Source organism: Rhodanobacter lycopersici, assembly GCF_040812335.1.
Lineage (GTDB): Bacteria > Pseudomonadota > Gammaproteobacteria > Xanthomonadales > Rhodanobacteraceae > Rhodanobacter_A > Rhodanobacter_A lycopersici.
This window is the reverse complement of sequence record NZ_JBFOHK010000001.1, coordinates 1281663-1336596: the sequence shown is the minus strand read 5'-3', so window position 1 is coordinate 1336596 and position 54934 is coordinate 1281663. Positions and strand designations below refer to the sequence as shown.

Here is a 54934-nt window from a genome sequence, read left to right as displayed (position 1 = left end):
TGCGGTCGCCCGAACCCACCTGCAGGCGCCGCTCCTGCGCCTGCGCCGCGGTCTGCTTGGACTGCGCCTCGTCCAGCAGCCGCGCCTGCAGCAGGCTCATCGCGCGGGCGCGGTTCTTGTGCTGGCTGCGTTCGTCCTGGCATTCCACCACGGTACCCGTCGGCAGGTGGGTGATGCGGATGGCCGAGTCGGTCTTGTTGACGTGCTGGCCGCCTGCTCCTGAAGCGCGAAACGTGTCGATCTTGAGGTCGGCCGGGTTGATTGCGATGGCTTCGATCTCGTCCAGCTCCGGCAGGATCGCCACGGTGGCCGCCGAGGTGTGGATGCGCCCTTGCGACTCGGTTTCCGGCACGCGCTGCACGCGGTGCGTGCCGGATTCGAACTTCAGCCGCGAGTACGCGCCCTTGCCCTCGACGCGCGCCACGATCTCCTTGTAGCCGCCGTGCTCGCCGTGGCTTTCGCTGAGGATCTCCACCTGCCAGCGCCTGCGCTCGGCGTAGCGCGCGTACATGCGGAACAGGTCGCCGGCGAAGATCGCCGCCTCGTCGCCGCCGGTGCCGGCGCGCACTTCGAGGTAGAGGTTGGCCTCGTCGCGCGGGTCTTTCGGCAGCAGCAGGATCTGCAGTTCGCCATCGAGTGCGGCGAGGCGCGTTTCCAGCCGGGCGATGTCGTCGGCAGCCATCTCGGCGAGTTCGGGATCGTCCAGCATCGCGCGCGCATCGGCCAGCTCGCGCGTGGCGGACTCGTGCTCGCGCAGCGCGGCGGCGACGGGCTCCAGCTGGGCGTACTCGCGCGACAGTTCGCGGAAGCGCGTGCCGTCGGCCAGCACGTCGGGCTGGGCCAGCAGCAGGCCGATTTCCTCGTGGCGTTCGGCGAGGGTTTCGAGTTTGCGGCGGATGGAGGGCGTCATGGCGTCGTCGGTTGCGTGCGTAGGAGCGCACCCTGTGCGCGATGGCCCTTGGCTTCGATCGAAGCGCAAGGCCATCGCGCACAGGGTGCGCTCCTACAGGTCAGGGTCTTGCGGATCGAGGTCGTACAGCCGGCCGGCAGCGTGCAGCAGGTCCAGGTCACCGGACAGTGCGGCCTCGCGCAGGCGCGCACTGGGGTGGTGCAGCAGCTTGTTGGTGAGCGTGTGGGCGAGGAAGCCCAGTGCCTCGTCGGGCGTCTTGCCTCGCGCGATCATGGCGCGGGCCTTTTCCAGCACCTCGTCGCGGTACGTCTCGGCGTGCTGGCGCAGGTCCAGCGCGGGATTGCGCAGGGTGAGCGCGCGGCGCCAGGCCATGTAGCGGTCCACCTGCAGGTCGATGATGGCGTCGGCCTCGCGCGCGGCGGCGGCGCGCGAGCGGCGGTTGTCGTCGATCACCTGCTGCAGATCGTCGATGCCGTAGAGGTAGACATCGGGGAGTTCGGCCACCGCGGGCTCGATGTCGCGCGGCACCGCGATGTCGACCATGAACATCGGCTTGCGCCGGCGTGCGGCCAGCGCCTGCTCGACCATCGCGCGGGTGACGATGGGCTGGCGCGAAGCGGTGGAGGCGATCACCACGTCGACTTCGGCGAGGTGTTGCGGCAGGTCGGCCAGCGCGATCGCGTAGCCGCCGTAGCGGCCGGCGAGATCCTGTGCGGTCTCCAGTGTGCGGTTCGCCACGATCAGCCGGCGCGCCTGCTTGTCGGCGAGGTGGCGCGCGGCCAGCTCGATGGTGTCGCCGGCGCCGATCAGCAGCACGCAGGCCTCGCGCAGGTCGGCGAATACCTGCTCGGCGAGGCGCACTGCGGTGAATGCCACCGACACGGTGTGCGCGCCGATGCGGGTTTCCGTACGCACCCGCTTGGCCACCGCGAAGGTGTGCTGCAGCAGGCGGTCCAGCGGCGCCTTCAACGTGTGCGCCTCGCGCGCGAACTGGTAGGCATCCTTCACCTGGCCGAGGATCTGCGGCTCGCCCAGCACCATCGAGTCCAGCCCGGTGGCGACGCGGAACAGGTGGCGCGCCGCGTCCTGTTCGTCGTGGCGGTACAGGAACTCGTCCAGCTTGCCGGGAGTCAGACGGTGATGGCGGTTCAGCCACGCCTGCGGCAACTGCTCGGCGCCGGCGGCCACGCCCACGTACAGTTCGGTGCGGTTGCAGGTGGACAGGATCATCGCCTCCTCCACGCCGGGTTCGCGTTGCAGCTCGTGCAGGGCGGCGGCGGTGGCTTCGGGGTCGAACGCTACCTGTTCGCGCAGGGTGACCGGCGCGGTGAGGTGGTTGAGCCCGAGGGCGATCAGCGGCATGAGGTTGCGAAAGTCCCGGCGTGGATCTGGCGGCGTAGGCTAAGCTTGTCGTCGAGGCGCCGTGGAGACGGGCACGGTCGTGGTGTGTTGGGCAGACGGACGGACAGATGGTGGTCAGTGTGCGAAGCAGGCGTTGCGGATTCAAGCAGATGCGGCATTTTACGGCAGCCGCGACGCTGATGCTCGGATTGGCCGCCTGTGCCCAGGCGCCACTCAGGCAGCCTGCCGGACCGGCGACAGGGCCTGCCCAGCCACTGGCGCGGATGACGGTGGTGACGCCGGACGAGGATCACGACCTGCTCGCGCAGTTGATGGCCGGCGAGATGGCGCTGGGCCACAGCGACCTGAAGGCCGCAGCGCTGCACTACGGCAAGGCGATGGCGTCGAGCGACGACCCTGCGGTGGCCGAGCGGGCCGCGATGCTGGCGATTGCGGTGCATGACGATGTGGGCGCCGGTCGCGCGCTGGATCGCTGGCAGGCGCTGGGTGCCAAGCCGGTGGCGATGGCACAGGCGCGCGCCGAGCTGGCGCTGAACCGTGGCGATACGCCCGAGGCCCAGCATCAACTGCAGATTCTCACCGACAGCCATGCAAAGAACGCCTGGCGCGAATTCGGCCAGGTGCTGCTGGGTGCGCGCGACCAGGCCCAGGCCGGACAGTTGCTGGAGGCGCTGGCCACGCCGCGGCGCCTGCCCGCCGATCCGCAGGCGTGGCTGGCGATGAGCGAGCTGGGCGACAAGCTGGGACGCCACGCCTATGCGCAACGCGTCGCGGACGCCGCGCTGGCGCGCTTCCGCAACGACGCCGAGGTCTATGCCTGGGCGGCGCAGATGAAGGCCCGCAACGGCGACACCAGCGGTGCGCGCGAATTGTTGCGGCAGGCGATCGCCAAGGCGCCCGAGAACGTGCACCTGCGCCTGGTCTACGCCAGCATACTCAGCGAGGCCGGCGACTACGCGGCGGCCGCGAAGCTGCTGGATCATGGCCCGCAGGACGCCGACACCTACCAGCTGCGCGCCGCGCTGGCCGCACGCAGCAACAACACCAAGGCGTTGGCGGGGCTGTACCGCCAGCTGCAGCAGGCCGCGCCCGACGTGCGCGAGCAGAACGCCTTCCTGCTCGGTCAGCTGGCCGAGATGCAGCACCGCGACGCCGAGGCGCTGGCCTGGTACGGCCAGGTGGGCGACGACGACCCGCATGCCTTCGACGCCGACTTGCGCAGTGCCGTGCTGCTGCAGGCGCAGGGCAAGAGCGCCGAAGCGCATGAACTGCTGGGGCAGATGCAGCTGGATTACCTCGACCAGCCGGCCCAGCTGCGCCAGGCCTACCAGCTCGATGCCGAGCTCTACATGCGCGAGCAGCGCTACGTGCAGGCGATCAACGCCTTCACCCGCGCGCTGCAGGTGGTGCCGAACGATCCGGGCCTGCTGTACGGTCGCGGCCTTGCCTATGCCGAGGTCGGCCAGACCGACCTGGCGGTGAAGGACTTCCGCAGCCTGCTCAGGCTCAAGCCCGGCGACATCGACGCCAGCAATGCGCTGGGTTACACCCTGGCCGACGCGAACCGCGACCTGCCCGAGGCGGAGCAACTGGTCGCCAAGGCGCGTGCGGCGCGGCCCGACGATCCGGCGATCGCCGACTCCTGGGGCTGGGTGCAGTACCGGCTGGGCCATCTGCAGCAGGCGGTGCAGGCGCTGCGCGGCGCGTGGCAGACGGGCAAGGATGCCGACGTCGGCGTGCATCTCGGCGAGGTGCTGTGGAAGCAGGGTGACCGCCAGGATGCGCAACACGTGTTCGACGAGGTGCGCAAGATCGACCCGCACAATGCCAGCCTGCAAAGCACCCTGAAGCGACTGCATCCATGAAACGTCATCGCCGACTCCTTGCGGCGGCGCTGCCGCTGCTGCTTGCCGCCTGCGCGCCACAGCTCGTGCGCATCAAGGGCGATGCCGGCCTGCTCAATGCGCAAGTCGCGCGCGAGCAGGCGCTGGCGCACACCGACCACTGGACGCTGGAAGGCCGGCTGGGCGTCTCCGACGGCCGCGACGGCGGCAGCGGCGGTTTCACCTGGACCCAGGACGGCGACCATTACCGTTTCGTGTTCCGCACGCCGATCACCGGCCGCAGTTTCGAGCTCAGCGGCGGCCCCGACGGCGCGCTGCTGCAGGGGTTGGACGGCGGCCCGCTGCAGGGCGCGGATGCCGAGGCGCTGATGCGTCGCGCGCTGGGTTGGGAGGTGCCGCTGCACGACCTGCGCGCCTGGGTGCTGGGCCTGCGCGCCGACAGCGGCCCCGCCGAGCTGGCGTTCGGCGACAACCGCCTGCCCTCGCTGCTCACGCAGGACGGCTGGACGGTGGACTACCGCGCCTGGGACACCGCGCGCCAGCCGCCGCTGCCCACCACCATCTTCGCCTCGCAGCCGCCGTACAAGGTGCGGCTGTCGGTGGAGAACTGGACGATCCGCTAGACTGCGCGGCCCGCCAGGGTTTCCCGCATGAGCTGCACCATCGTTCCCGCCCGCCCGGACCAGGCCGACACGTTGTGCGACATCGAGCGTGCGGCGCAGGAGTTGTTCCGCGGCCATCCCGCGTGGCCGTCCTATGCCGCCGCGCCGATGGATGCGCAGGCGCTGGCCACCGCCATCGCCGCGGGCCGCGTCTGGGTCGCGCTGGACGAGGGCGGCGGCCGCGCCGTGGGCTTCGTGGGCGTGGAGGTGGAAGACGGTGAAGTCGGCATTGCCGAGATCGACGTGCTGCCCGGCCACGGTCGGCGCGGCATCGGTGCGGCGCTGCTGGAGCATGCCTGCGCGTGGGCGGCCGAGTCGGGCTATCCGTCGGTGGTGCTGGGTACGCTTTCCGACGTGCCGTGGAACGCGCCGTTCTATTCCCGCCATGGTTTCTCGGTCATCGATCCGGAGCACTACACGCCGGCGCTGGCGGCGCACCAAGCGTCCGATCATCAGCGCGGCTTCCCGATGCACTTGCGCGTATATATGCGCCGCCGCCTGCAGCCGTCGCCCGGCGGCTGGACGCGCTGGCCGGCGCCGGCCAAGTTGAACCTGTTCCTGCGCATCACCGGCCGCCGCGCCGACGGCTACCACGAGTTGCAGACCGTGTTCCGCCTGCTCGACTGGGGCGACGAGCTGCGCCTGCGCGTGCGAGAGGATGGCGCGATCCGCCGCCTCACCGCAGTGTCCGGCGTGCCCGAACAGGAGGACCTGGTGGTGCGCGCCGCGCGGTTGCTGCAGGAGTGCTCGGGCAGCGCGCCCGGCGCCGAGATCGAGCTGGAAAAGCGCATCCCGATGGGCGGCGGTCTCGGTGGCGGCAGTTCCGACGCGGCCACCGTGCTGGTGGCGCTCAACCACCTGTGGCGCTGCGGGCTGGACGAGGATGCGCTGGCGGAACTGGGCCGGCGGCTGGGCGCCGACGTGCCGGTATTCGTGCGTGGCCGCTCGGCCTGGGCCGAGGGCGTGGGCGAGCAGCTCACACCGCTGGCGCTGCCGCGGCGGCATTACGTGGTGCTCGATCCGCACGAGCAGGTGCCCACCGCAGCGCTGTTTCAAGCGCCTGAATTGACACGAAATGCGCCCCCGGCGACAATTTCGTCCTTTGTTTCGGGCGAATCGGTGGAAAACGCCTTCACGCCGGTGGTGCGCGAACACCATCCACGGGTGGCGGCCGCGCTGGACTGGCTGGGCCGTCACGGGGCGGCGAGGCTCTCCGGCAGCGGCGGTTGCGTGTTCCTGGAGCTGCGCACGCTGGAGCAGGCACAGGCCATTGCTGGCCGCTGCCCGCCCGCGTTCACGGCCCACGTGGCCACTGGCGTCGAGATATCGCCCTTGCTGAAGACCCTGAGGCGCCAGGATGGCGGCTCGAACCGACCCTAGGCGGCCGGGAGAACCACAAGCGGACCATGGAGGTTCGTGCGTCGACGACCATGCGAGTGGGCGGCGACGGAGACGGGGCCGGCGCGAGCCGGATTCGTCGACCCGATGGGCGGCCATGAAGGCTGTTCGCCGGAACCGATTCAGTGATGGGGCGTCGCCAAGCTGGTTAAGGCACGGGATTTTGATTCCCGCATGCGCAGGTTCGAATCCTGCCGCCCCAGCCATCCAACAGCAGGTTGCAGGTTTCCGAGGAACGCAAGCGTGGACAGGTCCAGCCCGATGATGCTGTTTGCCGGCAAGGCGCACCCCGCCCTGGCGGAGGATGTCGCCCATCGCCTGGGCGTGCCGCTCGGCAAGGCACTGGTCAGCACCTTCAGCGACGGCGAGGTGCAGATCGAGATCGAGGAGAACGTGCGCAACCAGGACGTGTTCGTCATCCAGCCCACCGGTGCGCCGAGCGCGAAGAACCTGGTCGAGCTGCTGGCGCTGGCCGACGCGCTGAAGCGCGCCTCCGCCGCCAGCGTCACCGCGGTGATCCCGTACTTCGGCTACGCCCGGCAGGATCGCCGCCCGCGCTCGGCGCGCGTGCCGATCACCGCGAAGCTGGTGGCCAAGATGATCGGCACCGCCGGCGTCGACCGCGTGCTCACGGTGGACCTGCACGCCGAGCAGATCCAGGGCTTCTTCGACATCCCGGTGGACAACGTCTACGCCTCACCGGTGCTGCTGGCCGACATCTGGCGCCACTTCAGCATGGACGACATGATCGTGGTCAGCCCGGACGTGGGTGGCGTGGTGCGCGCCCGCGCGCTGGCCAAGCGGCTGGACGATGCGGACCTGGCGATCATCGACAAGCGCCGCCCGAAGGCGAACGTGGCCACGGTGATGAACATCATCGGCGACGTGAACGGCAAGACCTGCGTGATGGTGGACGACATCGTCGATACCGCCGGCACGCTTTGCGCCGCGGCCGCGGCGCTGAAGGAGCGCGGCGCGCGCAAGGTGGTGGCCTACTGCGTGCATCCGGTGCTTTCCGGCGCGGCGATGAGCAACCTGGAGAACTCCCAGCTCGACCAGCTGGTAGTCACCAATACGCTGCCGCTGAGCGCCGAGGCGCAGGCCTGCGCGAAGATCCGCCAGCTGTCGGTGGGCGAGCTGCTGGCCGAGACAATCCGCCGCATCGCCTTCGGCGAGTCGGTGAGCTCGTTGTACATCGATTGATATATTTGAAAGTCCGCTCAGGATGAGCGGTTTTTGACGTTTGGTTTTTCGCGGCATGGAGGCCGCGTGAAAGTAGCTTGAAAGTCCGCCCAGGACGGGTGGTTCTGAAGTTCAGCTTTTCGCGGCATGGATGCCGCGCGGAAGCAACGGACTTTTCTGGTCGCGGAAAAGTCGAGCAGCCGTCGCGAGGCGGTTTTCCAACCCAAGGTAGTACCGAAATGGCACAGACTCATGAAATCAAGGCCGAGAGCCGCAAGGACGAGGGGAAGGGTGCGAGCCGCCGCCTGCGTCGCGCGAGCTTCGTTCCGGCCGTCGTCTATGGTGCGGGCCAGCCCGCGCAGAGCATCCAGATCGAGCACAACACCATCCTGCTCGCCGCCAAGCACGAGTGGTTCTTCTCCTCGGTGCTCGACCTGAACGTCGACGGCAAGGTGCAGAAGGTGCTGGTGCGCGACTGGCAGAAGCACCCGTTCAAGCAGCAGATGATGCACATGGACTTCCTGCGCATCGACGAGAACCACGCCATCCGCGTGAACGTGCCGCTGCACTTCCTCAACCAGGAGAAGTCCGACGCCGCCAAGACCTCCGGCGTGGTGATCTCGCACAACCTGACGGAAGTGGAAGTCTCCTGCCTGCCGAAGGATCTGCCGGAGTTCATCGAACTCGACCTGGGCGACCTGAAGCCGGGCGACATCATCCACCTGTCGCAGCTGAAGCTGCCGAAGGGCGTGGAGATCGTGGCGCTGCACCTGGGTGCCGATCACGACACCACGGTGGTCACCGCGAACGCAGTGAAGGAAGAAGTCGAGGAAGCGCCTGCCGCCGAGGGCGCCGCTGCCGAGGCAGCGCCTGCCGCTGCCGCCGCGCCGGCCAAGGACGCCAAGAAGTAAGCCGCTGCGGCCCGCGCTCCCACGGGGCGCGGGCCCAGGCGCTTGCTGGCCGCCATGGCAGGTTTGCGACTCATTGTCGGGCTGGGCAATCCCGGCGCCGAATACCTCAGAACCCGGCACAACGCCGGGTTCTGGTTTGTGGACGCCCTGGCGGCGGGGCAGGGCGAGCGCTGGAGCTTCGACGGCAAGCTGCACGGCGAGAGCTGCAAGGTGCGTCTCGGCGGCGAGCCGGTATGGCTGCTCAAGCCTGCCACCTTCATGAACAAGAGCGGCATCGCGATCGCCTCCGCGCTGCGCTATTACAAGATTTCGCCGGAGGAGTGCCTGGTCGCCCATGACGACCTGGACCTTCCCGCCGGCACCGCGCGCATGAAGTTCGACGGTGGCCACGGCGGCCAGAACGGACTGCGCGACATCGTGGCCCACCTGGGACACGGCAAGTTCCATCGTCTGCGCCTCGGCATCGGCCATCCAGGCCATCGCGACCAGGTCACCTCATGGGTGCTGGGCCGTCCGTCGGCGCAGGACGAGGACGCGATCGTGGACGGCATCGCCCGCGCGCTGGAGGTGCTCCCGCTGGCCGTGGACGGCCAGTTCGACAAGGCGATGCAGCGCCTGCATACCGCCGATGGCAAATAGGCTTTCCTGACGCCGTTCTTATCCTGGCGAACGGCGCTCGCAACAACACCTACGTTCCGGAGTTTTCCATGGGCATCAAATGCGGCATCGTCGGCCTGCCCAACGTCGGCAAGTCCACCCTGTTCAACGCGCTGACCAAGGCGGGCATCGCCGCGGCGAACTTCCCGTTCTGCACGATCGAGCCGAACGTGGGCGTGGTGCCGGTGCCCGATCCGCGACTCGGCGCGTTGGCAGCCATCGTCAATCCGCAGAAGGTGATCCCGACCGCGGTGGAATTCGTGGACATCGCCGGCCTCGTCGCCGGCGCGTCGAAAGGTGAAGGTCTGGGCAACAAGTTCCTCGCCCACATCCGCGAGGTGGACGCGATCGCCCACGTGGTGCGCTGCTTCGAGCACGGCGACATCGTGCACGTGGCCGGCAAGGTCGACCCCATCGCCGACATCGAGACCATCGACACCGAGCTGGCGCTGGCCGACCTGGAATCGGTGGAGAAGGCGCTGAACCGCGCGGAGCGCGCGGCCAAGGCCAACGACAAGGAGGCGCTGGCGAAGAAGCCGGTGCTGCAGAAGCTCGCCGCCGCGCTCAACGAGGGCAGGTCGGCGCGCAGCGTGCAGCTGGACGACGAGGAAAAGGCGCTGGTGCGCGACCTGTTCCTGCTCACGCTGAAGCCGTTGATGTACATCGCCAACGTGCTGGAGGATGGCTTCGAGAACAACCTGCTTCTCGACGCCGTGCGCGCCCGCGCCGCCGAGGAGGGCGCCGAGGTGGTGCCGGTGTGTGCGGCCATCGAGGAAGAGCTGGCCCAGCTCGACGACGCCGACCGCGACGAGTTCCTGAGGGACCTGGGCCTGGACGAGCCGGGCCTCAATCGGGTGATCCGCGCCGGCTACAAGCTGCTCGACCTGCAGACCTATTTCACCGCAGGGGTGAAGGAAGTGCGCGCCTGGACCATCAAGCGCGGCTATACCGCGCCGCAGGCGGCTGGCGTCATCCACACCGACTTCGAGCGTGGCTTCATCCGCGCCGAAACCGTCTCCTACGACGACTTCATCCAGTACAAGGGCGAACAGGGCGCCGCCGCCGCGGGCCGCCTGCGCAAGGAAGGCAAGGACTACGTCGTGAAAGACGGCGACGTGCTGCACTTCCTGTTCAACGTCTGAGCATGTCGCCCGCATCGCGCGGGCGACATGCGCCGGCGGCGCGCGTTCCGTGCAAGGATGCGCCCCGTCCGGATGGTGCGGGGTGGGGCATGGCGAAGGCGGTGCTGCGGATCCGGCTCGGGCGTCCCGATGACGCTCGTGCCATAGCCGTGCTGGTGCGTCGCGTGACGCGGCGCTGGATCGTGCCCGACCAGCCGCCCGGGGCGGGGCTGGCGTTGCTGGCGCGGCAGGGCGTGGCGGCCCAGCGCCTGCGCATGCAGGAAGGTCATCGCTTCCATCTCGCCTGGTACGGCAACGCCCTGGTGGGCGTGGCGACGTTGCGCGGCGACAGCCACCTCACCCAGCTCTTCGTCAGCACCCGCTACCACGGCCGCGGCATCGCGCGGCGCCTGTGGCTGCGCGCCATGGCCGATGCGGTGCGTCGCGCCGGCACGTGTCGCTTCACGCTCAACGCCTCGCGCTGCGCGGTGCCGGCGTACTTGCGGCTCGGCTTCGTGGCCACCGGACCGGAGCGGCTTTCACCGAACGGCGTGCTCACCACGCCGATGGAGCTGGCGGCGCCGCCAGCGGCATAATGCGGGCTTCCCGCCGTAGCGACCGGAGTCCGCATGCCAGGCCAGCAGCACGAGGTGACTTTCCGCTTCCTCGCCCAGCCCACCGACGTCAACTTCGGCGGCAAGGTGCACGGCGGCATGGCGATGAAGTGGATCGACCAGGCCGGCTACGCCTGCGCGGTGGCATGGAGCGGGGCGTACTGCGTCACCGCCTCGGTCAGCGGCATCCAGTTCGTGGCGCCGATCCTGATCGGCGACCTGGTCACGGTGCAGGCGAAGCTGATCCACACCGGCACCACCAGCATGCACATGGCGGTGGACGTGCTGGCGAGCGACCTGCGCAAGAACGAGCGGCGCCTGGCCACCAGTTGCGTGATGGTGTTCGTGGCGCTGGACGCCCCGGACGGCAAGCCCACCCCGGTGCCGCGCTGGGAGCCGCGCGACGATGCCGAACGCCAGCTGCAGGCGCATGCGCGGCGGTTGCAGGAGCTGTCGCGCGAAATGGGTCGCCTGGTCGACATGCGCGCCGACGAAAACCAGCGGAATCCGGGCTGAAATCCGCGCGCGGAAGGTGCCTGCAGGACGCGCGCGGGCGTTCGCAGGTGTTGACAGTCGATGGGGCGATCCACACAATACGCGTTCTTTGTTGGAGGGATACCCAAGCGGCCAACGGGGGCAGACTGTAAATCTGCTGGCTTACGCCTTCGGTGGTTCGAATCCACCTCCCTCCACCAGTCGAATTCGCGAAAGATTGCGGTTGGACTGGTTCGTCGGATCGGGTCGACCGGTCCGGCAACGGGCTCCGCGCAGGGCGGGAGTAGTTCAATGGTAGAACCTCAGCCTTCCAAGCTGATGGTGCGGGTTCGATTCCCGTCTCCCGCTCCATTGATCTCGCTTAGCTTTACTTGAAGAATCCGGCAGGATGCCGGCCTTAGTTCTTCGCCATCAGGGATGGATGGCAGAAACACACGCTCATGTAGCTCAGTCGGTAGAGCACTTCCTTGGTAAGGAAGAGGTCGCTGGTTCGATTCCAGTCATGAGCACCATCATCGTTGCAGACCTCGCCCGCACCGGGCGGTTGTTTCCTCTCACTGACTCCACCGGGATTCTGGCGTATGGCAAAGGGCAAGTTCGAGCGCACCAAGCCCCACGTGAACGTGGGTACGATCGGTCACGTGGACCACGGCAAGACGACGCTGACGGCGGCGCTGACGAAGGTCGGTGCGGAACGGTTTGGCGGCGAATTCAAGGCCTACGACGCGATCGACGCGGCGCCGGAAGAGAAGGCGCGCGGCATCACGATCTCGACGGCGCACGTGGAATACGAGTCGCCGGTGCGCCACTACGCGCACGTGGACTGCCCGGGCCATGCGGACTACGTGAAGAACATGATCACGGGTGCGGCGCAGATGGACGGTGCGATCCTGGTGTGCTCGGCCGCGGACGGCCCGATGCCGCAGACGCGCGAGCACATCCTGCTGTCGCGCCAGGTGGGCGTGCCGTACATCGTGGTGTTCCTGAACAAGGCGGACATGGTGGACGACGCCGAGCTGCTGGAGCTCGTCGAGATGGAAGTGCGCGAGCTGCTGTCGAAGTACGACTTCCCGGGCGACGACACGCCGATCATCAAGGGTTCGGCGCTGAAGGCGCTGGAAGGTGACCAGAGCGAAATCGGCGTGCCGGCGATCATCCAGCTGGTGGATGCGCTGGACAGCTACATTCCGGAGCCGGTGCGCGAGATCGACCGTCCGTTCCTGATGCCGGTCGAGGACGTGTTCTCGATCTCGGGTCGCGGCACGGTGGTGACCGGTCGCGTGGAGCGCGGCATCGTCAAGGTCGGCGAGGAAATCGAGGTGGTGGGCATCCGCCCGACGCAGAAGACGACCGTGACGGGTGTGGAAATGTTCCGCAAGCTGCTGGACCAGGGCCAGGCGGGCGACAACGTGGGTCTGCTGCTGCGCGGCCTGAAGCGCGACGACGTGGAGCGTGGCCAGGTGCTGGCGAAGCCGGGCTCGATCACCCCGCACACGGACTTCGAGGCCGAGGTGTACGTGCTGTCGAAGGAAGAGGGCGGCCGTCACACCCCGTTCTTCAAGGGCTACCGTCCGCAGTTCTACTTCCGCACCACGGACGTGACCGGCGCGGTGCAGCTGCCGGAAGGCGTGGAGATGGTGATGCCGGGTGACAACGTGAAGATGGTGGTGAGCCTGATCCACCCGATCGCGATGGACGAAGGCCTGCGTTTCGCGATCCGCGAAGGCGGCCGCACCGTCGGCGCCGGCGTCGTCGCCAAGGTCATCAAGTAACCAGCTCTTGTGAATAGTCCGGCATGGATGCCGGGTTGATCTTTGCCATCAAGGATGGATGGCTGAAACAACCTTCGCGAGGCGAGCGGACTACCATCCGCTCGCCATCGTGTTTCAAGTTCAAGCCGTGTACGCCAGTAGCTCAATTGGCAGAGCAGCGGTCTCCAAAACCGCAGGTTGGGGGTTCGAGTCCCTCCTGGCGTGCCATCTTTCTGAGGATCGACGGCGGATGGCGGTTACCGGATGTTTCAGTATCCGGGGGCCGATGACATCCGCAGACTGCGCATGAATACCAAGGCAGAACAGCCCAAGGGCACGACCCCCGCCGATATCGGCAAGTTGGTGCTGGCCGCCGTTATTCTGGTGGCTGGCGTCGTGGCGTATTCGTGGTTCAGCAACGATGCCAACGTGCCGCCGGTGGTGCGCCTGCTGGGCGTGCTCGCGGCACTGGTGATCTCGCTGTCGATTGCCGCGTTCACCGCGCTGGGGCGTCGTGTGCGGCATTTCCTCGCCGAATCGCAGTTCGAAATGCGCAAGGTGGTCTGGCCGACTCGTGACGAGACGATCAAGACCACCGGCATCATCATTCTGGTGGTCATCATCCTGTCGCTGCTGCTGGGCCTGATCGACCTGATCCTGAAGTCGGTCATTCTCGACTGGCTGCTCAAGTTGTGAGGGCAAGGCCATGAGCAAGCGTTGGTATGTGGTGCACGCCTATTCGGGCTTCGAGAACCAGGTGAAGCGGGCGCTCTCCGAGCGCATCCAGCGCGCCGGCATGGAGGAGAAGTTCGGCGAGGTGCTGGTGCCGACCGAGGAAGTGATCGAGATGCGCGGCGGCCAGAAGCGCCGCAGCGATCGCAAGTTCTTCCCCGGCTACGTGCTGGTGCAGATCGAGACCAACACCGAGGGCAAGGCGCCACGCATCGACGACGAGTGCTGGCATCTGGTCAAGGAAACCCCCAAGGTGATGGGCTTCATCGGCGGCACCGCCGACCGCCCGCTGCCGATCCGCGACAGCGAGGCCGACACCATCCTGAGCCGCGTGCGCGAAGGCGTGGAAAAGCCCAAGCCCAAGGTGCTGTTCGAACCGGGCGAGATGGTGCGCGTCACCGACGGCCCGTTCAACGATTTCAACGGCGTGGTCGAGGAAGTCAACTACGAGAAGAGCCGCCTGCGCGTGGCGGTGCTGATCTTCGGCCGCTCGACTCCTGTAGAACTGGAGTTTGGGCAAGTCGAGAAAGCCTGATCTGGCCGGATCGTTCGGGCAGGGCGACATTGCATCGCACATTCGCCTCCTCTCCCCTCCGCGGAGAAGATTGAGGTGAGGGGTCGGGGCTTGCGCAGAGGTTGATTCAAAGCGCTGCTCCGGTCCGGGTCGAGGCCAGCCTTGGCCCCTCATCCGGCCCTCCGGGCCGCCTTCTCCCCGGAGGGGAGAAGGGAATCCGGCACGGGGCTTGCTAGGCGGCTGGTCAATCTTTATACTGCACGGTTCCCGCCGGGGTCTTTCGATCCGGTGTGTCCGTGTTTCAGGAATCCGCAGGACCGTGGGTTCCCCTCTCAACCAGGGATGTTGCATGGCGAGGAGCCGCAAGGCGCCTGAACTCGCGAGGAAAATCCAATGGCAAAGAAAGTCGTAGGCTACATCAAGCTGCAGGTCAAGGCCGGTCAGGCCAACCCCAGCCCGCCGGTCGGTCCGGCGCTGGGCCAGCGCGGTCTGAACATCATGGAATTCTGCAAGGCGTTCAACGCCGCCACGCAGAAGATGGAGCCGGGTCTGCCGATCCCGACCATCATCACTGCGTACTCTGACCGCAGCTTCACCTTCATCACCAAGACCCCGCCGGCCACCGTGCTGATCAAGAAGGTCACGGGTGTCGCCAAGGGTTCGTCCAAGCCGAACACCGACAAGGTGGGCAAGATCACCCGCAAGCAGCTGGAAGACGTTGCGAAGCAGAAGGAGCCGGATCTGACGGCTGCCGATCTGGACGCTGCGGTGCGCACCATTGCCGGTAGCGCGCGCAGCATGGGCCTGGTGGTGGAGGGTTAAGACATGGCAAAGATCACCAAGCGTATGAAGGCCGCCCAGGCCGCGGTGCAGCCGGGCAAGGTGTATGGCCTGGATGAGGCCCTGAACATCGTCAAGAACAACGCCAAGGCGAAGTTCGCCGAGTCCGTGGACGTCGCCGTCCGCCTCGGCATCGACGCGAAGAAGTCGGACCAGGGCGTGCGCGGTTCCTCGCTGCTGCCGCACGGCACCGGCAAGACCGTCAAGGTCGCCGTGTTCTGCCCGGCGGGCGAGAAGGCCGAGGCTGCCAAGGCTGCCGGCGCCGATGCCGTCGGCATGGACGATCTGGCCGAGCGCATGCAGGGCGGCGATCTCGACTTCGGTCGCGTGATCGCCACGCCGGACGCGATGCGCGTGGTCGGCAAGCTCGGCCAGCTGCTCGGCCCGCGCGGCCTGATGCCGAACCCGAAGGACGGCTCGGTCACCGCCGACGTCGTCACTGCGGTGAAGAACGCCAAGGCCGGCCAGGTGAAGTTCCGCAACGACAAGGCGGGCATCATCCACGCCACCATCGGCAAGGCCACGTTCGAGGCCGCGCAGCTCGCGGACAACCTCAACGCGCTGATCAACGACCTGCTGAAGGCCAAGCCGGCTACCGCCAAGGGCCAGTTCCTGCAGAAGGTGGCGCTGTCCAGCACGATGGGCATCGGCGTCGCCGTGGATACCTCGTCGCTGAACATCGCGACCAAGTAAGAGTGTTTTTTCCGCGCGGCCAGGTTGCCGCGCGGGCTGTTTTTGAGGGCAGCCCCGGTCTGGTGATCGGGGTAGCCGTCAAAGACCGCAGGCGCGGTCGGCACGCGACGACGACGGGCAGGGAGCTCGCTCATGGCAGGGAATCGCCGTCGCCGCCGGACCGGCCGCTTAATCGGATGCCCGCATCCGGCCTGCGCAGATGGTGTCGCCCCCACTGGAATGATGCGTCGTTCTGGAAAGGCCACCACCCGGGACATCCAGTGTCCCCGACGTCAGGGAAGACGTCGCCCAGGACCGCAAGCGGCAGGAGCCGTGAGCGGAGTTCATTTGGAGGAGTGCAATGGCTCTCAATCTGTCCCAGAAGCAAGAAGTAGTCGCCGAGCTGGCAGAAGTCGCCGCTAAGGCTCACTCCCTGGTCGCTGCCGAGTACGCGGGCACCACGGTCGAACAGATGACCGCGATGCGCAAGAAGGCCCGCGAGACTGGCGTGTTCCTGAAGGTTGTCAAGAACACGCTGGCGTCGCGCGCCGTGGCGGGCACCGAGTTCGAGGTCGTCAAGGACGTCCTGACCGGTCCGCTGCTGTACGCGTTCTCGACCGAGGAGCCCGGCGCTGCCGGTCGCCTGATCAAGGAATTCGCCAAGAGCAACGAAAAGCTGAAGGCGAAAGTCGTCTCGGTGGAAGGCAAGCTGCTGCCGGCCGCGCACGTCGACGTGCTGGCCTCGCTGCCGACCCGCGATGAGGCGCTGGCCATGCTGGCCCGCGTGCTGGCGGAACCGGCGGCGATGTTCGCCCGCGCCGTCAAGGCCGTGGCCGACAAGCAGGGTGGTGGCGAAGTCGCCGCCGAAGCCCCCGCGGCCGCCTGATCCCGACGCTTATCCGTATCGAATCCATTTCCAGAGGTAAATCAAAATGTCCCTGACCAACGAACAGATCGTTGAAGCCGTCGCCGCCAAGTCGCTGATGGAAGTGATGGAGCTGGTGAAGGCCATCGAAGAGAAGTTTGGCGTGTCCGCCGCTGCCCCGGTCGCCGTGGCCGCCGCCGGTGGCGCTGCCGCTCCGGCTGCCGAGGCGCAGACCGAGTTCGACGTGATCCTGAAGTCCGCCGGCGACAAGAAGGTCGACGTGATCAAGGCCGTCCGCGCCATCACCGGCCTGGGCCTGAAGGAAGCCAAGGACCTGACCGAGCAGGGCGGCGTCCTGAAGGAAGCCGTGTCGAAGGAAGACGCCGAGAAGTTCAAGAAGGACCTGGAAGCTGCCGGCGCCACGGTCGAACTGAAGTAATCGGCGCCTTGCGCGCCGTCAGTTTGGCTTAGCGTCAAGCAAGCCTGGGGGCGAGAGCCCCCGGGCTTTGCCCGCTTCATGAGTCATGGATGACTCATCGTTCGGCAGGCGCCTTGGCGCCTGCCGAACGGAGCCCGCCTCCGGCGGGCGAATTCCAAAAGGGCAGGAGCCCTTTTGGAACACATCAGGCCCGGATGCTTTGGCTCTAGGCCTCTGAGGTATCGCGGCTGTCGATTCGCCAGGAGTCGACAACCGCGATCCCCCAGATCCAAGCATCCCAATTCAGCCGGTGTGTGCACCACCGGCGTCACTGCGAACCGAGGCGTCAACCCATGACCTACTCGTTTACCGAGAAGAAGCGCATCCGCAAGGATTTCGGCAAGCGGCCCCCCGTGCTGGGCGTGCCCAACCTGCTGACCATCCAGACCGATTCCTACCGGGAATTCCTGCAGGAGCACGTTGCGCCCAAGCAGCGCGATGACAAGGGTCTGCATGCCGCCTTGAAGTCGGTGTTCCCGATCGTGAGCTACTCGGGCAACGCCGCACTGGAGTATGTCGATTACCGCCTCGGCGAGCCGGGCTTCGACGAGCGCGAGTGCCGCAACCGCGGCATGACCTTCGGCGCGCCGCTGCGCGTGACCGTGCGCCTGGTGATCTACGACAAGGACAGCCCGGCCTCGAAGAAGGCCGTGAAGTACGTCAAGGAGCAGGAGGTCTACATGGGCGAGATCCCGCTCATGACCGACACCGGCACCTTCATCATCAATGGCACCGAGCGCGTCATCGTCTCGCAGCTGCACCGTTCGCCGGGCGTGTTCTTCGACCACGACCGCGGCAAGACGCACAGCTCGGGCAAGCTGCTGTTCTCGGCGCGCGTGATTCCCTACCGCGGCTCCTGGCTGGACTTCGAGTTCGACCCGAAGGACGCGCTGTTCACCCGTATCGACCGTCGCCGCAAGCTGCCGGTGACCGTGCTGCTGCGCGCGCTGGGCTACAGCAACGAGGAGATGCTGGCCATCTTCTTCGAGCACAACGTGTTCCACCTGGGCAAGAAGGGCGGCACCACGCTGGAACTGGTCGCCGAGCGCCTGCGCGGCGAGACGCTGTCCTTCGACCTCGCGGTCGGCGGCAAGGTGCTGGTGGAAGCCGGCAAGCGCATCACCGCGCGTCACGTGCGCCAGCTCGCGGCCGAGAACATCACTGCGCTGGAAGTGCCGGACGACTATCCGGTGGGCCGCATCCTGGCCACCGATATCGTCGATGCGAAGACCGGCGAGCTGCTGGCTTCGGCCAATGACGAGATCAGCGCCGAGCAGCTGGAGAACTTCCGCAAGGCCGGCATCGAGACGGTGCCGACGCTGTACGTGAACGACTTGGATCGGGGCGCCTACATCTCGCACACCCTGCGCATCGACAACACCCGCACTCCGCTGGAGGCGCTGGTGGAGATCTACCGCATGATGCGTCCGGGCGAGCCGCCGACGAAGGATGCCGCGCAGAACCTGTTCTTCAACCTGTTCTTCACCTTCGACCGTTACGACCTGTCGGCGGTCGGCCGCATGAAGTTCAATCGCCGCGTGGGTCGCAAGGACATCCTCGGTCCGGGCGTGCTGTACGACCACAAGTATTTCAGCGACCGCAAGGAAGAGGAGTCCCAGCGCCTGGTCAGGGAGCAGGGTGAAACCTCCGACATCCTCGAGGTGCTGAAGGTGCTGATCGAGATCAAGAACGGTCACGGCACCGTGGACGACATCGACCACCTCGGCAACCGCCGCGTGCGTTCGGTGGGCGAGATGACCGAGAACACCTTCCGCATCGGCCTGGTGCGCGTGGAGCGCGCGGTGCGCGAGCGCCTCAGCCTGGCCGAGGCCGATGGCCTCACCCCGCAGGACCTGATCAACGCCAAGCCGGTGGCGGCGGCGGTGAAGGAGTTCTTCGGCTCCTCGCAGCTCAGCCAGTTCATGGACCAGAACAACCCGCTGTCGGAAGTGACGCACAAGCGCCGCGTCTCGGCCCTGGGCCCGGGCGGCCTGACCCGCGAGCGCGCCGGCTTCGAAGTGCGCGACGTGCATCCGACCCATTACGGCCGCGTCTGCACCATCGAGACGCCGGAAGGTCCGAACATCGGCCTGATCAACTCGCTCGCCGTGTACGCGCGCACCAACCAGTACGGCTTCCTCGAGACGCCGTACCGCAAGGTGGCGAACAGCAAGGTCACCGACAAGGTGGATTACCTGTCGGCGATCGAGGAAGGCGACCACGTGATCGCGCAGGCGAACTCGCCGCTGGACAAGCACGGCGCGTTCGTCGAAGAGTTCGTGTCCTGCCGTTTCCGCGGCGAGTCCGAGCTGCGTCCGGCCGCCGAAGTCGACTACATGGACGTCTCGCCCATGCAGACCGTGTCGGTCGCGGCGGCGCTGGTGCCGTTCCTGGAGCACGACGACGCGAACCGCGCGCTGATGGGCGCGAACATGCAGCGCCAGGCCGTGCCGACCCTGCGTTCGCAGACCCCGCTGGTGGGCACCGGCATCGAGCGCGCCGTGGCGCGCGACTCCGGCGTCACCGTCAGTGCCAAGCGCGGCGGCGTGATCGACCAGGTCGATGCCGGCCGCATCGTGGTGCGCGTGCACGAGGGCGAGGTGGGCGAGAACGACGCCGGCGTCGACATCTACACGCTGACCAAGTACACCCGCTCCAACCAGAACACCAACCTCAACCAGCGTCCGCTGGTGAACGTGGGTGACGTGGTGGCGAAGGGCGACACGCTGGCCGACGGTTCGTCGACCGACCTGGGCGAGCTCGCGCTCGGCCAGAACATGCTGATCGCCTTCATGCCGTGGAACGGCTACAACTTCGAAGACTCGATCCTGCTCTCCGAGCGCGTCGTGCAGGAAGACCGCTACACCTCGATCCACATCGAGGAGCTGGCCTGCGTCGCGCGCGACACCAAGCTGGGCGCCGAGGAAATCACCGCCGACATCCCCAACGTGGGCGAGCAGGCGCTGGCGCGCCTCGACGAGAGCGGCATCGTCTACATCGGCGCCGAGGTGAAGGCGGGCGACATCCTGGTCGGCAAGGTCACGCCGAAGGGCGAGAGCCAGCTGACGCCGGAAGAGAAGCTGCTGCGCGCGATCTTCGGCGAGAAGGCGTCCGACGTGAAGGACAGCTCGCTGCGCGTGCCGCCGGGCATGGACGGCACCGTCATCGACGTGCAGGTGTTCACCCGCGACGGCATCGAGAAGGACAAGCGTGCCAAGCAGATCGAGGAAACCGAGGTCAAGCGCATCCGCAAGGACTTCGACGACCAGTTCCGCATCCTCGAAGGCGCGATCTACAACCGCATGCGCGCCCAGCTGGTCGGCCAGAGTGCGATGAGCGGCCCGGGCGGCCTGAAGCGCGGCGCCGAGATCACCGACGCCTACCTCGACGGCCTGAAGAAGGACGACTGGTTCAAGATCAACGTCAAGGACGAAGCCGTCACCGAGTTCCTCGAGCGCGCGTCCGAACAGGTCAAGCGCCACAAGGAAGAGTTCGACAAACGCTTCAAGGAGAAGCAGGGCAAGATCACCCAGGGCGACGATCTCGCTCCGGGCGTGCTGAAGATGGTCAAGGTGTTCCTGGCCGTGAAGCGCCGCATCCAGCCGGGCGACAAGATGGCCGGCCGTCACGGCAACAAGGGCGTGGTTTCCAACGTGGTGCCGGTCGAGGACATGCCGCACATGGCCGACGGTACGGCGGTGGACATCTGCCTGAACCCGCTGGGCGTGCCGAGCCGTATGAACATCGGCCAGATCCTGGAAGTGCACCTGGGCTGGGCGGCCAAGGGCCTGGGCAGGAAGATCCAGCAGATGCTGGAGGCGCAGGCCAAGGTCAAGCAGATCCGCGAGTTCCTCGACCAGATCTACAACCACCACGTCGCCGGCGCCGTGCAGCACGTGGACCTGAAGTCGTTGACCGACGACGAGATCCTGGCGCTCGCCAAGAACCTCCAGCAAGGCGTGCCGATGGCCACGCCGGTGTTCGACGGCGCCGAGGAAGCCGAGCTGAAGGCGATGCTGAAGCTGGCGGATCTGCCCGAGTCGGGCCAGACCACGCTGTTCGACGGCCGCACCGGCGAGGCGTTCGATCGCCCGGTCACCGTGGGCTACATGCACTACCTGAAGCTGAACCACCTGGTCGACGACAAGATGCACGCCCGTTCGACCGGCCCGTACTCGCTCGTCACCCAGCAGCCGCTGGGCGGCAAGGCGCAGTTCGGCGGCCAGCGTTTCGGCGAAATGGAAGTCTGGGCGCTGGAAGCCTACGGCGCGGCCTACACCCTGCAGGAAATGCTGACGGTGAAGTCCGACGACGTGCAGGGCCGCAACCAGATGTACAAGAACATCGTCGACGGCAACCACGAGATGGCGGCCGGCATGCCGGAATCCTTCAACGTGCTGGTGAAGGAAATCCGCTCGCTCGGCATCGACATCGACCTGGAAGAGATCAAGTGAATGGTCGGGACCCGGGGTGGAAGCCCCGGGTCCCGGATAAGCCAAGCCCCGGTTATTCCGTGGATCCCGACCATAGAGATAGCTCCAAGCGGAGACTCACATGAAAGACTTGCTCAATCTGTTCAACCAGCAGCGCGCCACGCCCGAGTTCGACTCGATCAAGATCGCGCTGGCCTCGCCGGAGCTGATCCGCTCCTGGTCCTACGGCGAAGTGAAGAAGCCGGAGACGATCAACTACCGCACCTTCAAGCCCGAGCGCGACGGCCTGTTCTGCGCCGCCATCTTCGGCCCGGTGAAGGACTACGAGTGCCTGTGCGGCAAGTACAAGCGCATGAAGCACCGCGGCGTGGTCTGCGAGAAGTGTGGCACCGAGGTCACCCTGGCCAAGGTGCGCCGCGAGCGCATGGGCCACATCGAGCTGGCCAGCCCGACCGCGCACATCTGGTTCCTGAAGTCGCTGCCGTCGCGCATCGGCCTGATGCTGGATATGACCCTGCGCGACATCGAGCGCATCCTGTATTTCGAAGCCTTCGTGGTGATCGATCCGGGTCTGACCGCGCTGGAGCGGGGCCAGCTGCTGAGCGAGGACCAGTACCTCGAGGCCGTCGAAGAGCACGGCGACGAGTTCGACGCGCGCATGGGCGCCGAGGCGGTGTACGAGCTGCTGAAGTCGCTGGATCTTCCTGGCGAAGTCATTCGCCTGAAGGAAGAGATCGGCTCCACCAATTCCGAGACCAAGCTGAAGCGCCTCACCAAGCGCGTGAAGCTGATCGAGGCCTTCGTCGAGTCCGGCAACAAGCCGGAGTGGATGGTGCTGACCGTGCTGCCGGTGCTGCCGCCGGACCTGCGTCCGCTGGTGCCGCTGGACGGCGGCCGCTTCGCGACCTCGGACCTCAACGACCTGTACCGCCGCGTCATCAACCGCAACAATCGCCTGAAGCGCCTGCTCGAACTCAACGCGCCCGACATCATCGTGCGCAACGAAAAGCGCATGCTGCAGGAATCGGTGGACGCGCTGCTCGACAACGGCCGCCGCGGCCGTGCCATCACCGGCACGAACAAGCGCGCGCTGAAGTCGCTGGCCGACATGATCAAGGGCAAGCAGGGCCGCTTCCGCCAGAACCTGCTCGGCAAGCGCGTGGACTACTCCGGCCGTTCGGTGATTACTGTGGGCCCGACGCTGCGTCTGCACCAGTGCGGCCTGCCCAAGAAGATGGCGCTGGAGCTGTTCAAGCCCTTCATCTTCGCCAAGCTGCAGGCCCGCGGCGAAGCCACCACGATCAAGGCCGCCAAGAAGCTCGTCGAGCGCGAGGAAGGCCAGGTGTGGGACATCCTGGAAGAGGTGATCCGCGAGCATCCGGTGCTGCTGAACCGCGCACCGACGCTGCACCGCCTCGGCATCCAGGCGTTCGAGCCGATCCTGATCGAAGGCAAGGCGATCCAGCTGCATCCGCTGGTGTGTACCGCGTTCAACGCGGACTTCGACGGTGACCAGATGGCGGTGCACGTGCCGCTGTCGATCGAGGCGCAGCTGGAAGCGCGCGCCCTGATGATGTCGACCAACAACATCCTGTCGCCCGCCAACGGCGAGCCGATCATCGTGCCGACCCAGGACGTGGTGCTGGGCCTGTACTACATGACCCGTGAGCTGGTGAACGCGAAGGGTACCGGCATGGTGTTCTCGAGCATCAGCGAGGTGCGCCGCGCCTATGACAACCGTGCGGTCGAGCTGCACGCCAAGGTCAAGGTGCGCCTGAAGCAGGTGCGCCTGGGCGAGAACGGCGAGCGTCACAGCGAGCTTGCACTGGTCGAGACCACCGTGGGTCGCGCGCTGCTCGCCGAGATCCTGCCCGAGGGCCTGCCGTTCCAGCTCGCCAACACCGAGCTGACCAAGAAGGCGATCTCGCGGCTGATCAACGCCAGCTACCGCCGCCTGGGCCTGAAGGAGACGGTGATCTTCGCCGACAAGCTGATGTACACCGGCTACCGTTTCGCGACGCGCGCCGGCATCTCCATCGGCATCGACGACATGAAGATCCCGGCCGAGAAGAAGGCGATCCTCGAGGAAGCCGAGAAGGAAGTCGTCGAGATCCAGCAGCAGTACCAGTCGGGCCTGGTCACCGCCGGCGAGCGCTACAACAAGGTGGTCGACATCTGGTCGCGCACCAACGAGCTGGTGGCCAAGGCGATGATCGACGGCATCGGCACCGAGACGGTGACCGACAGCGCGGGCAAGCAGGTCGCCCAGAAGTCGATGAACTCGCTGTACATCATGGCCGACTCCGGCGCCCGTGGTTCGGTGGCGCAGATCCGCCAGCTGGCCGGCATGCGCGGCCTGATGGCGCGTCCGGACGGCTCGATCATCGAAACCCCGATCAAGGCCAACTTCCGCGAAGGCCTGAACGTGCTGCAGTACTTCAACTCCACCCACGGTGCCCGCAAGGGCCTGGCGGACACGGCGCTGAAGACCGCGAACTCCGGTTACCTCACCCGTCGCCTGGTCGACGTGGCGCAGGACGTGGTGGTCACCATGGACGACTGCGGTACCGAGGAAGGCCTGATCATGCAGCCGATCGTGGAAGGCGGCGACGTGGTCGAGCCGCTGCGCGAGCGCGTGCTGGGCCGCGTGGTGGTCGAGGACGTCTACGCCCCCGGCAACGACGACCAGCCCATCGTCGAACGCGACACCCTGCTCAACGAAGCACTGGTCGAGAAGCTGGACAAGGCCGGTGTGCAGTCGATCAAGGTGCGTTCGCCGATCACCTGCGCCGCCAGCCATGGCGTGTGCAAGCTGTGCTACGGCCGCGACCTGGCCCGTGGCCACCTGGTCAACATGGGCGAGGCCGTGGGCGTGGTTGCCGCGCAGTCGATCGGCGAGCCCGGCACCCAGCTGACCATGCGTACCTTCCACATCGGCGGCGCGGCTTCGCGTGCGGCTGCGGTGGACAACGTGACGGTGAAGACCACCGGCACGCTGAAGTTCAACAACATCAAGACCGTGCAGCACGCGCAGGGCCATCTGGTGGCCGTGTCGCGTTCGGGCGAAGTGTCGGTGCTCGACACTAGCGGCCGCGAGCGCGAGCGCTACAAGGTGCCCTACGGCGCCACCATCACGGTGAAGGACGGTGCCTCGGTCAAGGCTGGCCAGGCCGTGGCCAACTGGGATCCGCACACCCATCCGATCGTCTCGGAAGTGGCCGGTACGGTGCGCTTCATCGACTTCATCGATGGCGTCACCGTGCAGAGCCAGACCGACGAACTGACCGGCCTGGAATCCGCGGTGGTGACCGATCCGAAGCGCCGTGGCACGGCCGCCAAGGACCTGCGCCCGATCGTGCGCCTGGAAGACGCCAAGGGCCGTGAGCTGAAGCTGCCGGGCACCGACGTGCCGGCGCAGTACATGCTGCCGGCCGGCGCCATCGTGTCGATCCAGAACGGTGCCGCGGTGGGCGTGGGCGACGTGGTGGCACGTATCCCGCAGGACGCCTCCAAGACCCGCGACATCACCGGCGGTCTGCCCCGCGTGGCCGACCTGTTCGAGGCGCGCAAGCCGAAGGAGCCGGCGATCCTGGCCGAGCGTTCGGGCGTGATCAGTTTCGGCAAGGACACCAAGGGCAAGCAGCGCCTGATCATCAAGGACGCCGACGGCAACGAGCACGAAGAGCTGATTCCGAAGTGGCGCCAGGTCATCGTGTTCGAAGGCGAGCACGTGGAGAAGGGCGAGACGGTGGTGGACGGCGAGCCCAGCCCGCACGACATCCTGCGCCTGCTCGGCGTGGAGCCGCTGGCCGGTTACCTGGTCAAGGAGATCCAGGACGTCTACCGTCTGCAGGGCGTGAAGATCAACGACAAGCACATCGAAGCGATCATTCGCCAGATGCTGCGCAAGGTCGAGATCACCGAACCGGGCGACAGCCACTATCTGCGTGGCGAGCAGGTGGAGCGCGTGCGTATCAACGCCGAGAACGAGCGTGCGGAAAGCAAGGGCGAGCGTCCGGCCGAGTACCAGTCGGTGCTGCTGGGCATCACCAAGGCCTCGCTGGCCACCGAGTCCTTCATCTCGGCGGCCTCGTTCCAGGAGACCACCCGCGTCCTCACCGAGGCGGCGGTCCGCGGCACGCGCGATACCTTGCGGGGCCTGAAGGAAAATGTTATCGTCGGCCGTCTGATTCCCGCGGGTACCGGCTTGGCGTATCACGCCTCGCGTCGCAGTCAGGGTGGCCTGACCGCCTCGGAGTTGCAGACGCTCTCCGGTACCGCTTCCGCCGTCTCGTTCGCCGAGGCGCCGGCCGGCAGTGAAAGTGGTGTCGAGTAAACCCGTTCCGGGTCCTGCTCGCTAGACATACGAAATGAGGTGCATGGATGCACCTCGTGTTCGGGTCATGGAAGGCGGGACATTGGCTTGTCTGTGACAGGCCGTCCGTGTTATATTCCCGCTTCTTGGCAGACCGAGCTTGTTCGGGCTGCCTTTATGTTTTCAGAAAAGGCTACGCATGGCGACTATCAACCAGTTGGTGCGCAAATCCCGCAGCCCGAAGAGCTACAAGAGCGATTCGCCTGCCCTGCAGAACAGCCCGCAGCGTCGCGGCGTCTGCACGCGCGTTTACACGACCACCCCGAAAAAGCCGAACTCGGCCCTGCGCAAGGTTGCCAAGGTGCGCCTGACCAACGGCTACGAGGTGATCAGCTACATCGGTGGCGAAGGCCACAACCTGCAGGAGCACTCGGTGGTGTTGATCCGCGGCGGCCGCGTCAAGGACCTGCCGGGCGTGCGCTACCACACGGTGCGCGGCAGCCTCGACTGCGCCGGCGTCACCAAGCGTCGCCAGTCGCGTTCGAAGTACGGCGCCAAGCGCCCGAAGGCCTGACATTGAGGAGTGCGGCCAGGATGGTCGCTTTTCTTGGGGGCATGGATGCCTATTCAAAGAGACAATAACTATGTCGCGTAAAGGTTCCCATCCCGCCCGTCTGGTGCTGCCCGATCCGAAGCACGGCAGCCAGCTGATCGCCCGTTTCATCAACATGGTGATGAAGAGCGGCAAGAAGTCGGTGGCCGAGAGCATCGTCTACGGCGCGCTGGAGCATCTGGGCGAGAAGCACGCCGAGCCGGTGGCTCTGGTCGAGAAGGCGCTGAACAATGTCGCGCCGGCGGTCGAGGTGAAGTCCCGTCGTGTCGGCGGCGCCACCTACCAGGTGCCGGTGGAAGTACGTCCGGGTCGCCGTATGGCGCTGGCCATGCGCTGGGTGATCGAGGCGGCGCGCAAGCGCGGCGAGACCTCGATGCCGCGCAAGCTGGCTGCCGAGCTGCAGGAGGCTTCCGAAAGCCGCGGTGGTGCCGCCAAGAAGCGCGAGGAAACCCATCGCATGGCGGAAGCCAACAAGGCCTTCTCGCACTATCGCTGGTAATCAGCGGCATGTGCCGTGCCGCCCTTGATGGGCGGCACTGAATCAACCGGCATTCCTGCCGGATTTTTTCATGACCAGTGCGGCCCGGATGGCCGCCATTGCCCATTCGGGGATGGATCTCCGTCGGATACGACTATGGCACGCACCACTCCCATCGAGCGCTATCGCAACTTCGGCATCATGGCCCACATCGATGCCGGCAAGACCACGACCACGGAGCGCATCCTGTTCTACACCGGTGTCTCGCACAAGATCGGCGAGGTGCACGACGGTGCGGCCACGATGGACTGGATGGAGCAGGAGCAGGAGCGCGGCATCACCATCACTTCCGCCGCCACCACGGCGTTCTGGAAGGGCATGGATGGTTCGATGGAGCAGCACCGCTTCAACATCATCGACACCCCCGGGCACGTCGACTTCACCATCGAGGTGGAGCGTTCGCTGCGCGTGCTCGACGGCGCGGTGTTTGTGCTGTGCGCGGTCGGCGGCGTGCAGCCGCAGTCCGAGACCGTGTGGCGCCAGGCCAACAAGTACAAGGTGCCGCGCCTCGCGTTCGTCAACAAGATGGACCGCACCGGCGCCAACTTCGACAAGGTGGTCGGCCAGCTGAAGTCGCGCCTGGGCGCACACCCGGTACCGATGGTGGTGCCGATCGGCGCCGAGGACAACTTCGAAGGCGTGGTCGACCTGCTCAAGATGAAGGCGATCGTGTGGGACATGGCGTCCCAGGGCATGAAGTTCGAGTACGCTGACATCCCGGCGAACCTCAAGGACAAGGCGGATGAAGCGCACAGCTTCATGGTCGAGTCCGCCGCCGAGGCCAGCGAAGAGCTGATGAACAAGTACCTCGAGGAGGGTTCCCTCAACGAGGACGAGATCATCGCGGGCCTGCGCCAGCGCACCCTGTCCAGCGAGATCATTCCGGTCTACTGCGGCACCGCCTTCAAGAACAAGGGCGTGCAGGCGATGCTGGACGCGGTGGTGCACCTGCTGCCGTCGCCGGTGGATCGTCCGCCGGTGACCGGCATGGACGAGAACGACCACGAGGCGACCCGCAAGGCGGACGACGCCGCGCCGTTCTCCGCGCTCGCGTTCAAGATCATGACCGATCCGTTCGTCGGTTCGCTGACCTTCTTCCGTGTCTACTCGGGCGTGCTGAATGCCGGCGATGCCGTCTACAACCCGGTGAAGTCGAAGAAGGAGCGCATCGGCCGCATCCTGCAGATGCACGCGAACGATCGCCACGAACTGAAGGAAGTCCGCGCCGGCGACATCGCCGCGGCGGTCGGCCTGAAGGACGTGACGACCGGCGACACGCTGTGCGCGCAGGATCACGTGATCACCCTGGAGCGGATGACGTTCCCGGAGCCGGTGATCTCGATGGCGGTGGAGCCGAAGACCAAGTCCGACCAGGAAAAGATGGGCATCGCGCTGGGCCGCCTGGCCGCCGAGGATCCCTCCTTCCGCGTGCGTACCGACGAGGAATCCGGCCAGACCATCATCTCGGGCATGGGCGAGCTGCACCTCGACATCATCGTCGACCGCATGAAGCGCGAGTTCAACGTCGAGGCCAACGTCGGCAAGCCGCAGGTGGCTTACCGCGAGACGATCCGCAGCAGAGACGTGAAGTCCGACTACAAGCACGCCAAGCAGTCCGGCGGCAAGGGCCAGTACGGCCACGTGGTGATCGAGATGTCGCCGATCAGCGACGCCGACCGCGCCGACGAGAAGCTGTCCGCGGCGATCAAGGACGACTTCCTGTTCATCAACGACATCACCGGCGGCGTGATCCCGAAGGAGTTCATTCCCTCGGTCGAGAAGGGCTTGCGTGAAACCATCACCAGCGGCCCGCTGGCGGGCTTCCCGGTGGTGGGCGTCAAGGTGAAGCTGGTGTTCGGCTCCTACCACGACGTCGACTCGTCCGAAATGGCGTTCAAGCTGGCCGCTTCGATGGCGTTCAAGCAGGGCTTCGCGAAGGCCTCGCCGGTGCTGCTCGAGCCGATCATGAAGGTCGAGGTGGTGACGCCGGAGGACTACGTGGGCGATGTGATGGGCGACATGAGCCGTCGTCGCGGCATCCTGCGCGGCCAGGAAGACACGCCGTCGGGCAAGACCATCGACGCGTTCGTCCCGCTGGGCGAGATGTTCGGCTACGCCACGACCATCCGTTCGCTGACGCAGGGTCGCGCCACCTTCACGATGGAGTTCGACCACTACGCCGAGGCGCCGAACAACATCGCCGAGCAGGTAGTCAAGAAGGCCTGATTTTTGCGGTCGTTTGCGACCGCAAAAATCAAAAAACAGTGCGGCCCATGGGTCGCGTAGATCAAACGACGCGGCAATCGCCGCACTGACGAAAAGTTCTATCTAGAGGTCTCAAGTCATGGCAAAGGGCAAGTTCGAGCGCACCAAGCCCCACGTGAACGTGGGTACGATCGGTCACGTGGACCACGGCAAGACGACGCTGACGGCGGCGCTGACGAAGGTCGGTGCGGAACGGTTTGGCGGCGAATTCAAGGCCTACGACGCGATCGACGCGGCGCCGGAAGAGAAGGCGCGCGGCATCACGATCTCGACGGCGCACGTGGAATACGAGTCGCCGGTGCGCCACTACGCGCACGTGGACTGCCCGGGCCATGCGGACTACGTGAAGAACATGATCACGGGTGCGGCGCAGATGGACGGTGCGATCCTGGTGTGCTCGGCCGCGGACGGCCCGATGCCGCAGACGCGCGAGCACATCCTGCTGTCGCGCCAGGTGGGCGTGCCGTACATCGTGGTGTTCCTGAACAAGGCGGACATGGTGGACGACGCCGAGCTGCTGGAGCTCGTCGAGATGGAAGTGCGCGAGCTGCTGTCGAAGTACGACTTCCCGGGCGACGACACGCCGATCATCAAGGGTTCGGCGCTGAAGGCGCTGGAAGGTGACCAGAGCGAAATCGGCGTGCCGGCGATCATCCAGCTGGTGGATGCGCTGGACAGCTACATTCCGGAGCCGGTGCGCGAGATCGACCGTCCGTTCCTGATGCCGGTCGAGGACGTGTTCTCGATCTCGGGTCGCGGCACGGTGGTGACCGGTCGCGTGGAGCGCGGCATCGTCAAGGTCGGCGAGGAAATCGAGGTGGTGGGCATCCGCCCGACGCAGAAGACGACCGTGACGGGTGTGGAAATGTTCCGCAAGCTGCTGGACCAGGGCCAGGCGGGCGACAACGTGGGTCTGCTGCTGCGCGGCCTGAAGCGCGACGACGTGGAGCGTGGCCAGGTGCTGGCGAAGCCGGGCTCGATCACCCCGCACACGGACTTCGAGGCCGAGGTGTACGTGCTGTCGAAGGAAGAGGGCGGCCGTCACACCCCGTTCTTCAAGGGCTACCGTCCGCAGTTCTACTTCCGCACCACGGACGTGACCGGCGCGGTGCAGCTGCCGGAAGGCGTGGAGATGGTGATGCCGGGTGACAACGTGAAGATGGTGGTGAGCCTGATCCACCCGATCGCGATGGACGAAGGCCTGCGTTTCGCGATCCGCGAAGGCGGCCGCACCGTCGGCGCCGGCGTCGTCGCCAAGGTCATCAAGTAAGTACCGTTATCCCGGCAGCTTGCTGTCGGGATAACTTCCGCCGTTGATCCGACCCGTTGGGTCGGATAACGCCGGGGGAAGAGGGCGGATCACGTCGATCTCGACCCCCTTCACTAAGTGCAGATTTACCGTTATACTTTGCAGCTCACTTGCCGGACGAATGAATTTCGACTGGCTCACAGCGAAATGAGGCGCAGGAAGTGCTTCGAGTTCGCCGGCCGTGGACGGCCATCGCATTCGGCGTGGTTCCGGGTTGATCCCGTTGCAACGCCACTGCGCAGCAGGATTTGCGCCAGGCGAGCCCGTATGTGCTCGCTTGGCGTTTTTCAGGTCGGGATTGTGCCCTGGCGCGGTTCCGATGGTTCCAGAGAGCAGTGCGATGCGGTGAGAAGCCGCCTCGTTGCACATTCAAGTTCTTTTGATAACAGGACACGGTTTATGGCGAACCAGAAGATTCGCATCCGCCTCAAGGCGTTCGATCATCGTCTGATCGACCGTTCGGCCAGCGAGATCGTCGAGACGGCCAAGCGCACGGGCGCCACAGTGCTCGGCCCGATCCCGCTCCCGACCAAGATCGAGCGTTACACCATTCTGGTGTCGCCGCACGTCGACAAGGATGCACGCGACCAGTACGAGACCCGTACGCACAAGCGCGTGCTCGACATCGTCGACCCCAACGACAAGACCGTGGACGCGCTCATGAAGCTTGATCTCGCCGCTGGCGTCGATGTTCAGATCAAGCTCGGTTGAGCGATAGACAGGATACGAACATGAGTATCGGACTGGTAGGCCGCAAGTGCGGCATGAGCCGGCTCTTCACTGAAGACGGACGCTCGATTCCGGTGACGCTGATTGAAGCGACCCCGAACCGCGTCACCCAGCTGAAGACGGAAGACAACGATGGCTACAGCGCGGTGCAGGTCGCGGCGGGCGTGAAGCGCGCCAGCCTGCTGACGGCGCCGCTGAAGGGCCATTACGCCAAGGCCAAGGTCGAGCCGGGCCGCGGTCTGTGGGAGTTCCGCGTGTCCGCCGAGGATCTCGGCAAGTACAGCGTGGGCGCCGAGATCAAGGCCGAGGAAGTGTTCTCGGTCGGCCAGGTCGTCGACGTCGCCGGCGTCTCGAAGGGCAAGGGCTTCCAGGGCACCATCAAGCGCCACAACTTCAAGATGGGCGATGCGACGCACGGCAACTCGCTGTCGCACCGCGCGCCGGGTTCGATCGGCCAGCGCCAGACGCCGGGTCGCGTGTTCCCGGGCAAGAAGATGTCGGGCCACATGGGTGCGGTGAACCGCACGCAGCAGGGTCTGGAAGTGGTCAAGGTCGACGCCGAGCGTCACCTGATCGCGGTGAAGGGCGCTGTCCCCGGTGCGACCGGTGGCGACGTCGTCATCCGTCCGACCACCAAGGGTTGAGGAGAGACGCCATGGAACTGAATGTCATTGGCGCCAAGCCGCTCAGCGTGTCGGACGAAGTGTTCGGCGGCGAGTTCAAGCAGGCCCTGGTCCATCAGGTGGTGGTTGCGTACCAGGCCGGCGGTCGCGCCGGTACCAAGGCGCAGCTGTCGCGCGGTGAGCTGTCGGGCACCACCAAGAAGTTCAAGAAGCAGAAGGGCGGCGGCGCCCGTCACGGCGACTACCGCGCCCCGATCTTCGTGGGCGGCGGCGTGACCTTCGCCGCGAAGCCGCGCAGCTTCGAGCAGAAGGTCAATCGCAAGGCGTATCGCGTGGCGATCCGCTCGATCCTGGCCGAGCTGAACCGCCAGGGCCGCCTGAAGGTGGTCGAAGGCTTCGGCGTCGACCAGCCCAAGACCAAGGCGATGGTCGCCAAGCTCAAGGAGCTCGAGGTGTCCGGTCGCGTACTGCTGGTCTCCGAGGATGCCAACGAGGCGCTGTACCTGGCCGCGCGCAACATCCCCTACCTGCACGTGCTGGACGTGATGGCGCTGAACCCGGTCAGCCTGGTCGGTTCCGACCACGTGGTGATGACGGTCGACGCCGTGAAGAAGATCGAGGAGTGGCTGGCATGAGCAACGAACGCATTCTCGACACGCTGCGCGCGCCGCACATTTCCGAGAAGTCGGCTCGCGTCAGCGAGCACAACCAGTACGTATTCGTGGTTGCCCCCGAGGCGACCAAGGCCGATGTCCGCGAGGCGGTGGAGAAGATGTTCGACGTCAAGGTCGAGCAGGTGAACCTCGTCAACAGCAAGGGCAAGGTCAAGTCCTTCCGTTTCCGCGCTGGCAGCCGCCAGGGCAAGCGCAAGGCCTACGTCCGCCTCGCCGATGGCCAGACCATCGACGTGTCGGCCAAGGCCTGAGCCAGGAGTTCCTCGAGATGGCACTAATCAATCACAAGCCAACCTCGCCGGGTCGTCGTGACGCCGTCAGCGTCCGCACCGAGGGGCTGCACAAGGGCGCGCCGTACGCGCCGCTGACCGAAAGCCAGTCGAAGACGGGTGGTCGCAACCATTTCGGTCGCATCACCACGCGTCATCGCGGCGGCGGTCACAAGCAGGCTTACCGCATCATCGATTTCAAGCGCGACAAGGAAGGTATTGCCGCCAAGGTCGAGCGCATCGAATACGATCCGAACCGCACCGCGCATATCGCGCTGCTGTGCTACGCCGACGGCGAGCGCCGCTACATCATCGCGCCGAAGGGCGTGCAGGTGGGCGACCGCCTGCTGTCCGGCCACGACGCGCCGATCAAGGCCGGCAACTGCCTGCAACTGCGCAGCATCCCGGTGGGTTCCACCATCCACTGCATCGAGATGAAGCCCGGCAAGGGCGCGCAGATCGCCCGTTCCGCCGGTGCCTCGGTGCAGCTGGTGGCCCGCGAGTCCGGCTACGCCACGCTGCGCCTGCGCTCCGGTGAAATGCGCCGCGTGCCGGTCGAGTGCCGCGCCACCATCGGCGAAGTCGGCAACGGCGAGCACAGCCTGAAGAAGCTCGGCAAGGCCGGCGCCAAGCGCTGGCTGGGCATCCGTCCGACCGTCCGCGGCGTGGTGATGAACCCGGTCGACCATCCGCACGGCGGTGGTGAAGGCCGTACCTCCGGCGGCCGTCATCCGGTCAGCCCGTGGGGCACGCCGACCAAGGGTTACAAGACCCGCAACAACAAGCGCACGCAGCAGTTCATCGTGCGTCGTCGCAAGTAACAGGAACCCGACATGCCACGCTCTCTGAAGAAAGGTCCGTTTGTCGACCTTCACCTCGCCAAGAAGGTGGAAGCCGCGGTTTCCGCCAACAACAAGCGTCCGATCAAGACCTGGTCGCGCCGCTCGATGATCCTGCCCGAAATGGTGGGCCTGACCATCGCCATCCACAACGGCCGCCAGCACGTGCCGGTGCTCGTCAACGAGAACATGGTCGGGCACAAGCTCGGCGAGTTCGCGGTGACCCGCACCTTCAAGGGCCACGTCGGCGACAAGAAGGGCAAGTGATGAGCACCGAAGCCAAAGCGATCCTGCGCAGCGCCCGCATCTCGGCGCAGAAGGCACGCCTGGTGGCAGACCTGGTCCGCGGCATGCCCGTGGGCCGGGCCAGCGACGTGCTCCAGTTCACCAACAAGAAGGCCGCACACCTTGTCCGCAAGGTGCTGCTGTCGGCCGTCGCCAACGCCGAGAACAACCTCGGCGCCGATGTCGACGAGCTGAAGGTCGCGCGCATCTTCGTGGACGAAGGTCCGGCGATGAAGCGCATGTATGCCCGGGCCAAAGGCCGCGGTTCCCGCATCCTGAAGCGCACCAGCCACATCACCGTGGTCGTTGGCGAGTAAGAGGAAGAAGACGATGGGTCACAAAGTTCATCCCACCGGCATCCGCCTCGGCATCGCCAGGGACTGGAACGCCAAGTGGTACGCCAACAAGGGCGACTACGCGAAGTATCTCGTGGCTGACATCAAGGTCCGCGAGATGCTGAAGAAGAAGCTGGCTGCCGCCGGCATCTCGAAGATCCAGATCGAGCGCCCGGCCAAGACCGCGCGCGTGACGATCCACACCGCCCGCCCGGGCGTGGTGATCGGCAAGAAGGGCGAGGACATCGAGAAGCTGCGCAAGGAAGTCAGCGACCTGATGGGCGTTCCGACGCACATCAACGTCAACGAAGTGCGCAAGCCCGAGCTGGACGCCCAGCTGGTGGCCGAATCGATCGCGCAGCAGCTCGAGCGCCGCATCATGTTCCGTCGCGCGATGAAGCGCTCGGTGGGCAATGCGATGCGCCTGGGCGCGCTGGGCATCAAGATCAACGTGTCCGGCCGCCTGAACGGTGCCGAGATCGCCCGTTCCGAATGGGCCCGCGAAGGTCGCGTGCCGCTGCATACCCTGCGTGCGGACATCGACTACGGCACCGCCGAGGCCAAGACGCAGTACGGCATCATCGGCATCAAGGTGTGGGTCTACAAGGGCGAGATCTTCGACGTGGCCCAGATCGGCCAGGAACCGAAGGACGAGTCCCCGGCGCCGTCGCGCCGCGAGGGTGGCGAAGGCCGTCGTGACCGCGAGTCGCGCCGTGATCGTGATGGCGAAGGCCGTCGCGAGCGTACGGCGAAGTAAGGAGAGTTGCCATGTTGCAACCCAAGCGAACCAAATACCGCAAGCAGTTCAAGGGCCGCAATGACGGTCTGGCTCAGTGCGCCAACCTCGTCAGCTTCGGCGAGTTCGGCCTGAAGGCGACCACCCATGGTGCGCTCACCGCGCGCCAGATCGAGGCCGGTCGTCGTTGCATCACCCGCTTCGTGAAGCGCGGCGGCAAGCTGTGGATCCGCGTGTTCCCGGACAAGCCGATCACCAAGAAGCCGATCGAAGTGCGCATGGGCGCCGGCAAGGGCGGCGTGGAATTCTGGGTCGCCCCGATCCAGCCCGGCCGCATGCTCTATGAAATCGAGGGCATCGACGAGGCTTCGGCACGCGAGGCGTTCCGCCTGGCCGCCGCCAAGCTCTCGGTGCAGACCCAGTTCGTGACCCGGGCGGTGATGTGATATGGCCATCAAAGATCTGACCACTAAGTCGGCCGAAGAGCTCAATCAGCACCTGCTGGACCTGCGCAAGGAACAGTTCAATCTGCGCATGCAGAAGGGTGTCGGCCAGCTCAGCCAGCCGCATCAGCTGCGCCGCGTCCGGCGCGACATCGCCCGCACGAAATTCGTGCTCGGCGGCAAGAAGTAAGGGACCGCCGATATGAGTGACAACCAGAACACCGCTGTCAAGAGCGGGGCGCGCACCCTCGAAGGTCGCGTCATCAGCAACAAGATGGACAAGACGGTCACCGTCCTGATCGAGCGCCAGGTGCAGCACGGCCTGCTGGGCAAGATCGTGCGCCGATCGACCAAGCTGCACGCGCAGGACGACCTCGGCGCGAACGAGGGCGACCTCGTGCGCATCGCCGAGTGCCGCCCGCTGTCCAAGACCAAGCATCACCGCGTGGTCGAAATCGTCACCCGCGCGGCCGTCTAAGAGGAGGGTGCAGACATGATCCAGATGCAAAGCACGCTCTCCGCGGCGGACAACAGCGGTGCCAAGGAACTGATGTGCATCAAGGTGCTCGGCGGTTCCAAGCGCCGTTACGCCGCGATCGGTGACGTGATCAAGGTCACCGTGAAGGATGCCATTCCCCGCGGCAAGGTGAAGAAGGGCGAGGTGTACAACGCCGTGGTGGTTCGCACCGCCAAGGGTGTGCGCCGTCCCGATGGCTCGCTGATCCGTTTCGACGGTAATGCAGCGGTGCTCCTCAACAACAAGCTCGAGCCGATCGGCACCCGTATCTTCGGGCCGGTCACCCGCGAGCTGCGCAGCGAGAAGTTCATGAAGATCGTCTCGCTCGCGCCCGAAGTGCTCTGAGCGGAGTCAAGAACATGAACCGTATCCGCAAAGGTGATCAGGTCCTCGTGATCGCCGGCAAGAACAAGGGCCAGCGCGGCGAAGTGCTGCGCGTTGCAGACGACCGCGTGTACGTCTCCAACGTGAACCTGGTCAAGCGCCACACCAAGCCGAATCCGCAGGCCAACCAGGCCGGCGGCATCGTCGAGCGTGAGGCCTCGATCCATCTCTCCAATGTGCAGCTGTTCAACCCCGCCACGAACAAGGGTGAACGCGTTGGCACCAAGACGCTCGTTGATGGGCGCAAGGTCCGCGTGTTCCGTTCGAATGGCGAGGTCGTGGACGCGTAAGGAATACTGACATGACGCGCCTTGAGACGTTTTACAAAGAGCAGGTAGTGCCGAAGCTCACCGAGAAGTTCGGCTACCAGAACGTGATGCAGGTTCCCCGCATCACCAAGATCACGCTGAACATGGGCGTGGGCGAAGCCGCGGGCAACAAGAAGATCCTCGAGAATGCCGTGGCCGACATGGCGAAGATCTCGGGTCAGAAGCCGATCACGACCAAGGCGCGCGTTTCCGTGGCCTCGTTCAAGATCCGCGACGGCTGGCCGATCGGTTGCAAGGTCACCTTGCGCCGCGCCCAGATGTTCGAATTCCTGGATCGCCTGATCAACATTTCGCTGCCCCGTACCCGCGACTTCCGCGGCGTGTCGGGCCGCGCCTTCGACGGCCGTGGCAATTTCAACTTCGGCGTGAAGGAACAGATCATCTTCCCGGAAATCGACTTCGACGCCGTCGATGCGATGCGCGGCATGGACATCGCGATCACCACGACCGCGAAGACCGATGCCGAAGCCAAGGCGCTGCTGGAAGCCTTCAGCTTTCCGTTTAGGAACTAAACGATCATCCGTGATCGAGAGAAAACCGGTCATCCATGGCCGGACTCTTCAAAAGAGAGCATTTATTCATGGCAAAGACCTCGATGGTCAACCGCGACATCAAGCGGACCAAGCTCGTCAAGAAGTACGCCGCCAAGCGCGCCGAACTGAAGGCGATCGTGCTGAGCGCCACCGCCTCCTACGAGGAGAAGATGGACGCGCAGGGTAAGCTGCAGAAGCTGCCGCGCGACGCCAGCCCGATCCGCCAGCGTACCCGTTGCGCGCTGACCGGTCGTCCGCGCGCCGTGTACGCCAAGTTCAACCTTGGCCGCAACAAGCTGCGCGAAGCCACCATGCGTGGCGACGTGCCGGGCCTGCGCAAGGCCAGCTGGTAACAGATCCACCGTCCCGGCCTGCTTGCGGGCCAGGTCACCCGGCGGCGCCTTGGCGCCGTCTACGTTGCGTTTTCGCAACGGTATTCGCCAAACACCGGCAAAGCTGATACAGTTGTCGGTCTGCGCAAGGCAGGCCGGCTTCCCGTCGGCATCACAACTTGGTTGATTTCCGGTTTTATCGGATATCGGTGCACTCTGAAGGATGTTTTCATGAGCATGACTGATCCCATCGCCGACATGTTCACGCGTGTCCGCAACGCTCAGCTGATGAGCAAGTCGACGGTACGCATGCCGTCGTCGAAGCTGAAGGTGGCCATCGCCAACCTTCTCAAGAATGAAGGTTACGTTCTCGACGTGCAGACCTCCCAGGAGGAGGGCAAGCCCGTGCTCGAGATCAAGCTGAAGTACTTCGAGGGCCGTCCGGCCATCGAGTCCATTTCCCGCGTCAGCCGCTCCGGCCTGCGCATCTACCGCGGCAAGGACGAACTGCCGAAGGTGCTCGGCGGTCTGGGCATCTCGATCATCTCGACGTCCGCCGGTCTGCTGACCGACGCGCAGGCCCGCGCCAAGGGTCTGGGCGGCGAAGTCATCGGCCAGGTCGCCTAAGGAGCCGACGATGTCACGTGTTGCCAAGAAGACGATCAACCTGCCGAAGGGCGTGGAGCTGAAGGCTGCGGCCGACAGCATTTCCGTGAAGGGCCCGAAGGGCACGCTGGCCATCCACGCGCTGCCAGGCGTGTCGGTCAAGGTGGACGGCGAAGCCGTCAACATCGAACTGGCCGAAGGCGCCGACGACAAGTTCGGCGGTACCGCGCGCGCACTGCTGGCCAACATGGTCAAGGGCGTGTCCGAGGGTTACGAGCGCAAGCTGGAACTGGTCGGCGTGGGTTACCGCGCGTCCATGGCCGGCAAGGCGCTGAATCTGAGCCTGGGCTTCTCGCACCCGGTGGTGTTCGAGGCTCCGGCCGGCATCACCCTGGAAACCCCGACGCAGACGGAAATCCTGATCAAGGGTGCCGACAAGCAGGTGGTGGGCCAGGTTGCCGCCAAGATCCGTGCCTTCCGTGCCCCGGAGCCCTACAAGGGCAAGGGCGTGCGCTATGCCGGCGAGAAGATCACCCTGAAGGAAGCCAAGAAGGCATAAATGCGCTGTCCCTGCGCGAAGAGGCGGCCATCCATGGCTGCACTATTCAAAAAAGCAGGCTAGACAGATCCCGCATTTCGAGCCGATCCGCTTTCGAGGAATATGACGATGAACAAGAACGAATCCCGCCTGCGCCGTGCCAAGTCCACGCGCGCGCACATCCGCAAGCTGGCCGTGGCCCGCCTGTCGGTGCACCGTACCGGTCAGCACCTCTACGCCCAGGTGTTCGACGCCTCCGGCGACAAGGTGGTGGCGGCTGCTTCCACCGTGCAGAAGTCGGTGGCCGAAGGCCTGAAAGGCACCAAGAACCTCGCCGCGGCTGCCGCGGTGGGCAAGGCCGTCGCCGAGCGCGCGCTGGCTGCCGGCGTGGAGTCGGTGGCGTTCGATCGCTCCGGCTTCCGCTACCACGGTCGCATCAAGGCGCTGGCCGACGCGGCTCGCGAAGCCGGCCTGAAGTTCTAAGCAGCAGGGTCGGGATTCCCTGAATTCCGCCTCGCCACAGCAGCACACAACAACAAGCGGCGCAGCCGCAAGCAAAAGTCCCGGATGGTCCGGGCACACGGAATAGAGATATGTCTTCCAACGATCGCGAAAATTCGGACGGCCTGCTCGAGAAGCTGATTGCCGTCAACCGCGTGGCCAAGACCGTCAAGGGTGGCCGCCAGATGAGCTTCACCGCGCTGACCGTGGTCGGCGACGGCGAGGGCAAAGTCGGCTTCGGCTATGGCAAGGCGCGTGAAGTGCCGGTGGCCATCTCCAAGGCCATGGAGCGCGCCCGCCGCAACATGGTCAACATCGACCTGAACAACGGCACCCTGTGGTACGCCATCAAGGCCAACCACGGCGCGGCCCGCGTCTACATGCAGCCGGCCTCCGAAGGTACCGGCGTGATCGCCGGCGGCGCCATGCGCGCCGTGCTGGAAGTGGTCGGCGTGAAGAACGTGCTGGCCAAGGCCGTCGGTTCGCGCAACCCGATCAACCTGGTGCGCGCCACCATCAAGGGCCTGCAGGCGGTGGCTTCGCCGAAGCAGATCGCGGCCAAGCGTGGCAAGACCGTGGACGAGGTGCTGGGCAATGGCTAAGAAGAACGAAACCGCCGGCACCGTGCGCGTGCGCCTGGTGAAGGGCCTGCGCGGCGTGCAGGCGCGGCATCGTCTCAGCGTCAAGGCGCTGGGCCTGAACAAGACCAACGACGTCCGCGAGCTGAAGGACAGCCCGCAGGTGCGTGGCCTGATCAACACGGTCTACTACCTGGTGCAGGTCGAGGAGTAATCATCATGCGTCTCAACGACATCAAGCCCGCCGCCGGTTCGCGCAAGACGCGCCTGCGCGTGGGTCGCGGCATCGGTTCGGGCCTCGGCAAGACGGCCGGTCGCGGTCACAAGGGTCAGCACGCCCGCGCCGGCGGCACCCACAAGTACGGCTTCGAAGGCGGTCAGATGCCGCTGCAGCGTCGCCTGCCCAAGGTCGGCTTCCGCTCCAAGCTGAAGGCCGAGAGCCAGCAGGTGTTCCTGTATCAGCTGGCCAGCCTCAAGGCTGACGTGATCGACGCGATCGTGCTGCATCAGGCTGGCCTGATCGACAGCCGCGCGAAGAAGGTCAAGGTCGTGCTGAAGGGTGAAATCGGTCGTGCGGTGAAGCTGTCGGGTCTGCTGGCCACGGCTGGCGCCAAGGCAGCCATCGAGGCGGCCGGCGGCAGCGTGGAGTAATCACGGTGGCTCAAGCCAAGGGCAACGCACTCGGCAAGCTCGGCAAACTGACCGAACTGCGTCAGCGCATCTTCTTCGTGATCGGTGCGCTGGTGGTGTTCCGTCTCGGTTCGTTCATCCCCGTGCCGGGCGTGAACCCCGACGCGATGACCAACCTGGTCAACGGCAACGGCCTGATGGACATGTTCAACATGTTCTCGGGCGGTGCGCTGGCGCGCTTCTCGGTGTTCGCGCTGGGCGTGATTCCGTACATCTCGGCGTCCATCGTGATCCAGATGATGGGTTCGGTGGTGCCGAGCCTGCAGGCGCTGCGCAAGGAAGGCGAGTCCGGCAAGCGCAAGATGACGATGTACACCCGCATCGGCACCGTGGGCCTGGCATTGTTCCAGTCCTTCGGCATCGCGGTGGCGCTGCAGAAGCAGGTCGCGGCGGGCGGTGCGCCAGTGGTGTACACCCCGGGCTTCGGCTTCGTGCTGGCCTCGGTGGTGGGTCTGACCGCCGGCACCATGTTCCTGATGTGGCTGGGCGAGCAGATGACCGAGCGCGGCATCGGCAACGGCATTTCGCTGCTGATCTTCGCCGGCATCGTGGCCGGTCTGCCGGGCGCGGTGGTGCACACCCTGGGCATGTCCAGCAACGGCGAGCTGTCGGTGCTGATGCTGCTGATCGTGTTCGCGATCGTGCTGGGCGTGACGGCGTTCTGCGTGTTCATGGAGCGCGCGCAGCGGCGGATCACGGTGAACTATGCGCGGCGGTCCGGTGGCCAGCGTGCCTACCAGAACCAGAGTTCGAACCTGCCGCTGAAGATCAACATGTCGGGCGTGATCCCGCCGATCTTCGCGTCCAGCCTGCTGATGTTCCCGGCCACCGCGGTGAGCTGGTTCGGCACCGGCCACCAGGCGCGCTGGCTGCAGGACCTGACCCAGGCGCTGAACCCGGGTGAGCCGTTGTACGACATCGTGTATTCGGTGCTGGTGATCGGTTTCGCGTTCTTCTACACCGCGATCGTGTTCAACGCGGACGAGACGGCGGATAACCTCAAGCGCTCCGGCGCGCTGATTCCGGGCATCCGCCCGGGTCGCGCCACGGCCAGCTACATCGACGGCGTGATGACCCGGTTGACCGGCGTCGGCGCGCTGTACCTGGTGCTGGTCTGCCTGGTGCCGTCGTTCATGCAGAAGTTCTGGCACGTGCCGTTCTATTTCGGTGGCACGTCACTGCTGATCGTGGTGGTCGTGGTGATGGATTTCACGGCGCAGGTGCAGGCGCACCTGGTCAGCCACCAGTACGAGAGTCTGCTCAAGAAGGCCAATCTCCGTCGCAACTAGTGGCTGCTGGTGCGAACGGGGCAGGTCGAAAAACCGGAGGCTGGGCGGCGTTGGGCGCCGCAGGGCTTTCCTGTCAAGGTAATTCAGGTTAATATTGCGCGTTTACCGCGCACGAAACGCATCGGAGAAAGTACATCATGGCGCGCATCGCGGGTGTCAATTTGCCGGTCCAGAAGCATGTCTGGGTTGGCCTGCAGAGCATTTACGGCATCGGCCGCAACCGGGCCAAGAAGGTCTGCGCGGACGCTGGCGTGGTTCCCACCACCCAGATCAAGTCGCTGAGTGAAGGCGAAGTGGAAAAGCTTCGCGCGGAAATCGCCAAGTACGTCGTGGAAGGCGACCTGCGCCGCGAAGTGGGCATGGCGATCAAGCGCCTGATGGATCTGGGCTGCTATCGCGGCCTGCGCCATCGCCGCGGCCTGCCGGTGCGCGGCCAGCGCACGCGTACCAACGCACGCACCCGCAAGGGCCCGCGTCGCGCCATCAAGAAGTAACGGATCGAGAATATGGCCAAGCCTGTCAAGACCAAGAAGAAGATCAAGCGCGTTGTCACGGATGCCGTGGCCCACGTGCAGGCCTCCTTCAACAACACCATCGTCACCATCACCGATCGCCAGGGCAACGCCCTGTCGTGGGCGACTGCCGGCGGCGCGGGTTTCCGCGGTTCGCGCAAGTCGACCCCGTTCGCCGCCCAGGTCGCCGCCGAGAAGGCTGGCCGTGCCGCCGGCGACTACGGCGTGAAGACCGTGGAAGTGCGCATCAAGGGCCCGGGCCCGGGTCGCGAGTCGGCCGTGCGTTCGCTGAACGCCTTGGGTTACAAGGTGCTCAACATCATCGACGTCACGCCGATCCCGCATAACGGCTGCCGTCCCCCCAAGAAGCGTCGAGTCTAAGGAGCACAACCATGGCACGTTATCGTGGAGCTACCTGCAAGCTCGCCCGCCGCGAAGGCGCCGACCTGAGCCTCAAGAGCCCGGCCCGCGCGATCGACTCCAAGTGCAAGCTGGAGAACAAGCCCGGCCAGCATGGCGCCAACAAGCGCATGCGCATGTCCGACTACGCCGTCCAGCTGCGCGAGAAGCAGAAGGTCAAGCGCATCTACGGTGTGCTCGAGCGCCAGTTCGGCAACTACTACACCAAGGCGTCGACCCTCAAGGGCAACACCGGCGAGAACCTGCTGCGCCTGCTCGAGAGCCGCCTGGACAACGTCGTCTACCGCATGGGTTTCGCGGTCACCCGCGCGCAGGCCCGCCAGCTGGTCGCCCACAAGGCGATCCTGGTCAACGGCAAGAAGGTCAACATTCCTTCCTACCAGGTCAAGCCGGGCGACGCGATCGCGCTGACCGAGCGCGCCCGCAGCCAGCTGCGCGTGCAGGAAGCGGCGACCGTGTTCGACACCATGGACCTGCGTCCGGGTTGGGTCGAGGTCGACAGCAAGAAATTCGAAGGCACGTTCAAGACGGTGCCGGATCGCGGCGACCTGCCGTCCGACATCAACGAGGCGTTGATCGTCGAGCTTTACTCGAAGTAATCACCGGAGCTCTGCATGGCAGTTTCGTCAACTAGCGTACTGCGGCCGCGCGGCCTCAGCGTCGAACAGCTCGGAGCCAATCGCGCCAAGGTGGTGGTCGAGCCGCTCGAGCGTGGCTTCGGCCATACCCTGGGCAACGCGCTGCGCCGCGTGCTGCTCTCCTCGATCCCCGGCAGCGCCATCGTCGAGGTCGAGATCGACGGCGTGCTGCACGAATACACCACGCTCGAGGGCCTGCAGGAGGACGTGATCGAAGTCCTGCTGAACCTCAAGGACGTGGCGATTCGCCAGCATACCGGCGACGAAGTCACCCTCACCCTGTCCAAGAAGGGCAAGGGCGTGGTCACGGCCGGCGACATCGTCGTCGACCACTCGGTGGAGATCATCAACCCCGAGCACGTGATCTGCCACCTGACCAAGGACATCGCGCTCAACATGCGCCTGAAGGTGCGTCGCGGCGTGGGTTACCAGCCGGCCAGCTCGCGCGTCCATCCGGACGACGAAGCGCGCCCGATCGGTCGCCTGCAGCTCGACGCCTCGTTTGCGCCGGTGCTGCGCGTGGCTTACGAAGTGGACGCCGCTCGTGTCGAGCAGCGCACCAACCTCGACAAGCTGGTGCTCGACATCGAGACCAACGGCACCATCGGCGCCGAGGACGCGGTGCGCAAGGCGGCCGAGATCATCAACGACCAGCTGTCGGTGTTCGGTGACTTCTCGCGTCGCGAGAGCGCCACCGACAAGGCCGAGAAGAGCGGTTTCGATCCGCTGCTGCTGCGTCCGATCGACGATCTGGAGCTCACCGTGCGTTCGGCGAACTGCCTGAAGGCCGAGAGCATCTACTACATCGGCGACCTGGTGCAGAAGACCGAGGTCGAGCTGCTGAAGACGCCGAACCTGGGCAAGAAGTCGCTCACCGAGATCAAGGACGTCCTTGGCTCGCGCGGCCTGGCCCTGGGCATGAAGCTGGAGAACTGGCCGCCGGCTGGTCTCTCGCACGGCATGCAACTTGGTTGATGTGATCGTCCCTGATCACTGCTGTAGCTGAATCTTGGCCAGAGCGTTTGTAGCGCTCTGGCCAAGCACCAAAAGCGGCCATCCATGGCCGCACTCCTCACAAGAGCTCTTGCTCCGATGGGGGATTTTAAAAAGAGCCTTGCTTCGACGAGGCCATAAAAGCGGGTAACCGCGGGGTGCTGGACACAAGTGCCAGCGCTTCATAACAACAGACCTGAAGAGAGTATTCGCCATGCGCCACATGAAATCCGGTCGCAAGCTCAACCGCACCAGCGCCCACCGTGAAGCGATGTTCAAGAACATGGCTTCGTCGCTGTTCAAGCACGAGCTGATCCGCACCACCCTGCCGAAGGCCAAGGAACTGCGCCGCGTCGCCGAGCCGCTGATCACCCTGGCCAAGACCGACGGCGTCGCCAACCGTCGCCTCGCCTTCGCGCGCCTGCGCGACAAGGAAGCGGTGGGCAAGCTGTTCGTCGAGCTGGGCCCGCGCTACCGCGAGCGTCCCGGCGGCTACCTGCGCATCCTGAAGTGCGGTTTCCGCGATGGCGACAACGCGCCGATGGCGTACGTCGAGCTGGTCGGTCGCCCGCAGACCGAAGCCGTCGACGCCGAGTAAGCGCCGCACATACGGACTTCCAGACGTCCGAACGAAAACCCCGGCCGGGCAACCTGTCGGGGTTTTTCGCGTCTGCGGCAAGTCGAGTCGCGGGCCGGTGCTGACAGGCCGCCGACAAGCGGGTAATGTCATCTCCCCGTTCCCTGCCGTGCCGTCCATGAACCCCCTGCGTTGGTCGTTTCGCGTCAGCCTCCTCGCCGGCTTCCTGGTCTGCACCGGCCTGATCGGTTTCGCGCTGTACGCACAGTACGAATTGCAGATGGATCCGTGCCCGCTGTGCATCCTGCAGCGCGTGGCGTTCATCGCGCTGGGTGTGGTGTTCCTGGTCGGTGGCCTGCATGCGCCGCGTGGCGGTGGACGCTGGGTGTACGTGGGGTTGCTGCTGTTGATCGCGCTGGTCGGCATCGGCATCGCCACGCGTCACCTGTGGATCCAGTCGCTGCCGCCCGGCCAGGTGCCGAGCTGTGGCGCCCCGCTCGGTTATCTGCTGGAAACCCGCGCCAGCAACGGCGGTCTGGCCGGCGTGCTGCTCAAGGTGCTTTCCGGTTCCGGCGAGTGCGCCGCGGTGCAGCCGATCCTGGGTCTGTCGATGCCGTGGTGGTCGCTGATCTGGTTTGTGTTGCTGGGCATCTGGGCCGTGCTGGCCGGTGCACGCCGTTCGACGGTGGCTCGGCGATGAGCGAGGTATCTGCAAACGTGTTTGCTTCGGACTGGACTCCATCGTCGTGGCAGAACCGCACGGCGCTGCAGCAGCCGCAATACGAGGATGCTGCCGAGCTGGCCCAGGCCACCGCGCAACTGGCCGGGCTGCCGCCGCTGGTGACCTCGTGGGAGGTGCTGGCGCTGAAGCAGGCGCTGGCCGAGGCGCAGGAAGGCCGGCGCTTCCTGCTGCAGGGCGGCGACTGCGCCGAGAGCTTCGCCGATTGCAGCAGTCCGATCATTTCCAACCGGCTCAAGGTGCTGCTGCAGATGAGCCTGGTGCTGGTGCACGGCCTGAAGAAGCCGGTGCTGCGCGTGGGGCGCTTCGCGGGCCAGTACGCCAAGCCGCGCTCGGCCGACAGCGAGACGCGCGACGGCGTGACGCTGCCCAGCTTCCGCGGTGACGTGGTCAACGGCCCCGAGTTCACCGTCGCGGCACGCCGCCCCGATCCGCAGCGGCTGATCAGTGCCCATGCGCATTCCGCGCTGACGATGAACTTCGTGCGTGCCCTGATCGACGGCGGCTTCGCCGACCTGCATCATCCGGAATACTGGGATCTGGCCTGGGTCGAGCACTCGCCGCTGGCCGCCGAGTACCGCCGCATGGTTGCCGGCATCGGCGACTCGCTGCGCTTCATGGAGACCCTGGCAGGGCCGATCGCCGGCTTCTCCAAGGTGGATTTCTTCACTTCGCACGAGGCGCTGCTGCTGCATTACGAGCAGGCCCTGACCCGCCAGGTGCCGCGGCACCCGGGCTGGTTCAACCTCTCCACCCACTTCCCGTGGATCGGCATGCGCACCGCGGCGCTGGACGGCGCGCATGTGGAATATTTCCGCGGCATCCGCAACCCGATCGCGGTGAAGGTCGGCCCCTCGGTGACGCCGGACCAGCTGCTGCCGCTGATCGACGCGCTGAATCCGCACGACGAACCAGGTCGGCTCACCCTGGTGCACCGCATGGGCAACGCGAAGATTGGCGCGGCGCTGCCTCCGCTGCTGCAGGCGGTGAGGCGCGATGGCCGTCGCGTGCTGTGGGTGGCCGATCCCATGCACGGCAACACCGAGAGCACCTCCAACGGCTACAAGACCCGCCGCTTCGACAACATCCGCGGCGAACTGGATCAGGCCTTCGATATCCACGCCGCCGCCGGCACGCGGCTGGGCGGCGTGCACCTGGAGCTTACCGGCGAGGACGTCACCGAATGTACCGGTGGTGCACGCGGCCTGTCCGAGGCCGACCTGGAGCGCGCCTACAAGTCGATGGTCGACCCGCGGCTCAACTACGAACAGTCGCTGGAGCTGGCGATGCTGATCGTGCGCAAATCGGCGGGTGGCATGGCCGCATGACACCATAGCCATGCGAACCCCGCAGGTGCGGCACGGTGTCGCGATCGCCGGAGCATAGTCCGGCGCGCCGCGGCGCGGCAGTGGATTTGCCTATACTCGGCAGATGGATCCGCACATGCCTCGCCTGACGCGTGACGTCGTCGGGCGGACCCTCCGGCGCCTGTCGTTCCTGGCACTTTCGTTGCTGCTGGCGCCCGCTTTTGCTGCCTCGCCTGCGGTGTCCTCATCGTCGGCCACGCCGCCGGTGCCCGACACCCTGCAGCAGCGCATCGCCGCGTGCACCGCCTGCCATGGCGTGCATGGCGAGGGTTCCCCCGGCAGTGGCTTCTTCCCGCGCCTCGCCGGCAAGCCGGCCGGCTATCTCGCGCGGCAGCTCGCGGATTTCCAGAACGGCCTGCGCAAATACGCGCCGATGGAATACACGGTCCGCGGGCTCGACCCGGCTTACCTGCGCGAGATCGCCGGATATTTCTCGGCGCAGCAGGTGCCGTACGCGCGTTCCAAGTTGCCGGCGTTGCCTGCTGCGACACTGCAGCGTGGCGAACAACTGGTGAGCGTGGGCGACCCCGCGCGTGGCGTTCCCGCCTGCGAACGTTGCCATGGCAGCCAGCTCACCGGTGTGGAGCCTGACATCCCCGGTCTGGTCGGCCTGCCTTACGACTACATCAGCGCCCAGCTCGGCGCCTGGCGCACGCACACCCGCGCCACCGTGGCGCCGGATTGCATGGCCGAGGTGGCCGGTCGCCTGAGCGAGTCCGACATCACTGCGGTGGCGGCCTGGCTGGCTGGCCGTGAACTTCCGGCCGACATGCACGCGCAACCGGCCGGCAGCGTGCAACCGCCGCTGCGCTGCGGCGTGCTGGCAGGCAACGGGGCAGGCACATGAGGCTGCTGCGCCGCGCCCTCATGGCCGTGGTGCTGCTGGCGTTTGCGCTGGCGGCGTGGTGGCTGCTCCGTCCGCTCGGCCATGCCCCAGTACCGCGCAGCGCCAGTGCGGTGGACGAGGCCACGCTGCGCGATCCGGTCCTGATCGCACGCGGCGCCTATCTCGCCACTGCCGGTGATTGCGCTGCCTGCCATACGGCGCAGGGTGGCCAGCCGTATGCCGGTGGGCGCCTGATCCCCACGCCGTTCGGCAATATCGCCGCGCCCAACCTCACGCCGGACCCGGCCACTGGCCTTGGCGAGTGGAGCTTCGAGGATTTCTGGCAGGCGCTGCATCGTGGCATCGGCCGGCAGCGCGAGCCGCTGTATCCCGCGTTTCCGTACACCTCGTACACCAGACTCACGCATGACGATGCGCTGGCGATCTACGCCTGGCTGCAATCGTTGCCGCCGGTACGTCGGCCTTCCGTGCCGAACCAGCTGGCGTTTCCCTACAGCCTGCGTCGCCTGCTGGTCGGGTGGCGCGCGCTGTATTTCCGCGAAGGCACGTACCGGCCCGATCCAAACCGCCCGGTCGCGTGGAATCGCGGCGCCTACCTGGTCGAGGGCCTGGGCCACTGCAACGAATGCCACGCGCCGCGCAATGCACTGGGTGCGATCGAGCGTGATCGCCACCTCGGCGGCGGCGAGATTCCCGCTCAATCCTGGTACGCGCCCGGCCTCGGCACGCAGGGCCACGGTGGCCTCGAAGCCTGGAGCGCGCAGCAGATCGTCGATGTGCTGAAGACCGGCCAGTCCGCCCGCGGCGTCGCCTTCGGACCGATGGCCGACGTGGTGCGGCAGAGCACCCAGCACCTGAGCGACGATGACCTGCACGCCATTGCTGACTATCTTGTCGCGTTGCCGCGGCGTCCGGCGCCACCCGCTCCGCCGGCACTGTTCGACGCCGAGCGCCTGGCGAAGCAGGGCGGTGTGCTCTACCGGCAACGCTGCGCCGACTGCCACGGCGCCGACGGTCGCGGCGTGCCCGGTATCTATCCGCCGCTGGACGGCAACGCCTCGACAACCGAACCCGGTGGCATCAATGCGATCCGGGTGGTGCTGCTCGGCGGCTTTGCACCCAGCACCGCCGTGCACCCGCGCCCGTACTCCATGCCACCCTACGCGCAGCAGCTCGACGACACCGACGTCGCCAGCGTGGTCAGCTACATCCGCCGCGCCTGGAGCAATCGCGCCAGCGCGGTGAGCCCGCAGGACGTGAGCCGCTATCGCCATACGCCGGTGGACTGAGCACGCCCCCGGCGAGTTTGCTCAGCACATGAGATTCGTGTGCGACGCGGTTCCGGCGCCAGGCGGCGAATGGCGAGCCGCGCGGCGTGCCGGACCAGTCGGGGCTCCCCGAAACCATGGCGTGGCCAGCCTTCCCATCCGGCGTCACGTTGTCGCCCGCATAGTCGCCTGCGATTGCGGCATTTGAAGTCCGCATGCACGCGCAACACCGCGCCAGGCAGGTACTGATGGATGCAACCACCGGCCACGCTGGAGCAGGTTGCGGCAGGCATATCGACCGGCGGAAGCCCCCACCCCCAACCATCCCCGGTACGCGGGGGGAATGGCGTCTGTCGCAAATGTGGCCCCTCACCCCTTCCCACGCCCATGCGAGGAAAGGGAGAAGAGCGTGCCCAATTCGCGCCACAACCCGATATCCCAATGCCCCCGCGCCTGCCCCGACGGCGATGGCAGCACGAACACCCGTGCGCTGCCGATGCATTCGTCCTGCAGGCCGTAATCGACGGCGCGACCCAGTGCGGCGCGTGCGGCGTTCTTGCTGGTGAAGGCGAGCAGGCGCGGTGCGCAGCGCTCGATCTTCGCGCGCAGCGCAGGCACGTCGAAGGCGCCGGGCGGCAGCTCGTCGTCGTTGCCGCTGTGAAGTTTGGCGAGGTCGGTGAGGCCGATGCCGAACTGCGGCAGCAGCGGGAATTCGGCGGGCGCGAGCAGGCGTGGGGTCAGGCCGGCCTCGTGCAGCGCACGCCAGAACAGGTTGCCGGGATGCGCGTAGTAGGCGTGTTCGGCGGCGGAGCGCCTGCCCGCCGCGGTGCCGCAGAACACCAGGGCGAGACCGGGCTGCAGCACGTCGGGCAGGACGTGGCGGTCAGCCTTGCGCGCCATCGTCCAGCAGGAAATCGGTGAACTGGAAACGGCCATCGCGCAGCACCGATTCGCCGCGCTTGAGCCTGATCGCCTGCTTGAACAGCGGGCCGCCGAAACTCAGGGTGTGGAATTCGCCACGCTCGCCGCAGGGATCGACGCCAGCCGGCAGTGCGTCAAGCAGTGCTGCGTCGTAGGCGCGGCCGCAATGGCCCGCATCGAGCTGTTGCGTATCCACGCAGCACAGCATGGCGCGGTGGCCCTCGGCCACGAAGCGGCGCGACAGCGCGGCGGTGTCCTCGCCCCACAGCGGGAACACCGCGCGCCAGTTGTCGCGGCCGAGCTGGCGCACGCGGTAGTCGCGCACGTCTTCCAGGAACAGGTCGCCGAACGCGCAGTGGCGGATGCCGGGCCAGCGCCTGCGCGCCTCGGCCAGCGCCTGTACGTGCGCCGCCTCGTAGGCTTCGTTGCTGCCGGGCCAGTCCAGCAGCACCTCGACCAGCGGCAGGCCGAGCGCTTCCACCTGGGCCTTCAGCACGTCCTGCCGCACGCCGTGCATAGCGATGCGCTGGTAGCTGCGGTTGATCGTGGTGAGCAGGCCGGCCACCCGCCAGTGCGGATCGGCGCGCAGGCGCTGCAAGGCCATCAGGCAGTCCTTGCCGCCGCTCCAGGCGAGCAGGATGGGTGTGGGGGCGTCGCTCATGGTGCGAAGGGTTCCAGGGTGATGGCTGATCGCCAGTCCAGCGTGGCATGCAGACGCTGCTGCGGATCGAGCCGGAAGTCCAGCGCCAGGCCCAGCGCCTGGGCGGCGGCGGCGGTGAGCGCCAGGCCCAGCCCGGCGTGGCCGGCGTGCGGCAACTGCTTGCGCCAGAAGCGCTGGCCGAAGCTGGCGAGATCCGCGTCGCCGAGGCCGGGTGCGGCGTTGTCGATGGCGAGGCCGTGTGCATCGACGCGCAGACGCACGGTGTCGCCCGCGGGCGCGTAGGCGCAGGCATTGCCGAGCAGGTTGCCCACGATCACTTCCAGCAGTGCGGGGTCGGTGTGCAGACCTTCCGGCAGCGTGCCCTCGCTCCGCAGCATGAGGCCGCGCGCCGTGGCCGTGGCGTGCTGGCGTTGCAGCTGGCGTTCCAGCCACGGCGCCAGCGCCAGTGCCTGCCACTGCGGCCGTTCCAGTCCGGACTGCAGGCGGGTGAGCAGCAGCAGGGCGGTGACGGTGGCTTCCAGCTCGGCGCCGATGCTGCCGATTTCGGCGAGCAGTTCAGGCGTGCTGCGGCCGCTGGGATAGCGCGACTCCACCTCGGCCAGCGCGCGCAGTTCGGCGAGCCGGGTACGCGTCTCGTGGGCCAGGCCGCTGGCGAACTGGCGCTCGCGGGCGAGACCGTCGTCCATGCGGCCGAGCACGTCGTTGAAACGCGCCACCAGCGGGTCGAGTTCCTTCAGGCCGATCGCGGCGAGTCGCTGGCCGGGCGCGTTGGGACCGATGCCGCGCATGCGGTCCACCAGCGCGCCGATCGGGCGCAGGCCGCGCCGTACCACCAGCGGCACTGCGATCAAGGCGATGGCGGCGGCCAGCAGCGGGCCCAGTGCGAGAATCCAGTCGATCGCCAGCATCAGTTGGTCGAGCGAATGGCGGTCCTGCACGAACAGCAGTTGGCAGCTGGCAGTCGCCGTCGGGCCGGCGGCGGGGCCGGCAATGGAGTTCCCGCCGGTCGGGCGGGGGAAGCTCAGCCGTACCGAGTCCAGGTGATGTTCGTGGTGGCCGAGCCGGGCGAAACGCGGCTGCGGGCCCACGTCGTCGGGCCAGCCTTGCGGCACGGCGGGTGGCGGCGGGTCGCTGCGCTGCGTCGCGGCACCGTCGCAGCGCAGTTCGTACCAGCTGTCGCCGCCCGGGAGCCCCCTGACGGCGTGACCGGCGGCCCCCTCCTCCAGTGCAGCCATGTTGCCCAGTGCGCGGGCCTGGCTGAGCAGGCCACGATGGAAGTGGCTGGCCAGTTCATGGTCGATGCGCCAGTCCATCAGTTTCGCGCCGCCGCCCAGCACCAGCAGGCAGACGATGGCCAGCAGCACGGTGACGCGGGCGGAGAGCGAGGCCGGCTTCACGGGATCAGATAGCCTGCGCCGCGGCGCGTCTCGATCAGGCTCGGCACGCCGGCGGCATCCAGCTTGCGGCGCAGGCCGAACACCAGCACCTCGACGCTGCGGTCGGAGGCTTCGCTGTCGCTGCCGGCGGTGCGCTCAAGGATTTCCTGGCGACTGAACGCGCGTCCGCGATGGCGCAGCAGCAGGCCCAGCACGGCGAACTCGCGCGGGGTCAGCGCCAGCGGCCGGTCGCCCACGCTCACGCTGTGCGAACGCGGGTCCCAGGACAGCGTGCCATGGCTGAGCACCGTGGGCTGCGCCTGCTGCGGGCGGCGCGCCAGCGCATGCAGGCGGGCCACCAGCTCGTCGAAGGCAAAGGGCTTGACCAGATAGTCGTCGGCACCGGCGTTCAGCGCCTCGATGCGGTCGGGCACCTGGTCGCGGGCGGACAGCACCAGCACGCGTGGCCGCCGGCCGCCGGCGGGCAGGCTGCGCAGCACGCCGATCCCGTCCAGCCGGGGCAGCATCAGGTCCAGCACCACCAGTTCGTAGTCGTAGCCGGCGAGGAAACCGCAAGCCTCTACGCCGTCGCCGGCCGCGTCCACGGTGAAGCCGGCGCCCGCGAGGCCGTGGCGCAGGGTCTGGCGCAAGCGTTCGGAATCCTCCACCAGCAGCAATTTCATGCTGTTTCCCTTGTCCAAGCCATGGGCGGGTGTCGCCCATTGTCGCCGGGTCGGCTTAGCAAAGCATTCGCCCCCTTGCGGCCACCATCCATGGCAGCGCCCTTCGGGCCGTCGCTCCGCGACGTCAAAAATCGCTCCAGGCGATTTTTTGCACCGTGCACCGCGCATCGACAGTCGGCGCGGGCAACCGCTATAAAGACTGCCTGTCCGGGGAGTTGGCTGTGAGTGAAGAAATACTGATCAACGTGACCCCGCGCGAAACACGGGTGGGCGTGGTCGAGAACGGCATGCTGCAGGAAGTGCATGTCGAGCGCGCGTCGAAGCGCGGCTACGTGGGCAACATCTACAAGGGCCGGGTGCAGCGGGTGATGCCGGGCATGCAGGCCGCGTTCGTGGAGATCGGGCTGGGCCGCGCGGCCTTCCTGCACGCCTCGGACATCGTGCGTCCGCCGGTCGCCGAGGGCGCCGAGCCGGCCAATGGCCATGCCAACGGTCACACGCCGTCGATCAGCGAACTGGTGCACGAGGGCCAGGAGATCGTGGTGCAGGTGGTGAAGGACCCGATCGGCAGCAAGGGCGCGCGGTTGTCGGCGCACCTGTCGATCCCCTCGCGCTACCTGGTGCTGCTGCCGCATGCGCACACCCTGGGCATTTCCGCGCGCATCGAGGACGAGCCCGAGCGCACGCGCCTGCGCGAGGTGATGGGCGCCCTGGTCGGCGAGCAGGCGCTGGGCTACATCGTGCGCACCAACGCGGAGGGGCAGAGCGCCGAGTCGCTGGCCTTCGACGTGACCTACCTCGGCAAGGTGTGGCGCGTGGTGCAGGAAAACATCGCCAGGGCCAAGGTGGGCGAGCGGGTGTACGAAGAGCTCTCGCTGCCGCTGCGCAGCCTGCGCGACATGCTCACCGACGACATCGAGAAGGTGCGCGTGGATTCGCGCGAGACCTTCGAGAAGGTGGTGAAGTTCGTGCACAAGTTCATGCCCAGCCTGGACGACCGGGTGGAGCATTACGACGGCGAGCGGCCGATCTTCGACCTGTACAGCGTGGAGGACGAGATCCAGCACGCGCTGCGGAAGGAAGTGCCGCTGAAATCGGGCGGCTACCTGGTGGTCGACCAGACCGAGGCGATGACCACCATCGACGTCAACACCGGTGCCTACCTCGGCACGCGCAACCTGGAGGAAACCGTCTACCGCACCAACCTGGAGGCGGCGCAGGCGGCGGCACGCCAGCTCCGGCTGCGCAACCTCGGCGGCATCATCATCATCGACTTCATCGACATGGTCGACGAGGAGCACAAGCGCCAGGTGCTGCGCATGCTGGCCAAGGGCCTGGCCCGCGACCACGCCAAGACCACGGTGTACCCGATGTCCTCGCTGGGCCTGGTCGAGATGACCCGCAAGCGCACCACCGAGAGTCTGGAGCGCCAGTTGTGCGAACCGTGCCCGGCCTGCAGCGGGCGCGGCACGCTGAAGACCGCCGAGACGGTGACCTACGAGATCTTCCGCGAGATCACCCGCGCGGTGCGCCAGTTCAACGCCGAGAAACTGCTGGTGATGGCCAGCCCCGCCGTGGTCGGCCGCATCCTCGAGGAGGAATCCGCCGCGGTGGCCGAACTGGAGGAGTTCATCTCCAAGAGCATACGCTTCCAGGCAGAGGAACATTATTCGCAGGAACAGTTTGATGTGGTTCTGCTGTAAACCGGCTCGCACCGCGGTCGCACGTCGATGAATTCCGCCTGGCAGCGCCGGCTGCACCTGGGCGCGCGCGCGCTGGGCTGGATAGCCGGTATCGCGGTGATCGTGCTGGCGGTGCTGATGGCGCTGGCGCAGCTGCTGCTGCCGCTGCTGGCGCGGCATCCCGAGTGGGTGGCGCGCGAGCTCTCGGCGAAACTGCAGCGCCCGGTGAGTTTCGCCTCGCTCGAAGGCCACTGGACCGGCTCCGGCCCGCTGTTCGTGCTGCACGACGTCACCGTGGGCGTGCCGCCGGGCGAGGCGGGGACACCGATCGAGATACCTGAGTCCGAGCTGCGGCTGGATTTCGGCGGCTGGCTGCCCACGCGGCACCTGGTGAACCTGCGCACGCGCGGCCTGCAGCTGGACCTGAGCCGCGACGCGGATGGCCGCTGGCACGTCAATGGCCTCGGCACCGGCAACGGTTCCGAACAGCGGCCCGGCTTCAGCCGGCTGTCGGTGGCGCTGTGGCTGGACAACCTGCA

61 protein-coding genes and 5 tRNA genes (2 of these 66 only partly in view) are annotated in these 54934 nt (G+C 66.4%); 60 read left to right on the top strand and 6 right to left on the bottom strand.

All coding sequences use genetic code 11. The features are described 5' to 3' along the window. Together prfA and hemA are read right to left on the bottom strand one after the other, a co-directional pair. Nucleotides 1-910: the 5' portion of a peptide chain release factor 1 gene (gene prfA, locus ABQJ54_RS06110; RefSeq protein WP_367853360.1), read on the bottom strand. Its footprint begins 170 nt before the window's first position; 910 of the gene's 1080 nt are visible here — the first part of the coding sequence; its start codon is at nt 908-910; the stop codon falls past the left edge of the window. Between the two features lie 93 nt (nt 911-1003). After that, the gene (gene hemA, locus ABQJ54_RS06105; RefSeq protein ID WP_367853359.1) at nt 1004-2272 is read right to left on the bottom strand and encodes a glutamyl-tRNA reductase; all 1269 of its coding nucleotides are present in this window, start codon (nt 2270-2272) and stop codon (nt 1004-1006) included. Nucleotides 2273-2421: 149 nt separating this feature from the next. Between hemA and ABQJ54_RS06100 the strand changes: the two genes are divergently transcribed. The 58 genes from ABQJ54_RS06100 to ABQJ54_RS05815 all read left to right on the top strand — a co-directional run bounded on the left by ABQJ54_RS06100 (nt 2422) and on the right by ABQJ54_RS05815 (nt 49093). Then, a complete protein-coding gene (locus ABQJ54_RS06100) occupies nt 2422-4137 on the top strand; it encodes a tetratricopeptide repeat protein (RefSeq protein ID WP_367853358.1) in 1716 nt (571 codons plus the stop codon). Next, on the top strand, nt 4134-4739 hold the full coding sequence (lolB, locus tag ABQJ54_RS06095) for a lipoprotein insertase outer membrane protein LolB (RefSeq protein WP_367853357.1): 606 nt from the start codon (nt 4134-4136) through the stop codon (nt 4737-4739). Before ABQJ54_RS06100 ends, lolB begins: the two co-directional genes overlap by 4 nt. Nucleotides 4740-4766: 27 nt before the next feature. Beyond that, complete coding sequence (ispE, locus tag ABQJ54_RS06090; protein ID WP_367853356.1) at nt 4767-6158, top strand: 4-(cytidine 5'-diphospho)-2-C-methyl-D-erythritol kinase; 1392 nt, start codon at nt 4767-4769, stop codon at nt 6156-6158. Nucleotides 6159-6305: 147 nt separating this feature from the next. Further along, nucleotides 6306-6382, top strand: a tRNA-Gln gene (locus tag ABQJ54_RS06085). A 58-nt stretch (nt 6383-6440) separates the two neighbouring features. Continuing rightward, complete coding sequence (locus ABQJ54_RS06080) at nt 6441-7379, top strand: ribose-phosphate diphosphokinase (protein ID WP_437343324.1); 939 nt, start codon at nt 6441-6443, stop codon at nt 7377-7379. Nucleotides 7380-7597: 218 nt separating this feature from the next. Continuing rightward, entirely contained in the window at nt 7598-8269 is a 672-nt protein-coding gene (locus ABQJ54_RS06075) for a 50S ribosomal protein L25/general stress protein Ctc (protein WP_367853355.1), read from the top strand. Nucleotides 8270-8323: 54 nt separating this feature from the next. Beyond that, nucleotides 8324-8908 (top strand): aminoacyl-tRNA hydrolase, encoded by a 585-nt coding sequence (gene pth, locus ABQJ54_RS06070; RefSeq protein WP_367853354.1) that lies wholly within the window; start codon nt 8324-8326, stop codon nt 8906-8908. A 68-nt stretch (nt 8909-8976) separates the two neighbouring features. Beyond that, nucleotides 8977-10068: a redox-regulated ATPase YchF gene (gene ychF, locus ABQJ54_RS06065; RefSeq protein ID WP_367853353.1), complete on the top strand. Its 1092-nt coding sequence runs from the start codon at nt 8977-8979 to the stop codon at nt 10066-10068. An 89-nt stretch (nt 10069-10157) separates the two neighbouring features. Next, a complete protein-coding gene (locus ABQJ54_RS06060) occupies nt 10158-10643 on the top strand; it encodes a GNAT family N-acetyltransferase (protein ID WP_367853352.1) in 486 nt (161 codons plus the stop codon). 33 nt (nt 10644-10676) lie between these two features. Then, nucleotides 10677-11177 (top strand): acyl-CoA thioesterase, encoded by a 501-nt coding sequence (locus tag ABQJ54_RS06055; protein ID WP_367853351.1) that lies wholly within the window; start codon nt 10677-10679, stop codon nt 11175-11177. A 93-nt stretch (nt 11178-11270) separates the two neighbouring features. Then, nucleotides 11271-11356: transfer RNA gene (locus ABQJ54_RS06050), tRNA-Tyr, on the top strand. 77 nt (nt 11357-11433) lie between these two features. Continuing rightward, a tRNA-Gly gene (locus ABQJ54_RS06045) sits at nt 11434-11507 on the top strand. Between the two features lie 85 nt (nt 11508-11592). Further along, nucleotides 11593-11668 (top strand) — tRNA-Thr (locus ABQJ54_RS06040). Between the two features lie 69 nt (nt 11669-11737). After that, nucleotides 11738-12928: an elongation factor Tu gene (gene tuf, locus ABQJ54_RS06035; protein WP_367853342.1), complete on the top strand. Its 1191-nt coding sequence runs from the start codon at nt 11738-11740 to the stop codon at nt 12926-12928. Nucleotides 12929-13059: 131 nt separating this feature from the next. Then, nucleotides 13060-13135, top strand: a tRNA-Trp gene (locus tag ABQJ54_RS06030). 78 nt (nt 13136-13213) lie between these two features. Then, the gene (secE, locus tag ABQJ54_RS06025) at nt 13214-13603 is read left to right on the top strand and encodes a preprotein translocase subunit SecE (RefSeq protein WP_437343323.1); all 390 of its coding nucleotides are present in this window, start codon (nt 13214-13216) and stop codon (nt 13601-13603) included. Nucleotides 13604-13613: 10 nt separating this feature from the next. Beyond that, on the top strand, nt 13614-14174 hold the full coding sequence (nusG, locus tag ABQJ54_RS06020; protein ID WP_367853349.1) for a transcription termination/antitermination protein NusG: 561 nt from the start codon (nt 13614-13616) through the stop codon (nt 14172-14174). A 372-nt stretch (nt 14175-14546) separates the two neighbouring features. Further along, entirely contained in the window at nt 14547-14975 is a 429-nt protein-coding gene (rplK, locus tag ABQJ54_RS06015; protein WP_192105778.1) for a 50S ribosomal protein L11, read from the top strand. A 3-nt stretch (nt 14976-14978) separates the two neighbouring features. After that, the gene (gene rplA, locus ABQJ54_RS06010; RefSeq protein ID WP_367853348.1) at nt 14979-15686 is read left to right on the top strand and encodes a 50S ribosomal protein L1; all 708 of its coding nucleotides are present in this window, start codon (nt 14979-14981) and stop codon (nt 15684-15686) included. Between the two features lie 340 nt (nt 15687-16026). Next, complete coding sequence (gene rplJ, locus ABQJ54_RS06005) at nt 16027-16551, top strand: 50S ribosomal protein L10 (RefSeq protein WP_367853347.1); 525 nt, start codon at nt 16027-16029, stop codon at nt 16549-16551. 46 nt (nt 16552-16597) lie between these two features. Beyond that, entirely contained in the window at nt 16598-16969 is a 372-nt protein-coding gene (gene rplL / locus ABQJ54_RS06000; RefSeq protein WP_367853346.1) for a 50S ribosomal protein L7/L12, read from the top strand. A 332-nt stretch (nt 16970-17301) separates the two neighbouring features. Beyond that, entirely contained in the window at nt 17302-21462 is a 4161-nt protein-coding gene (rpoB, locus tag ABQJ54_RS05995) for a DNA-directed RNA polymerase subunit beta (RefSeq protein WP_367853345.1), read from the top strand. A gap of 100 nt (nt 21463-21562) precedes the next feature. After that, complete coding sequence (gene rpoC, locus ABQJ54_RS05990; RefSeq protein WP_367853344.1) at nt 21563-25777, top strand: DNA-directed RNA polymerase subunit beta'; 4215 nt, start codon at nt 21563-21565, stop codon at nt 25775-25777. Nucleotides 25778-25955: 178 nt separating this feature from the next. Beyond that, the gene (gene rpsL, locus ABQJ54_RS05985; protein WP_077481292.1) at nt 25956-26330 is read left to right on the top strand and encodes a 30S ribosomal protein S12; all 375 of its coding nucleotides are present in this window, start codon (nt 25956-25958) and stop codon (nt 26328-26330) included. A 70-nt stretch (nt 26331-26400) separates the two neighbouring features. Beyond that, complete coding sequence (gene rpsG / locus ABQJ54_RS05980; RefSeq protein WP_181300965.1) at nt 26401-26868, top strand: 30S ribosomal protein S7; 468 nt, start codon at nt 26401-26403, stop codon at nt 26866-26868. 135 nt (nt 26869-27003) lie between these two features. After that, a complete protein-coding gene (gene fusA, locus ABQJ54_RS05975) occupies nt 27004-29133 on the top strand; it encodes an elongation factor G (RefSeq protein WP_367853343.1) in 2130 nt (709 codons plus the stop codon). 118 nt (nt 29134-29251) lie between these two features. After that, entirely contained in the window at nt 29252-30442 is a 1191-nt protein-coding gene (tuf, locus tag ABQJ54_RS05970) for an elongation factor Tu (protein WP_367853342.1), read from the top strand. A gap of 438 nt (nt 30443-30880) precedes the next feature. Next, nucleotides 30881-31192, top strand: a complete 312-nt coding sequence (gene rpsJ / locus ABQJ54_RS05965; protein ID WP_014402136.1) for a 30S ribosomal protein S10 — start codon at nt 30881-30883, stop codon at nt 31190-31192. A 20-nt stretch (nt 31193-31212) separates the two neighbouring features. Then, nucleotides 31213-31854: a 50S ribosomal protein L3 gene (rplC, locus tag ABQJ54_RS05960; protein ID WP_367853341.1), complete on the top strand. Its 642-nt coding sequence runs from the start codon at nt 31213-31215 to the stop codon at nt 31852-31854. A gap of 11 nt (nt 31855-31865) precedes the next feature. Beyond that, a complete protein-coding gene (gene rplD, locus ABQJ54_RS05955; protein WP_367853340.1) occupies nt 31866-32468 on the top strand; it encodes a 50S ribosomal protein L4 in 603 nt (200 codons plus the stop codon). After that, nucleotides 32465-32758 carry a 50S ribosomal protein L23 gene (gene rplW, locus ABQJ54_RS05950; protein ID WP_192105768.1) on the top strand — a complete coding sequence of 98 codons (294 nt, stop codon included), beginning with the start codon at nt 32465-32467 and terminating at the stop codon, nt 32756-32758. Before rplD ends, rplW begins: the two co-directional genes overlap by 4 nt. A 17-nt stretch (nt 32759-32775) precedes the next feature. Then, the gene (gene rplB, locus ABQJ54_RS05945) at nt 32776-33597 is read left to right on the top strand and encodes a 50S ribosomal protein L2 (protein ID WP_367845231.1); all 822 of its coding nucleotides are present in this window, start codon (nt 32776-32778) and stop codon (nt 33595-33597) included. Between the two features lie 12 nt (nt 33598-33609). Then, a complete protein-coding gene (gene rpsS, locus ABQJ54_RS05940; RefSeq protein WP_077481308.1) occupies nt 33610-33882 on the top strand; it encodes a 30S ribosomal protein S19 in 273 nt (90 codons plus the stop codon). Next, on the top strand, nt 33882-34217 hold the full coding sequence (gene rplV, locus ABQJ54_RS05935; RefSeq protein ID WP_091340505.1) for a 50S ribosomal protein L22: 336 nt from the start codon (nt 33882-33884) through the stop codon (nt 34215-34217). Before rpsS ends, rplV begins: the two co-directional genes overlap by 1 nt. 13 nt (nt 34218-34230) lie before the next feature. Continuing rightward, complete coding sequence (rpsC, locus tag ABQJ54_RS05930; protein WP_367853339.1) at nt 34231-34992, top strand: 30S ribosomal protein S3; 762 nt, start codon at nt 34231-34233, stop codon at nt 34990-34992. A gap of 11 nt (nt 34993-35003) precedes the next feature. After that, a complete protein-coding gene (rplP, locus tag ABQJ54_RS05925; protein ID WP_367853338.1) occupies nt 35004-35417 on the top strand; it encodes a 50S ribosomal protein L16 in 414 nt (137 codons plus the stop codon). Nucleotide 35418: 1 nt separating this feature from the next. Beyond that, nucleotides 35419-35604: a 50S ribosomal protein L29 gene (gene rpmC, locus ABQJ54_RS05920; RefSeq protein ID WP_367853337.1), complete on the top strand. Its 186-nt coding sequence runs from the start codon at nt 35419-35421 to the stop codon at nt 35602-35604. A 12-nt stretch (nt 35605-35616) separates the two neighbouring features. Then, nucleotides 35617-35892: a 30S ribosomal protein S17 gene (rpsQ, locus tag ABQJ54_RS05915; RefSeq protein ID WP_367853336.1), complete on the top strand. Its 276-nt coding sequence runs from the start codon at nt 35617-35619 to the stop codon at nt 35890-35892. Between the two features lie 15 nt (nt 35893-35907). Further along, a complete protein-coding gene (gene rplN, locus ABQJ54_RS05910; RefSeq protein ID WP_007513359.1) occupies nt 35908-36276 on the top strand; it encodes a 50S ribosomal protein L14 in 369 nt (122 codons plus the stop codon). Nucleotides 36277-36290: 14 nt separating this feature from the next. After that, nucleotides 36291-36605, top strand: a complete 315-nt coding sequence (gene rplX / locus ABQJ54_RS05905) for a 50S ribosomal protein L24 (protein WP_367853335.1) — start codon at nt 36291-36293, stop codon at nt 36603-36605. Nucleotides 36606-36616: 11 nt separating this feature from the next. Further along, nucleotides 36617-37156, top strand: coding sequence for a 50S ribosomal protein L5 (gene rplE / locus ABQJ54_RS05900; protein ID WP_192164571.1), 540 nt, complete (start codon nt 36617-36619; stop codon nt 37154-37156). A 68-nt stretch (nt 37157-37224) separates the two neighbouring features. Beyond that, complete coding sequence (gene rpsN, locus ABQJ54_RS05895) at nt 37225-37530, top strand: 30S ribosomal protein S14 (protein ID WP_367853334.1); 306 nt, start codon at nt 37225-37227, stop codon at nt 37528-37530. A 210-nt stretch (nt 37531-37740) separates the two neighbouring features. Continuing rightward, nucleotides 37741-38136, top strand: a complete 396-nt coding sequence (rpsH, locus tag ABQJ54_RS05890) for a 30S ribosomal protein S8 (RefSeq protein WP_367853333.1) — start codon at nt 37741-37743, stop codon at nt 38134-38136. A 10-nt stretch (nt 38137-38146) separates the two neighbouring features. After that, nucleotides 38147-38674 carry a 50S ribosomal protein L6 gene (gene rplF / locus ABQJ54_RS05885; protein WP_367853332.1) on the top strand — a complete coding sequence of 176 codons (528 nt, stop codon included), beginning with the start codon at nt 38147-38149 and terminating at the stop codon, nt 38672-38674. A 102-nt stretch (nt 38675-38776) separates the two neighbouring features. Further along, nucleotides 38777-39136: a 50S ribosomal protein L18 gene (rplR, locus tag ABQJ54_RS05880; protein WP_367845222.1), complete on the top strand. Its 360-nt coding sequence runs from the start codon at nt 38777-38779 to the stop codon at nt 39134-39136. A 110-nt stretch (nt 39137-39246) separates the two neighbouring features. Further along, nucleotides 39247-39756, top strand: coding sequence for a 30S ribosomal protein S5 (rpsE, locus tag ABQJ54_RS05875; protein ID WP_367853331.1), 510 nt, complete (start codon nt 39247-39249; stop codon nt 39754-39756). Further along, nucleotides 39749-39946 (top strand): 50S ribosomal protein L30, encoded by a 198-nt coding sequence (rpmD, locus tag ABQJ54_RS05870; RefSeq protein ID WP_181301009.1) that lies wholly within the window; start codon nt 39749-39751, stop codon nt 39944-39946. The genes rpsE and rpmD overlap by 8 nt, the downstream gene beginning before the upstream one ends. Beyond that, a complete protein-coding gene (gene rplO, locus ABQJ54_RS05865) occupies nt 39946-40383 on the top strand; it encodes a 50S ribosomal protein L15 (RefSeq protein WP_367853573.1) in 438 nt (145 codons plus the stop codon). Before rpmD ends, rplO begins: the two co-directional genes overlap by 1 nt. Nucleotides 40384-40388: 5 nt before the next feature. After that, nucleotides 40389-41711 carry a preprotein translocase subunit SecY gene (secY, locus tag ABQJ54_RS05860; RefSeq protein ID WP_367853330.1) on the top strand — a complete coding sequence of 441 codons (1323 nt, stop codon included), beginning with the start codon at nt 40389-40391 and terminating at the stop codon, nt 41709-41711. 137 nt (nt 41712-41848) lie between these two features. Next, nucleotides 41849-42205, top strand: a complete 357-nt coding sequence (gene rpsM / locus ABQJ54_RS05855; protein ID WP_367853329.1) for a 30S ribosomal protein S13 — start codon at nt 41849-41851, stop codon at nt 42203-42205. Between the two features lie 12 nt (nt 42206-42217). Continuing rightward, nucleotides 42218-42604, top strand: a complete 387-nt coding sequence (gene rpsK, locus ABQJ54_RS05850; RefSeq protein ID WP_007513384.1) for a 30S ribosomal protein S11 — start codon at nt 42218-42220, stop codon at nt 42602-42604. Nucleotides 42605-42615: 11 nt separating this feature from the next. Next, nucleotides 42616-43242: a 30S ribosomal protein S4 gene (gene rpsD, locus ABQJ54_RS05845; RefSeq protein WP_367853328.1), complete on the top strand. Its 627-nt coding sequence runs from the start codon at nt 42616-42618 to the stop codon at nt 43240-43242. Nucleotides 43243-43257: 15 nt separating this feature from the next. Beyond that, nucleotides 43258-44256, top strand: a complete 999-nt coding sequence (locus tag ABQJ54_RS05840; protein ID WP_181301024.1) for a DNA-directed RNA polymerase subunit alpha — start codon at nt 43258-43260, stop codon at nt 44254-44256. A 232-nt stretch (nt 44257-44488) separates the two neighbouring features. Continuing rightward, the gene (gene rplQ / locus ABQJ54_RS05835) at nt 44489-44872 is read left to right on the top strand and encodes a 50S ribosomal protein L17 (RefSeq protein ID WP_367853327.1); all 384 of its coding nucleotides are present in this window, start codon (nt 44489-44491) and stop codon (nt 44870-44872) included. Nucleotides 44873-45029: 157 nt separating this feature from the next. After that, the gene (locus tag ABQJ54_RS05830; RefSeq protein ID WP_367853326.1) at nt 45030-45551 is read left to right on the top strand and encodes a disulfide bond formation protein B; all 522 of its coding nucleotides are present in this window, start codon (nt 45030-45032) and stop codon (nt 45549-45551) included. Next, nucleotides 45548-46918: a class II 3-deoxy-7-phosphoheptulonate synthase gene (locus tag ABQJ54_RS05825; protein ID WP_367853325.1), complete on the top strand. Its 1371-nt coding sequence runs from the start codon at nt 45548-45550 to the stop codon at nt 46916-46918. Before ABQJ54_RS05830 ends, ABQJ54_RS05825 begins: the two co-directional genes overlap by 4 nt. Nucleotides 46919-47033: 115 nt before the next feature. Next, entirely contained in the window at nt 47034-47804 is a 771-nt protein-coding gene (locus ABQJ54_RS05820) for a c-type cytochrome (protein ID WP_367853324.1), read from the top strand. Next, entirely contained in the window at nt 47801-49093 is a 1293-nt protein-coding gene (locus ABQJ54_RS05815; protein WP_367853323.1) for a cytochrome c, read from the top strand. Before ABQJ54_RS05820 ends, ABQJ54_RS05815 begins: the two co-directional genes overlap by 4 nt. A 348-nt stretch (nt 49094-49441) precedes the next feature. On the opposite strand, the gene ABQJ54_RS05810 is transcribed toward ABQJ54_RS05815, so the two are convergent. Genes ABQJ54_RS05810 through ABQJ54_RS05795 form a run of 4 tightly spaced genes read right to left on the bottom strand, consistent with a single transcriptional unit; the run spans nt 49442 to nt 52713 of the window. Beyond that, nucleotides 49442-49972: a mismatch-specific DNA-glycosylase gene (locus tag ABQJ54_RS05810; protein ID WP_367853322.1), complete on the bottom strand. Its 531-nt coding sequence runs from the start codon at nt 49970-49972 to the stop codon at nt 49442-49444. Then, entirely contained in the window at nt 49956-50654 is a 699-nt protein-coding gene (locus ABQJ54_RS05805) for a Dph6-related ATP pyrophosphatase (protein WP_367853321.1), read from the bottom strand. Before ABQJ54_RS05805 ends, ABQJ54_RS05810 begins: the two co-directional genes overlap by 17 nt. After that, on the bottom strand, nt 50651-52051 hold the full coding sequence (locus ABQJ54_RS05800) for an ATP-binding protein (protein ID WP_367853320.1): 1401 nt from the start codon (nt 52049-52051) through the stop codon (nt 50651-50653). The genes ABQJ54_RS05805 and ABQJ54_RS05800 overlap by 4 nt, the downstream gene beginning before the upstream one ends. Continuing rightward, nucleotides 52048-52713, bottom strand: a complete 666-nt coding sequence (locus tag ABQJ54_RS05795) for a response regulator transcription factor (RefSeq protein ID WP_367853319.1) — start codon at nt 52711-52713, stop codon at nt 52048-52050. The genes ABQJ54_RS05800 and ABQJ54_RS05795 overlap by 4 nt, the downstream gene beginning before the upstream one ends. A gap of 221 nt (nt 52714-52934) precedes the next feature. Here ABQJ54_RS05795 and rng point away from each other — a divergent pair, with 221 nt between their 5' ends. Next, nucleotides 52935-54416, top strand: coding sequence for a ribonuclease G (gene rng / locus ABQJ54_RS05790; RefSeq protein ID WP_367853318.1), 1482 nt, complete (start codon nt 52935-52937; stop codon nt 54414-54416). A gap of 27 nt (nt 54417-54443) precedes the next feature. Further along, a protein-coding gene (locus ABQJ54_RS05785) for a YhdP family protein (protein WP_367853317.1) crosses the window boundary here: on the top strand, nt 54444-54934 show its start. The gene runs 3493 nt beyond the window's last position; 491 of the gene's 3984 nt are visible here — the first part of the coding sequence; its start codon is at nt 54444-54446; its stop codon lies beyond the right edge, outside the window.

Coding starts and splice junctions, on each gene's coding strand:
- hemA (WP_367853359.1), bottom strand. CDS start 2,272: ATGCCGCTGATCGCCCTCGGGCTCAACCACCTCACCGCGCCGGTCACC.
- ABQJ54_RS06100 (WP_367853358.1), top strand. CDS start 2,422: ATGCGGCATTTTACGGCAGCCGCGACGCTGATGCTCGGATTGGCCGCC.
- lolB (WP_367853357.1), top strand. CDS start 4,134: ATGAAACGTCATCGCCGACTCCTTGCGGCGGCGCTGCCGCTGCTGCTT.
- ispE (WP_367853356.1), top strand. CDS start 4,767: ATGAGCTGCACCATCGTTCCCGCCCGCCCGGACCAGGCCGACACGTTG.
- ABQJ54_RS06080 (WP_437343324.1), top strand. CDS start 6,441: ATGCTGTTTGCCGGCAAGGCGCACCCCGCCCTGGCGGAGGATGTCGCC.
- ABQJ54_RS06075 (WP_367853355.1), top strand. CDS start 7,598: ATGGCACAGACTCATGAAATCAAGGCCGAGAGCCGCAAGGACGAGGGG.
- pth (WP_367853354.1), top strand. CDS start 8,324: ATGGCAGGTTTGCGACTCATTGTCGGGCTGGGCAATCCCGGCGCCGAA.
- ychF (WP_367853353.1), top strand. CDS start 8,977: ATGGGCATCAAATGCGGCATCGTCGGCCTGCCCAACGTCGGCAAGTCC.
- ABQJ54_RS06060 (WP_367853352.1), top strand. CDS start 10,158: ATGGCGAAGGCGGTGCTGCGGATCCGGCTCGGGCGTCCCGATGACGCT.
- ABQJ54_RS06055 (WP_367853351.1), top strand. CDS start 10,677: ATGCCAGGCCAGCAGCACGAGGTGACTTTCCGCTTCCTCGCCCAGCCC.
- tuf (WP_367853342.1), top strand. CDS start 11,738: ATGGCAAAGGGCAAGTTCGAGCGCACCAAGCCCCACGTGAACGTGGGT.
- secE (WP_437343323.1), top strand. CDS start 13,214: ATGAATACCAAGGCAGAACAGCCCAAGGGCACGACCCCCGCCGATATC.
- nusG (WP_367853349.1), top strand. CDS start 13,614: ATGAGCAAGCGTTGGTATGTGGTGCACGCCTATTCGGGCTTCGAGAAC.
- rplK (WP_192105778.1), top strand. CDS start 14,547: ATGGCAAAGAAAGTCGTAGGCTACATCAAGCTGCAGGTCAAGGCCGGT.
- rplA (WP_367853348.1), top strand. CDS start 14,979: ATGGCAAAGATCACCAAGCGTATGAAGGCCGCCCAGGCCGCGGTGCAG.
- rplJ (WP_367853347.1), top strand. CDS start 16,027: ATGGCTCTCAATCTGTCCCAGAAGCAAGAAGTAGTCGCCGAGCTGGCA.
- rplL (WP_367853346.1), top strand. CDS start 16,598: ATGTCCCTGACCAACGAACAGATCGTTGAAGCCGTCGCCGCCAAGTCG.
- rpoB (WP_367853345.1), top strand. CDS start 17,302: ATGACCTACTCGTTTACCGAGAAGAAGCGCATCCGCAAGGATTTCGGC.
- rpoC (WP_367853344.1), top strand. CDS start 21,563: ATGAAAGACTTGCTCAATCTGTTCAACCAGCAGCGCGCCACGCCCGAG.
- rpsL (WP_077481292.1), top strand. CDS start 25,956: ATGGCGACTATCAACCAGTTGGTGCGCAAATCCCGCAGCCCGAAGAGC.
- rpsG (WP_181300965.1), top strand. CDS start 26,401: ATGTCGCGTAAAGGTTCCCATCCCGCCCGTCTGGTGCTGCCCGATCCG.
- fusA (WP_367853343.1), top strand. CDS start 27,004: ATGGCACGCACCACTCCCATCGAGCGCTATCGCAACTTCGGCATCATG.
- tuf (WP_367853342.1), top strand. CDS start 29,252: ATGGCAAAGGGCAAGTTCGAGCGCACCAAGCCCCACGTGAACGTGGGT.
- rpsJ (WP_014402136.1), top strand. CDS start 30,881: ATGGCGAACCAGAAGATTCGCATCCGCCTCAAGGCGTTCGATCATCGT.
- rplC (WP_367853341.1), top strand. CDS start 31,213: ATGAGTATCGGACTGGTAGGCCGCAAGTGCGGCATGAGCCGGCTCTTC.
- rplD (WP_367853340.1), top strand. CDS start 31,866: ATGGAACTGAATGTCATTGGCGCCAAGCCGCTCAGCGTGTCGGACGAA.
- rplW (WP_192105768.1), top strand. CDS start 32,465: ATGAGCAACGAACGCATTCTCGACACGCTGCGCGCGCCGCACATTTCC.
- rplB (WP_367845231.1), top strand. CDS start 32,776: ATGGCACTAATCAATCACAAGCCAACCTCGCCGGGTCGTCGTGACGCC.
- rpsS (WP_077481308.1), top strand. CDS start 33,610: ATGCCACGCTCTCTGAAGAAAGGTCCGTTTGTCGACCTTCACCTCGCC.
- rplV (WP_091340505.1), top strand. CDS start 33,882: ATGAGCACCGAAGCCAAAGCGATCCTGCGCAGCGCCCGCATCTCGGCG.
- rpsC (WP_367853339.1), top strand. CDS start 34,231: ATGGGTCACAAAGTTCATCCCACCGGCATCCGCCTCGGCATCGCCAGG.
- rplP (WP_367853338.1), top strand. CDS start 35,004: ATGTTGCAACCCAAGCGAACCAAATACCGCAAGCAGTTCAAGGGCCGC.
- rpmC (WP_367853337.1), top strand. CDS start 35,419: ATGGCCATCAAAGATCTGACCACTAAGTCGGCCGAAGAGCTCAATCAG.
- rpsQ (WP_367853336.1), top strand. CDS start 35,617: ATGAGTGACAACCAGAACACCGCTGTCAAGAGCGGGGCGCGCACCCTC.
- rplN (WP_007513359.1), top strand. CDS start 35,908: ATGATCCAGATGCAAAGCACGCTCTCCGCGGCGGACAACAGCGGTGCC.
- rplX (WP_367853335.1), top strand. CDS start 36,291: ATGAACCGTATCCGCAAAGGTGATCAGGTCCTCGTGATCGCCGGCAAG.
- rplE (WP_192164571.1), top strand. CDS start 36,617: ATGACGCGCCTTGAGACGTTTTACAAAGAGCAGGTAGTGCCGAAGCTC.
- rpsN (WP_367853334.1), top strand. CDS start 37,225: ATGGCAAAGACCTCGATGGTCAACCGCGACATCAAGCGGACCAAGCTC.
- rpsH (WP_367853333.1), top strand. CDS start 37,741: ATGAGCATGACTGATCCCATCGCCGACATGTTCACGCGTGTCCGCAAC.
- rplF (WP_367853332.1), top strand. CDS start 38,147: ATGTCACGTGTTGCCAAGAAGACGATCAACCTGCCGAAGGGCGTGGAG.
- rplR (WP_367845222.1), top strand. CDS start 38,777: ATGACGATGAACAAGAACGAATCCCGCCTGCGCCGTGCCAAGTCCACG.
- rpsE (WP_367853331.1), top strand. CDS start 39,247: ATGTCTTCCAACGATCGCGAAAATTCGGACGGCCTGCTCGAGAAGCTG.
- rpmD (WP_181301009.1), top strand. CDS start 39,749: ATGGCTAAGAAGAACGAAACCGCCGGCACCGTGCGCGTGCGCCTGGTG.
- rpsM (WP_367853329.1), top strand. CDS start 41,849: ATGGCGCGCATCGCGGGTGTCAATTTGCCGGTCCAGAAGCATGTCTGG.
- rpsK (WP_007513384.1), top strand. CDS start 42,218: ATGGCCAAGCCTGTCAAGACCAAGAAGAAGATCAAGCGCGTTGTCACG.
- rpsD (WP_367853328.1), top strand. CDS start 42,616: ATGGCACGTTATCGTGGAGCTACCTGCAAGCTCGCCCGCCGCGAAGGC.
- ABQJ54_RS05840 (WP_181301024.1), top strand. CDS start 43,258: ATGGCAGTTTCGTCAACTAGCGTACTGCGGCCGCGCGGCCTCAGCGTC.
- rplQ (WP_367853327.1), top strand. CDS start 44,489: ATGCGCCACATGAAATCCGGTCGCAAGCTCAACCGCACCAGCGCCCAC.
- ABQJ54_RS05830 (WP_367853326.1), top strand. CDS start 45,030: ATGAACCCCCTGCGTTGGTCGTTTCGCGTCAGCCTCCTCGCCGGCTTC.
- ABQJ54_RS05825 (WP_367853325.1), top strand. CDS start 45,548: ATGAGCGAGGTATCTGCAAACGTGTTTGCTTCGGACTGGACTCCATCG.
- ABQJ54_RS05820 (WP_367853324.1), top strand. CDS start 47,034: ATGCCTCGCCTGACGCGTGACGTCGTCGGGCGGACCCTCCGGCGCCTG.
- ABQJ54_RS05815 (WP_367853323.1), top strand. CDS start 47,801: ATGAGGCTGCTGCGCCGCGCCCTCATGGCCGTGGTGCTGCTGGCGTTT.
- ABQJ54_RS05810 (WP_367853322.1), bottom strand. CDS start 49,972: ATGGCGCGCAAGGCTGACCGCCACGTCCTGCCCGACGTGCTGCAGCCC.
- ABQJ54_RS05805 (WP_367853321.1), bottom strand. CDS start 50,654: ATGAGCGACGCCCCCACACCCATCCTGCTCGCCTGGAGCGGCGGCAAG.
- ABQJ54_RS05795 (WP_367853319.1), bottom strand. CDS start 52,713: ATGAAATTGCTGCTGGTGGAGGATTCCGAACGCTTGCGCCAGACCCTG.